The sequence below is a fragment of the Streptomyces sp. 5K101 genome (genome assembly GCF_046506645.1).
Classification (GTDB): Bacteria; Actinomycetota; Actinomycetes; order Streptomycetales; family Streptomycetaceae; genus Streptomyces.
This window is the reverse complement of the sequence record NZ_JBKFFO010000002.1, coordinates 115344-171492: the sequence shown is the minus strand read 5'-3', so window position 1 is coordinate 171492 and position 56149 is coordinate 115344. Positions and strand designations below refer to the sequence as shown.

Below are 56149 nucleotides of genomic sequence, written 5' to 3'. Positions count from 1 at the left end.
ATCATCATCGGGGGCTACGCGGTCGCGGTGTCCCGGCCCGTCGCCCGGCTGATCTCCCGCCTCGCCAGAGTGCCCCGGAGCCCGCGCTCCGCCGTCGCGTTCACCGCCACCGTGTCCATGGTGTCGTCGTACCTCAACTGGGCGTTCAGCCTGATCTTCACCGCGATCCTGGCCAAGGAGATCTCCCGGCTGGTGCGCGGTGTCGACTACCGGGCGATCGGCGCGATGGCCTTCCTCGGGCTCGGCACCGTCTGGGCGCAGGGCCTCTCGGGCTCGGCCGCCCTCCAGGTCGCCAGTGCCGGGGCGAGCCCCGAGGCGGTGCAGAAGGTCATCGAGGAAGGACGCGGCTCGGGTCTCATCCCGCTCACCGAGACCATCTTCCTGTGGCAGGGCATGGCCGCCACGGCCGTCGTCTTCCTCGTCGCGGGCGTGCTCGCCTGGTTCCTCGCCCCCTCGCCCGAGGCCGCGAAGACGGCCGAGGACCTGGGTATCCGCCTGCGGCCACTGCTGGAGGAGACGCGTGAGGACAGCGGCACCGGCGAGCGGCGCAGGCCCGGCGACTGGCTGGAGCACAGCCCGGCGTTCGCCGTCCTGATCTTCCTGCTGGGCGTGTGGTACCTGTACCGCTATTTCGCCTCGGCGACGGGCAATCCCCTGAATGCCCTGGATCTGAACACCGTCAACCTGATCCTCATCCTGCTCGCCCTCATCCTGCACTGGAGGCCGGCGCGGCTCGTGGCGGCCGTACGCGAGGGAGTGTCCGCCGCGTCCGGTGTGCTGATCCAGTTTCCGCTGTACGGCGGCATCTTCGGCGTGATCGCCTTCACCGGCCTGTCCTCCACGATCGCGGGCTGGCTGACGGACGTCTCCAACGCCTTCTTCTATCCGGCCCTCATCGCGGTCTACTCCTGCGTCCTCGGTGTGTTCGTGCCGAGCGGCGGCAGCAAGTGGGTGATCGAGGCGCCGTACGTGATGGAGGCGGCGAACCAACTCGAAGTACACCAGGGCTGGATGGTGGTGGTGTACGACCTGGGCGAGGCGAGCGCGAACCTGCTCCAGCCGTTCTGGATGCTGCCGACTCTGGCGATCCTGGGCCTGAAGGCCCGCGACATCATGGGCTACACCTTCGCGATGTTCCTGGTGTGCTTCCCCGTCGTCCTCGTGGTGGTCACACTGTTCGCGCCGACGCTCACCTTCCCCTGACGGTCCCCGCCGCCCGGACCGGCCGGGCGGCGGGGCAGGGGCGCGTCAGGGCAGCAGGGCGCCGGCCGGTTCGCCGTGGCGGATCCGGACGGGCTCGGTCTCCGGGTGGTTGTGCCGGTGCGCCCAGTGCTCCAGGGCCACCCGGCACGCGTGGTCCAGGTGGCGCAGGCGCGCGAGGTCGAGCTCGATCGGCTGGTCCTGCGGGAGTCCTTCCAGCTGTTCGAGGATGCGCGGCAGGCGCAGGAAGGTCGCGTTGCCCGTCAGGGTGACCACGATGCGGCCACCGGTCAGGCGGTGCGTGCTCAGCTGGACGTGCGACGTCTCCCACGCCGACTTCACCACCGCGAGCAGCAGGCCGAGGATCACGCCCTCGAAGAGGTTGGTGAAGACGACGGCCAGTGCCGTGACGGTCAGCAGGACCGCCTCGCTGCGGTGTGCGCGCCACAGCGGGACGAGGTCCTTGACGGGGACGAGCTTGCATCCGGCGTGGACCAGGACACCGGCGAGTGCGGCCAGCGGGATGATGCCGATGACCGCCGGCAGCAGAGCCGCGAACAGCAGCAGCCACAGGCCGTGCGCGCTACGGGACAGCGGCGTGCGGGCGCCGGCCTGGACGTTGGCAGCGCTGCGCACGATGACGGCCGTCATCGGCAACGCGCCGAGCGCTCCGCACAGCGTGTTGCCCACACCTGGGCCACGAGTTCCTTGTCGTAGTCGGTGCGTGGTCCGCTGTGCATGCGGTCCACCGCCGCGGCGCTGAACAGGCTCTCGGCCGAGGCGATGAGGGCGAACGCGAGCACCGTGCCGATGACCGCCGTGCTGCCGAGGTGGGCGAAGTCGTCCGGGCCGGGCGGCCGGACGGCCTTGAGCAACCCGCTGATCTCGACCGTCGCCGGGGACAGACCGGTGGCGGCGGTGGCGGCGGTCGCCAGCGCCACAGCGGCCAGCGGTCCCGGCACCACGCGCACTTTCGCGGGCATCCGGGGCCACAGGACCAGGACGGCGACGGTGCCCGCGCCGATCGCGAAGGCCGTGAGGGCGGCGGCACTGGCGGCGATCTCGACGGCGAGCCCCGGCAGGCCGGCCAGCTTGCCGAAACCACTGCCGGGCTGAGCGGCGTCCGCCATGGCGTACAGCTGACCGAGCACGATCACCACACCGATGCCCGCGAGCATGCCCTGCATCGCATTACCTGGCGATGGCAGATCGCAATACGCCGACCGGGCAGCCTGCGCGACGCATTCTTTGCGCCGGCCAACACGGGATCGACGTGCGGCCCCAGCGCGGCCCCTTCCACGGAGGGGGCGCCTTCGCCATCATGATCCGGCGTCAGAGATCCCGTCAGTGAAGAGGTGACGCCCATGGCCGGGTTCCGGATGGGGCGCGGAGTTCTGCGCCGCAAACCCATCGAGCAGATCGAGGAGGCCGATGTCCACCAACGCCTGACCCGCACCCTCGGGCTCTGGCAGCTCACCGCGATCGGTGTCGGCGGCATCATCGGCGCGGGCATCTTCAGCCTGGCCGGCGCCGTCGCCAACGGCACCGCGGGCCCGGCCGTGCTGGTCTCGTTCCTGATCGCGGGTGTCGCGAGCGCGGCGGCCGCCTTCTCGTACGCCGAGTTCGCGGGAATGATCCCGAAGGCCGGCTCGGCCTACACCTACGGATACGCGGTCCTCGGCGAACTGGCGGGCTGGTTCATCGGCTGGGACCTCCTGCTGGAGTACACCGCCATCGTGGCCGTCGTGGCGATCGGCATCTCCGGGTACTTCAACTTCCTCGTCGAGTCGATGGGCGCCGAGCTGCCGGCCTGGATGCTGGGCGCGCCGGGCACCGGCGAGGGACACAGAGTCGACCTGTTCGCCGTGCTGCTCTGCCTGCTCATCGCCTACCTCCTCACCCTCGGCATCAAGAACGCGGCCCGCTTCGAGACGGGCGTCGTGGTGCTGAAGGTGCTCGTCGTCCTGCTCGTCATCGGCGTCGGCGTGGTGCACGTCGACACCGCCAACTACGACCCGTTCTTCCCCTACGGCGTCGGCGGGGCGTTCACGGGAGCGGCGACGGTGTTCTTCGCCGTCTTCGGCTACGACGCGATGTCGACGGCCGCCGAGGAGTCCAAGGACGCCCAGCGCCACATGCCGAAGGCGATCGTGTACTCGCTGGCCATCTCGATGGTGCTCTACGTGCTCGCCTGCCTGGTTCTGACGGGCATGCAGAACTACCGCGACATCGACAGGGAGAGCGGATTCTCCACGGCCTTCCAGTCGGTGGGACTCGCCGGGCTCGCCGACGTCATCGCGGTCGGCGCCATCATCGGCATCCTCACCGTCATGTTCACGTTCCTCCTCGGCGTGACCCGTGTCTGGTTCTCGATGAGCCGCGACGGACTGCTGCCGAAGTGGTTCGCGAAGACACACGAGACGCGGCACGTGCCGACCCGTGTGACGTGGATCGCCGGCTTCGCCTCGGCGGCCATCGCCGGATTCCTGCCGATCGGCGAGGCGGCCGAACTGACCAACATCGGCATCCTGCTGGCCTTCGTCGTGGTGTGCATCGCCGTGATCGTGCTGCGCTACCGGCGGCCCGAACTGCCGCGCACGTTCCGGTGCCCGGGCATGCCCGTGGTCCCCGCGCTCGGTGTGGTCTTCTCGATCTGGCTGATCACCTTCCTGCAGTGGCAGACGTGGGCGCGGTTCGCGGTCTGGTTCCTCATCGGACTGGTCTTCTACTTCGGCTACTCGTACCGGAAGTCGGAGCTGGCCAAGGCGGAGGCGGCGGCGAAGGCCGCCCCCGGGTCGGCGCCGCGCGAACCCGGAAGCTGACGGAGCGCGGGCCCGGCCGTCATCGCGACCGGGCCCGCGCGCGTCGTCGCCGGCACTGAGCCGAACGCGCCGGCGCACGGCGGACCTGGGCCATGCGGCCGTGCCCCGGTGGAGTGAGTACGCGGTGCGGGCGACAGAGGCGGGCCCGGACGGGGTACCCATGCGGCGTTGTTTTCCCGAGCGCCGGAGGATGCTGCCCCCATGCCCCTCAGTCTCAGCAACGGCGCCGCAAGGTGGCTGGTCGGAGCCCTGTGCACCGCGCCGCTGCTCGCCGCGTGCACGCAGACACCGTCCGCACCCCCCTCGAAGTCCTTCACGGCCGCCCACGGGGTGCCCGGACCCGCCGCCGGCCCGCACGACGCCGCCCCGCAGGACGCCCGCCCGGGCTCCCGGTCCCGGCTGCCGTTCCCTGACCGCCTCCCCGGGGTCGGACCGGCCACCCGCGCCGAAGTCCCGGGCGGCACACGCCAGGCCCTGGTGGTCGTCGGCGAGGCGCTGGACACCAGCGACGCCACCGCCGTGCTCTACGAGCAGGACGCGACACAGCAGTGGCGGCGTACCGCGGGGCCGTGGCCCGCGCACAACGCCGTGCGCGGCTGGACGTCCGACCACCGCCAGGGCGATCTGCGCACACCCATCGGCGTCTTCGGGCTCGGCGACGCCGGCGGGCTGCTGCCGGACCCCGGGTCCCGGCTGCCGTACGACCAGGACGAGGAGTTCGTCGCCACGGGCACCGGCTTCCTCGGCGAGCCTCTCGACGGCTCCTTCGACTACGTGGTCGCCATCGACTACAACCGCGTCCCCGGAACGTCTCCGCTGGACGACGCACGGCCGCTCGGCTCCGACAAGGGCGGCGGCGTGTGGATCCACGTCGACCACGACGGCCCCACCCAGGCGTGCATCTCGCTTCCCCGGGACGCCATGCGGGAGCTGGTGCGCGCCCTGGACCCCGCAAAGCGGCCCGTGATCGTCATGGGCCCCGCCGGCGAACTCGCACGATGACGGCCCGCCGGCCGGGCCGGGGCGGGGTCCCGGCGCGGCTTGTGCGCGTATGTGCCGGGGGCGGATTCTAAAGGAGATGAACGGTGCCGGTTCAGCCGCCATGAGTCCGGGGAACGCGGCGAACGCATGGGGCGTGCCGGAGAACGCTGATCCGCGTGGCCCTCACGACCTCGCCACAGCGGCCACGGTGGTTCTCGACGCCCACAACACGGTCATCGGGTGGAGCCCCGCGGCCGAGGCACTCCTGGGCCACCCCGGCGAAGCGGTTGTCGGACAGCCCGTCGACATGCTCCTCGGCTCCCACCCCGCCGACCCCGGCCGCCGCACGGCGCACGACCTGGTGCCCAGCGGCAGCGACACCCGCATGGCGCGGCACCGCAACGGCCACGCCCTGCAGGTCGTACTCGCCGTGTGCCCGCTCACCGGCGGCGGCCGGCGGCACGCATCCTGCTGATCGCCGAGCTGGAGAGCGTGCGGCTGTCCGAGATCCGGCGGCCCATGCTGCACGGGCTGACCACCCAGTCGGCGATCGGACTGGCCGTGTACGACACCCAGCTGAGGCTGACGTGGGCCAACACGGCACACGACCACGAGGTGGGCCGCCCGCTGGCCGAGTACCGCGGCCGGACGGCCGACGAGCTGTTCCCCGACGGCACCCTGCTGACCGCCGACGGACGGACGCTCAACGACGTCATGCACCAACCGCGGTGATCGACCTGCACTTCCGCGGAAAGCTCCCCAGCGATCCGGAGAAGGACCACGTCTGGTCGTGTTCGTACTACCGGCTGCTGGACGCCGACGGGCACGTGCTGGGAGTGTGCGAGGACGCCTTCGACATCACGAACGTTACGAGGCCCAGAACCGGCTGGCCCTGCTCGTCGCGGCGGGCGGCCGTATCGGGACCACGCTGGACATGACCGTCACGGCGCAGGAGATCGCGGACGTGGCCGTCCCCGACTTCGCCGACGCCGTCACGGTCGACCTGGAGCGTGCCGTGCTGGAGGGCGGCGATCCCGGCGCCGAGGGGGCGGTGGACTCGGTGTACGTCCGTGTCGCCGCCCGGTGCGCCCCGCGGGCCGCGGCGCACGTCGTCCTGCCGGAGCCGTACGCGGACGAGGGCGAACCACGGCCCGGCCACCAGGGTGAGCCGGTCGGCCGGGTGCCGTACCCGCGAGGTTCGCCACAGCTGCGGAGCCTCGCGTCCGGCGGCCGGGTACTCGACGAGAGCACACTGGTCGTGCCGTTGCGGACCCGCGGCGGCACGCTGGGCCTCGTCACCTTCGTGCGCACCGGCCGCCCTGCCGTCTTCGACAACGGCGAGGTCGCGCTCGCGGACGAGCTGACCGCCCGCGCCGCCGTCTCCATCGACAACGCCCGCCGTTTCACCCGCGAACGCGTCGCGTCCCTCACCCTGCAACGCCAGTTGCTGCCCCAGCACCTTCCGCAGCAGCCCGCGGTGGACGTCGCCCACCGCTACCTCCCCACGGACGACGTGACCGGCGTCGGCGGCGACTGGGCGGACGTCATCCCGCTCTCCGGCGCACGGGTCGGCCTCGTCGTCGGGGACGTCGTGGGGCACGGGCTCCATGCGGCGGCCACCATGGGCCGGCTGCGCACGACCGTGGAGGCGCTCGCCCGACTGGACATGCCCCCCGACGAACTGCTGACCCGCCTGGACGACCTGGTCGGCCGGTCGCCGGAACGACAGCCCGACCTCCTCCGGGACACCGGGGACGGCCGGCCGCCGGAGGCCGGCGTCCCGCCACCCGACGTGGCCATCGGCGCGACCTGCCTCTACGCCGTCTACGACCCCGTCTCCCGCCGCTGCGCGATGGCCCGGGCCGGGCACCTGCCGCCCGCGATCGTGCGGCCCGACGGCTCGTGCGCCTTCCCCGAACTGCCGGGCGGCCCACCGCTGGAACTGGGCGGAATGCCGTTCGAGGCGGTGGAGACGGAACTGCCCGAGGGCAGCCTGATCGCCCTGTTCACCGACGGCCTCGTCGAGGCGCGCGACCGCGACATCGACGAAGGACTCGACACCCTGGCCGTGTGCTCTCCGACGGCCGCGGCCGGCCCCTGGAGGAACTGTGCGACCTTGCGGTGGCCGAACTGCGCCCCGGCGGGGCCGCGGCGGACGACACCGCGCTGCTCCTCGTCCGTACGCGTCAACTGGGTGCCGGACAGGTCGCCCTCTGGGAACTCCCGGCGGAACCGGTCGTGGTGGGCCGCGCCCGCGAACTCGTCACCGGACAGCTGGACGCCTGGGGCCTGGCAGAGCTGTCGTTCGCAACCGAACTCGTCGTCAGGGAACTGGTCACCAACGCCGTCCGGTACGCCGGGGGACCGTTGCAACTGCGCCTTATCCGCGACCGGTCACTGCTGTGCGAGGTCGCCGACGCCGGGCACACGTCACCACACCTGCGCCACAGCACGGTCGAGGACGAAGGCGGCCGTGGACTGTTCATCGTGGCCCAGCTCGTACAGCGGTGGGGCACGCGGTACACGAGCTCCGGCAAGATCATCTGGACGGAGCAGGAGTTCCCCGCCGGCGCCTGAGGCGCGCGCGGGTCACGCCGCGTGGTGCAGGAGGGCGGCGTGCGGATCGCCCGTCCCGGGCAGGGGCGCCGGGTCGGCGTGGACCAGGGCGGCCGTCAGCCGCGGCAGCGCATGGAGCAGCGCGTGCTCGGCGTCCACGGCCACCCGGTGCGCCTCGACCACGGTCAGCCGGCCGTCGACGACGACGGCCACCTCCGCCCGCAGGCGGTGCCCGATCCAGCGCAGCCGCAGCTCGCCCACCGCCCGCACCCCCCTCACGCCGAGCAGCGCGCGCTCCGCCGCGTCCATCAGGGCGGGGTCGACGGCGTCCATCAGCCGGTGGAAGACCTCCCGGGCCGCGTCGCGCAGCACCAGCAGGATCGCGGCCGTGATGGCGAGGCCGACGATCGGGTCGGCCAGGCGCCAGCCGACGGCCGCGCCTCCCGCGCCGAGCAGAACCGCCAGCGAGGTGAAGCCGTCGGTGCGGGCGTGCAGCCCGTCGGCGACCAGCGCCGCCGACCCGATCCGGCGGCCGGTGCGGATGCGGTAGCGCGCGACCCACTCGTTGCCCGCGAAGCCGATCACGGCCGCGGCGGCGACGGCCGGAAGGTGGCTCACCTCCCGCGGGTTCAGCAGCCGGTCCACCGCCGACCACGCGGCGAAGGCGGCCGATGCGGCGATGGTCAGCACGATCACGATGCCCGCCAGGTCCTCGGCCCGGCCGTAGCCGTAGGTGAACCGCCGGGTGGCCGCCCGTCGGCCGAGGACGAACGCGACGGCCAGCGGCACCGCGGTCAGCGCGTCGGCCGCGTTGTGCACGGTGTCGCCCAGCAGAGCCACCGAGCCCGACAGCACCACCACGACCGCCTGTGCCACCGCCGTGGCGCCGAGGACGGCCAGGGAGATCCACAGCGCCCGCAGGCCCTGGGCGGACGTCTCCAGTGCCCGGTCGACCTTGGCGGCCGACTCGTGGGAGTGCGGACGGATCAGGTGCGCCGCCCCGTGACGTATGCGGGACCACCGGTCGTCCGGCCCGTGCCGGTGATCATGATCGTGCCGGTGCGTGTGGTCGTCGTGTGCGTGCTCTGTCCCCGCCATACGGCCTACCGTCGCACGCGGAACCCATTGCGGCTACCAGCGTCGTACGGCCTCTGACCAGGTGCGACGCGTTCGCAGGTGCGTCCGGGCCGCGCCGCTGTGCCGAGGGCCGTCACAAGAGGCCGGCTGCGCGAGGTCGGAGGCCGTGCTCAGGAGCGTCGTCGTCATGCGCCGGCTCGGCCACCCGTTGGGCGCACCAGCGGATGCCGGCTTTCTCACCTGAACTTATGGTCAGGGACAGCCTGCCCCGGTCCTGGCAGGTCCGCCGAGAGAAGGGCGTCTGATGCATCGTCACCACAACGGCCGGGCTACGGGAATCCGCATCGGAGCGGGTCTGTGCGCCGCTGTCTCCGCCTCACTTGTCCTGCTGTGCGCCGCTCCGGGCGCCCGGGCCGACTCCGCCCTGGGCACGGCCCCGACGGGCCCACGGGTCGACTGGGACGCCATCGCGGCGTGCGAGTCCAGCGGGAACTGGCACGCCAACACGGGCAACGGACACTACGGCGGCCTGCAGTTCACCCAGTCGAGCTGGCGGGCCGCGGGCGGCCTGACGTACGCGCCGCGGGCCGATCTGGCGACGAGGTCGCAGCAGATCGCGACGGCGAAGAGACTCGCCCGGATCCAGGGCATGGGCGCCTGGACCTGCGCCCGCCGCTGAGACGAGCGGGCCGCGGTCGTGGCGTGCCGGTGGTCCCGTCCGGACCACCGGCATTCCACCCTTCGAGCGTGATCAGCCCTCGACGATGCCCGACTTGGCGATCGTGACCTTGGACTTGACCGCGCCGCTGCGCGAGCCCAGCGACTCGATCTGCTTCACCACGTCCATGCCCTCGACGACCTCGCCGAAGACGACGTGCTTGTTGTCCAGCCAGTCGGTGACGATCGTGGTGATGAAGAACTGCGAGCCGTTGGTGTTGGGGCCCGCGTTGGCCATCGAGAGCTGGCCCGGCTTGGTGTGCTTGATCTGGAAGTTCTCGTCGGCGAACTTCTCGCCATAGATGCTCCGGCCGCCGGTGCCGTCGCCGCGGGTGAAGTCGCCGCCCTGGAGCATGAAGTCCGGGATGACGCGGTGGAAGGAGGAGCCCTCGTAGCCGTAGCCGTGCTCGCCCGTGGCCAGCTCGCGGAAGTTCTTGGCGGTCTTGGGCACCACGTCGTCGAACAGGGTGAAGACGATCCGGCCGGCGGGCTGGTCGTCGATGGCGATGTCGAAGTACACGTTGTTGCTCATGACTGCATCCTGACATCCACGGTCACCACCGCGCACACCGGGCACACCGTTCGCCCCGCTTCGGGCGAAGCGTCACGTGCCGAGCAACACCTCCAGCGGGATATGACCGTTCGTCAGGGACTGCTCCGTCCAGATCACCTTCCCCGTCGGTGTGTACCTCGTTCCCCATCGCGTGGCGAGCTGGGACACGAGGAACAGACCGCGGCCTCCTTCGTCGGTGGTGGCAGCGCGGCGCAGATGGGGGGAGGTGCTGCTGCCGTCGGCTACCTCGCACACGAGAGTGCGCTCGTACAGGAGCCGTACGTGGATCGGCTCGGAGCCGTAGCGGATCGCGTTGGTGATCAGCTCGCTCAGCACGAGTTCCGTGGTGAATCCCACTTCCTCCAGTCCCCACTCCTCGAGTCGGCGTCTGCAGGCGTTGCGGACCGGGGCGACGGCCGCCGGGTCGCGGGGCACGTCCCACGTGGCGACCCGCTCCGGATCCAGCAGCCGGGTACGCGCCACCAGCAGCGCGATGTCGTCGCGGCGCGGCGTGGACAGCAGGGTGTCCGTCACCGCCTCGCAGATCTCCTCGGGCTCGCCGCCGGCATGGTCGGACAGCACCCCGCGCAGCGCCTCCAGTCCCGCGTCGATGTCGCGGTCGCGGTCCTCGACGAGGCCGTCGGTGTACAGGACGAGGCTGCTGCCCTCGGGCAGGCGCACCTCCGCGACCTCCAGCGGCAGGCCGCCCAGGCCCAGCGGGGGCGAGACGGGTACGTCCACGAACTCCACCGTCCCGTCCCGGTGCGTCAGCGCCGGCACCAGGTGACCGGCCGTCGCCATGCTGCACAGTCCGGAGACCGGATCGTAGATCGCGTACAGGCAGGTGGCGCCGGTCGTGCCCTCGCCGTCGCCGTCCGGCTCGTCCTGGTCGATGCGGCTGACCAGTTCGTCGAGGCGGCTCAGCAACTCGTCTGGAGGCAGGTCCAGCGTGGAGAAGTTGTGCACCGCCGTCCGCAGGCGGCCCATGGTCGCCGCGGCGTGCAGGCCGTGGCCGACCACGTCGCCGACGACGAGCGCGACCCGAGCGCCGGGCAGCGGGATCACATCGAACCAGTCGCCGCCCACCCGTGCCTGTGCGGGCAGGTAGCGGTACGCGATGTCGAGGGCGCTCTGGCTGGGCAGCACGTGGGGCAGCAGGCTGCGCTGGAGTGTTTCGGCCATCCGGTGCTCGCGCGTGAAGCGGCGCGCGTTGTCGATGGCGACGGCCGCACGGGCGGCCAGCTCCTCGGCGAAGGTCAGGTCCTCCTCCTCGAACGGGTCGGGCCGCTCCGCACGCCAGAAGTTGACCATGCCCAGCACCACGCCGCTGCCCTGCAGCGGTGCCGTGATGAGCGAGTGGACCCCGTAGGCCAGGGCGACGTCCGCGCCGTGGCGGTCCTGCGCCCGCCAGGCGTCCGCGACCGTCAGATCGGCCTCCAGGGCCGCGTGACCGCTGGCCATGGCCGCCGCCATCGGCGTGGCGTGCGCCACGAAGTGGATCACGTCGCCGACCGGCTGGAAGGGGGGGTCCGCCCGGATGCCGCACAGCGCCGCCCGGCGCATCTCCGAGGGCGCGACCGAGGGCTCGTCGCCGTGCAGCACCGCGTCGGGCAGTTCGACCGTCACGAAGTCCGCGAAGCGGGGGACCGCCACCCGCGACAGCTCCTCCGCGGTCCGCACCACATCCAGTGTGGTCCCGATCCGCACCCCGGCCTCGTAGAGGATCTTCAGGCGCTCCCGGGCCACCTCCGCCGTGCCGGCCAGGGCCCGCAGCTCCGTGGTGTCGCGGAGCGTCGCCACGTTGCCCGAGTTCCCGCCGTAGGGCCCGGTCGGGCGCGTACTGACGGCCAGCAGCCGGTCCCCTGCCAGATGCACCTCGTCGGTGACGGCACGGTCGGACACCAGCAGCTCGGCGATGTCGTCGTCCAGACCCAGATCGGCCACGCTCTGCCCGTCGGAGTCCGGCGGCAGCTCCAGGAGGCGGCGGGCCTCGTCGTTGGCCAGCATCAGGCGGTCGTCGCCGCCGACGATCAGGATGCCCTCGCGCACCGCGTGCAGGACCGCGTCGTGGTGCTCGTACATCCGGGTCATCTCTTCGGGGCCGATGCCGCGCGTCTGGCGTCGCAGACGCCGGCTCACCAGGGCGGCGCTGGCCGTGGCCAGGGCGAGTGCGAGGGCGGCGGACGTCAGGAGCACCGGCAGCTGCTGGTCCACGGCGTTGCCGACGTTCTCGATCTGCACACCGGCACCGACCAGACCGACGACCGATCCGTCGGGTGCCGTGACCGGAACGATCGCGCGGGCCGCGTCGCCCGGATCGCCTTCGAAGATCTCCGTGAACGCCTCCCCGGTCGCGGCCCGCTCCACCCCGATGGCCGCCCGGCCGACCAGCTCGGGATCGGTGTCGGCGTAGCGCATGCCGTCCGGGGCCATCACGGTGACGAAGTCGACTCCGGACTCGCGCGCGGTGCCCGCCATGAGCGGCTGGAGCACGGCCCTGGGGTCCGACGAGCGCAGCGCGGCCGCGGTCCCCGGGGCCTGGGCGAAGGCGGCGGCGGTGGCCAGCGACCGTGTCTGCGCATCCTCCTCGCTGTTGTGCCGGGCCTGTACGACCAGGGCGATCAGGGCGGCCGTGATGAGCAGCACCGCGACCACGATCTGGAGGAAGAGGACCTGCCCGGCGACGCTGCGCGAACCCAGCACGGACAGCGGGCCGCGCAGGGCACGCCGCGAGGCGTCGAACCTGTCGGGCCTGGGCCGGTTCATAGCGTTCCACTCCCGGGGACCTGGGCGTCCGTGGCGGGACCTCCGGTGAGGTGCGGCGCGCGGCCGAAGGGCGGGCCGTGACGACGGCCCGATCATGACCCCTTCTAGGATCAATGTACTTTTCGCCCCCCTCCGCTGCGCCTCGGGGGCGGCGGTGAGCGCCGGGGCCACGGGGGCAGTGCGCCGGGCATGGACGACGGCCGGTGGCGACGAGGCCGGTGGCGCGCCGGCCGTCGACGACGCCGGTGGCGAGGAGGCGGGTGGTCCTTCGGCGTGGACGACCGCAGGTGGCGACGAGGCGGGTGGTGCGCCGGCCGTCGACGATCGCCGGTGGTCACTCGCCGCGGGGGCGCGCGGGTCCGGCGGTCGGCCTCAGGGGTCAGGCGCGCCGGTCCCTCCGTGCCGACAACCCCTCACGCAGGCACTCCACGAGACGCGTCGCCAACGTCCCCCCGGGATCGAGCCGGGGGTTGAAGATGGTCACGTCCAGGCCCCGGGCCCGCTCGTCGGCCAGTGCCGTCCGCAGCACCGTCTCCAGCTCCGTCCACGACAGCCCGTCCGGGATCCGGTAGTCGACGGCCGGCATGATCGCGTCGTCCAGGACGTCGACGTCGAGGTGCACCCAGAAGCCCGCCGTCTCCCCGTCGGCGAGACGGTCGACCGCCTGCCGCGCGGCAACGGCGGCCCCCGCCGCGCGGACCCGGTCGAGCCCCATCGCGTGCAGGCGCGGCGGCAGCGGCTGCATCCCCGCCCGCGCCGACTCCGCCTCGTCACGGAAGCCGAAGGCGACGACGTCCTCGTCCCGCAGCAACGGCCCCCGTCCCTCCAGATCGGTGAGGAGCCGGGGGCCGCGGCCCGTCGCCAGTGCCAGTTCCATCGACGCGGCCTCGCCGGCCGGCTCGGCGGACGGCTGGTAGAAGTCTGTGTGGCCGTCGAGGAACAGCAGACCGTGACGTCCGCGGCGGTGCAGCGCGAGCAGGGCGCCGAGCAGGATGCTGCAGTCGCCGCCGAGTACGACGGGGAAGTGGCCGCGGAGGAGCACACGGCCGACCGTGTCGGCCAGTTCGACCGAATACCGCGCGATACCCGTGGGGTTGAGGACCCCGGTCTCCTCGTCACGCCGCGGGTCGTACGCCGGCGCTTCGACCCGGCCCGCCAGCACGGTCCCCGGGAGGTTCATCAGCCCTGCGTCCAGCAGTGCCTGCGGGAGGTCCTGGACACCGGACGGCCGCAGACCGAGCACGCACGGCGCCTCGACGAACTCCAGTACCTGCACGTGCGCACCCCTTCGCCGGGCGAGGCGGCCGCGGGATCCGCGCGACGGGAGCCGACAACGCGGGGCCGCGGAGCGGACCCTACGCCGGGGTGCGCCCGGCGGGCGGCGCGGGACATCGCCGCCGGGTCCGTTCTCGTGAACGGGGCCACCCGCCCGGGCGCGCGGTCCGTCCTCGTGGACCGAGCCACCCGCCCGGGCGTGATGTCGTGTCTCAGCCGAGTGCCGGGCCGGCGGCCTCGGCCAGGACGTGGGGCCGGGCGAGATTGTCCGGGTGCAGGACGAGCTGCAGGTCGCTCTCGGTCAGCAGGCCCTTGTCCAGGACGAGTTCGCGCACACTCCGGCCGGTCACCAGCGCTTCCTGGGCGACGGCGGTGGCCTGCTCGTACCCGATGTGCGGGTTGAGCGCGGTCGCCAGGCCGATGGAGTGGGTGACGAGGTGGGCGAGGTGCTCGCGGTTCGCGGTGATGCCGGCGACGCAGCGCTCGGCGAGGGTCAGGCAGCCGGCCCGCAGGTGGGTCAGGCTCTTGAGGAGGCTGTGGGCGATGACCGGTTCGAAGGCGTTCAGCTGGAGCTGACCCGCTTCGGCGGCCATGGTCACGGCCATGTCGTTGCCGATGACCTCGAAGGCGATCTGGTTGACGACCTCGGGGACGACGGGGTTCACCTTGCCGGGCATGATGCTGGATCCCGCCTGCACCGCAGGCAGGTTGATCTCGGCGAAGCCCGCGCGCGGCCCGCAGGACAGCAGCCGCAGGTCGTTGCAGACCTTGGAGAGCTTGACGGCGATCCGCTTCAGTACCCCCGACAGCTGGACGAACGCGCCCGCGTCCTGGGTGGCCTCGACGAGGTCGTCGGCGACCGTCAGCGGCAGTCCGGTGATGGTGCGCAGGTGACGGCAGGCCAGCGCCGCGTACTCGGGGTGGGCGTTGAGCCCGGTGCCGATGGCGGTGCCGCCCAGATTGATCTCGCGGATCAGCTCCCGTGCCTCGGTGAGCCGCTTGTGGTCCTCGGCCAGCATGACGGCGTACGTGGCGAATTCCTGGCCCAGCGTCATGGGGACCGCGTCCTGCAGCTGCGTGCGGCCCATCTTGAGGACGTCCGCGAACTCCTCGGCCTTCACGGCGAATGCCGAGCGCAGCACCTCCATGGCGTCCAGCAGGCGCTGGGCCGTGAAGTCGAGCGCGATCTTGACGGCGGTCGGGTAGACGTCGTTGGTGCTCTGGCCCGCGTTGACGTCCTCCAGCGGGTGCAGGTGGGCGTACTCGCCCTTGCGGTGACCGAGGATCTCCAGGGCGCGGTTGGCCACGACCTCGTTGGCGTTCATGTTGGTCGAGGTGCCGGCGCCGCCCTGGATCACGTCGACGACGAACGCGTCATGGAGCCGTCCGGCCCGGATCTCCTCGCACGCCGCCACGATCGCGTCCGCCTTGCGTCCCTCCAGCAGGCCGAGGTCGCGGTTGGCGAGGGCCGCTGCCTGCTTGACGCAGGCCAGGGCGATGACGAGGTCCGGGGAGGTCGAGACGGGGATGCCGGTGATGGGGAAGTTCTCCACCGCCCGCAGGGTGTGGATGCCGTAGTACGCGTCGGCGGGGACGTCGCGGTCACCGAGCAGGTCGTGCTCGGCGCGCGTCCCGGGGTGGACGTGGTCCTGGTGCGTGGCCATGGAGGTTCTGCTTCTCCTGTCGCGTGGATACGCGGGTCGGGGCGTGGGTGAAGGGAGTGACATGAGAGGGGCGCGGCCGGCGCGATCGGGGCCGGTGCGGCGGCCGACAGGGCCTAGGCCCGGGCCAGTTCGGCCGGCGACGGGGCGTCGGCCCGCGCGGGGACGGCGAGCGCCTGGCGCAGCACCTCGTCGCGCTCGCTCGGGTCGGAGGTGGCGAGCAGGGCGCTGAGCACGGCGATGCGGGTCTGGCCGGCCCGCAGCGTGCCCGCCGGCACGGCCCCGGCGGCGACGAGGTCGACCGCACCGCCGTGGGTGTAGATCTCGGCGACGGGTCCGGCCTGGACCCGCGTGGTCAGGGCGACCAGCACGCCGCGGGACACGGCGGCGGCGACGGCCTCGACGGTCTCGGGGGTGGCGTTGCCGGCGCCGGTGGCCACCAGGACGATGCCCTGCGCGCCGGCGTCTACGGCCGCGTTCAGCAGATACGGGTCGGCATCGCTGTGGTGCATCACCATGTCCACGCGCGGCGGGGTGTCGGGCATGGCCGGGAGCGGCAGGCCCACGGGACGCCGGGGCTGCCGCAGGACCGAGACGCGCCCGAAGCCCACGTTGCCGATGCGGGCGCCGGACGGGTCGGCGAAGGCGTCTGCCGCGAGTGTCTGGGTCTTGACCGTGCCGCGTGCGGCATGCACCTTGCCGTCGAAGGCGACCAGCACACCGAGGCCGCGGGTCGTCGAGGCGGTCAGCAGCGCGTCGTGGAGGTTGCCGGGGCCGTCGCCGTCGGCGGCGTCGAGCGGCAGCTGGGCGCCGGTGAAGACGACCGGACGCGGGTCGTCGTGGTGCAGGTCGACGAGGAACGCCGACTCCTCCAGGGTGTCCGTGCCGTGCGTGACGACGATGCCGTCCACGTCCGGGTCGGCGAGCACCTCGTGGACGGTGCGCAGCAGGGTGAGCTGATGGGCCGTGGTGAGACGGGGGCTGTTCACGCTGAACAGGTCGACGACCTCGATGGTGACGTCCGCGGGGACCGCCGCGGTCGCCATGACCTCCTGGCCGTGGGCATCGGCGGCGAATCCGGATCCCTGCCAGCGGCTGGCTATGGTTCCGCCGGTGCTGATGACGACGATCCGTCCCATCTGCGTTCTCCTCGTGGGTGCCCGGGGGGCGGTGGTTCGAGTGCGACGCAATGATAGGCGGATTGCTCCGCAATATGATTGCCTCTTTGGCTCGCATGGCCGCGGGGTCGTAGTGGATAATTGCGCAATGGACGCCATCGATCGTGCCATCTTGCGTGAGCTCCAGCAGGACGGACGGCTCAGCAACCAGGACCTGGCCCAGCGCGTGGGCCTGACGCCGTCGCCCTGCATGCGCCGGGTCCGCCAGCTGGAACAGGACGGGGTGATCCAGGGCTACCGCGCGGTGATCGACCCCGAGGCCGTCGGGCGCAGCTTCGAGGTGCTCGTCTCCATCGAGGTGAGGCGTGATCGCGAGGCGGTCGAGGCGTTCGAGGCGGCGCTCCAGGACATCCCGGACGTCATCGAGGCGTACCGGTTGTTCGGCAGCCCCGGGTGCCTGCTGCGGATCGCGGTGGCCGACCTCCGGGCGTACGAGCAGCTGTGGATCGAGAAGCTCACGGCCCTGTCCGGTGTCACCGAGGTCAACTCGCAGATCATCATGAAGCGGATCAAGGAGCCCGCCGGCCTCCCGGTGGACGGCTGACACCGACGGACGGTCCGGTCGGTGCCTGAAGCAGGCCCGGGCCGGTGACGACGAATGGAGCAACCCTCTTTGCGCGCCCCAGGCGGGAACCCGAGCCTGAGGCCATGAGGAGCAGACCCAAGGTGGTGGTCGTCGAGCCACCGGACAGCCGTGGGCTACGCGACATATCGATCGGCGGCACGAAGGTGGGGAGCGCGTGGTCGCTGCGCGATCTGCGGAAAGTCCTCGTGCGCCTTGGTTGGCCGAGGGACATGGATGTGGAGGACCGGGCATCCGTGCACTGGCGCGAGGCGGACAGCGGAACATGGCCCGACCGCGCGTGGCGAAGACGTATGGCCATGGCGCTGACAATGGCGGGGCTGCTCGGATCCATGGCGTTGCTGGCCGTTGTCGGAAGCCCGGACGCCGTCGGCGCACTGACGTTCGCGGGAAGACTGACCGGCGTCCTGTTGATGCTCTTGGGGGGCGTGCAGGGGCTGGCGGCGCTCGCGGTGCGCGATTACTGGGGAAAGCGGCGGTGGAGGCTCTCCGGGGCCCTCGTTCTGACCGGGGCGTTCATCGCGTGGGCTTTCACCACTTTCCTGCTCGTCCTGTGGCTCCAGGAAAAGGAGTACACGCACTTTCTGTTTGCCTGTCTCCCACTCTGGTGCTGGTCCGTGTGGGCCATGTGGCTGTTGATCCGAGCAGAGGCGTGGCGGGGGACTCCCCACCCCAAGAAATTTGCGGCAGGAGTGGCTGCCACCACACTCCTGGCTGCTGTCAACCTGTCCTATTCAGCGGTCTACCAACCCGTCTCCGCTCCCGTACTTTTCAGTCTGAAGGCCGAATTCGGTGAGGCTTGGACCGATACGGAGCTCGACATGGTCCACCTCCCGCTGATCCTCCATGTGAAAAACACCGGAAAGATCCCTGGATATATTATCGGCGACCACTACTGGGTTCGTGGTCTCCGCGCCGGCCTCTCCGACGGAACCGAGGGGCTGAGCGAGCGCAGGAAGGCCATGGAGCAGGGGGATGGCGACGTAAAACTTCTTTTCACACGCGCCCCTGAATCCGACACCATAAGCGCCGGGTTGTTCTACGGGGCCGGTGCGTGGCTCGCGCCGGGTGAAGAATACAGTGAGGAGAAGCTGGTCCTAATGCCCAGGTCTGCCGGGTACGACGCCATAGAGGCCGAGCTCACGGTTGAAATGATGAGAAAGGATCGAGGGACGGTGGATGCGGAACAGTTCATTGTTCCGCATCCTTCGTGGCGAAAGGATCAAGGAGCGTTCTACTGCCCTCCTGATAAATGTGGAATAGAGTATGTTGCATATCGGGCCAGGCTCCGGCACGGCAACAATCTCATCAATGTCACGCGTCGTCCGGTGTACGTGACCTCCCTCTGGGGGATGAGTCCTTCTGACTCGTCGTATACGGCATTCATCTCGTCGTCACCGGATTTCAGACCGGAAACCGTGGGGCATGAGATCGCTGCCAAGGATGAAAACAAAAGGGAAAGGGAAAGGTATGGTGTGGCTTCGTTTGATACGAAAACGGTTGTATCGTTTGTTGAATTGTTGAAGGCTCCGGCGGCCTGAGCGCGGTTCCGTGGCGATCTTGCAGCGGCCATGGTGCCCGGGTTGCGGGATGCCGTGCGGGGGCGAAGATTGTTCTGTGATGCCTGTGGATCTCCGGTGACCCTGGGCCGCCTCAAGGGCCGAATTCCCCGAGCGCACCTGGAATCGTCATGGCCGAATGCCCCCGGCGACACATCTCCCGCCTTCTTGGCGTGCCCTGTTTGACCGCCGTGCTCGCACTGCCTGCGAGCTTGGCCACTGCTGCGGCAGTGCCTCATGTAGTTGCTCGGGTCGCGGAGGAAGCGCCTGGCCAGCCCACGCCCCCGTCACCTCCGCAGCCGGACGGCCCGCCGTCACCCCCGTCACCTCCGCAGCCGGACAGTCCGCCGTCACCCCCGTCACCTCCGCAGCCGGACAGTCCCCCGTCACCCCCGTCACCTCCGCAGCCGGACGGCCCGCCGTCACCTCCATCACCTCCGACTCCCGACAGTCCGCCGTCACCTCCGCAGTCGACGGACGAGCCGGAGCCCGTACCGGAACCTCCGGAACTGAGGAAACAATTGGCCGACACACTCGGTGAACTGACGGCGCCGCAGGAGGTGAAGGAAGAGCTGAACAGGGTGCTGACCAGCACGTTGGATGTCATGGACGAGGAGCAGACGACGCCGGGGGAGCGGGCCGCATACGCGAGGATCGTGGACGGGGTCATCACGACACTGGAAATGGCCGAGGACCCGACGGCGACGCCGAAGGAACAGGACACACTGCGGAACATTGCGGTGCTGACCACCGAAGCGGTGGAGGACATCTCGCGGGTGCCGCCGGACGAGCGGCCCCGCTTCATGCATGACGTGCAGCAGAACAGCGATGTGCCGCAGACTCTCCAAGCCCCGGGGGCCAGGCCGCGGGATCCGGAGGATCGATTCTGGATCTTGGGCACCACGAAGAATACCGGCGACGCGCTGGCGAGAGTCCACGACCCGGAGACGACACCGGAGGAGCGGCGTGAAGCGAGGCGGCAGCTGGACCGGCTGAGCGGATCGCTGCGGAATTCCGAGTACCTGGCATTCATCGCAGAGGTCAAGCGCCACCAGGCACCGGCGGCATGTGTCGACGTCATCACGAAACGAACCCGTGATCTCGGCTGGCGAGTCGGATCGCTCTGGGGGCTCTCTGATTCGGCCTGCGCCACGACCGTGGACGAGGCCGCCAGGAGCGGTGGCCGGTGGAGTGCGTTGTTCGCATGCGTGCAGCGAAACCCCTTCTCCACGTGTGAGGTTCACGTTCCGAAGGACTGAGCAAGTCCGAACTACTGTCGTGGAGCAAGCAGTCCGCCCAGCCCGTCGCGGAACGGCTGCTCGGGAGTGGTGGCGTGGCCGGCGCGACCAGACTCACGAGACATCGTGCACTTGGCGTGTCACCGAACAGAGCGGTGACACTAGCCAGTACTGGCGTACCCGTGCATGGGCCTCATGCGGGATTCCAGGTGATGCGTGCCCGACGGGTCCGATGCGAGCCAGAATGCGTCACTGGCGTGACCGGTGACGCATCCTGTGTCACAGTCGTCATCACACAAGCCGGAACGCGTACACGCATGGAGGACGCACGTGTTGAACAGACGTGGCTTCAGCAAGGCCCTGGGGCTGGGCACGGGCGCCGCCGCCGTTTCACTCACCGGCCTTCAGGGCCTGCAGACCGCCTCCGCCGCCCCCCGGGGCCCAGCCGCGGCGTCAGCCGTTCCCCCGGTCACTCCCGGCGGGCGCACCGCGTTTCCGCAGGTGAAGCAGATACGGGCCGGCCTGCTGAACGTCGGCTACGTCGAACTGGGCCCCGCCCACGGCCCCGCGGTCATCTGTCTGTACGGCTGGCCGTACGACATCCACAGCTACATCGACGTCGCCCCGCTGCTGGCCGACGAGGGCTACCGGGTGATCGTCCCGTACCTGCGTGGCCACGGCACGACGCGTTTCCTGTCCGACCGGACGTTCCGGAACGCCCAGCAGTCGGCAATCGCCCTCGACGTCATCGCCCTGATGGACGCCCTGAGAATCGAGAGGGCCGTTCTGGCCGGCTTCGACTGGGGCTCGCGCACCGCCGACATCATCGCCGCGCTCTGGCCCGAACGCTGCAAGGCCCTCGTGTCGGTGAGCGGATACCTCATCACCAACCGCGAGGCCAACCTGAAGCCGCTGGCACCCAAGGCCGAATACGCCTGGTGGTACCAGTACTACTTCTCCACCGAGCGAGGCCGGCTCGCCGTGGAGGACAAGACCCAGCGCCACGACCTGGCCAGGCTCGTCTGGGACACCGTCTCCCCGACGTGGGACTTCGACGACGCCACATTCGAGCGCACCGCGGCAGCCTTCGACAACCCCGACTACGCGGCCGTCGTCATCCACAACTACCGCTGGCGGCTGAGCCTCGCCGACGGGGAGCGCCGCTACGACGGCCTCGAGAAGCGGCTCGCCGCGCGGCCGGTCATCGAGGTGCCCACCATCACGCTCGACGCCGAGCGGGATCCCTTCACCGCTCCGGGCGGCGGCGCCTCGTACCGGGACCGGTTCACGGGAGCGTACGAGCACCGGACCCTCGCGGGCGTCGGTCACAACGTGCCCCAAGAGGCACCCGCCGCCTTCGCCCAGGCCGTTGTCGACGTGGACCGCTTCTGACGCTCTTGGTCACCGTCCTGACAGGTGTCATACCCGTTCCACCGCAACCGTGAGGAGTGCGACCATGGAAACAAGAAGGCCACGGACAGCGCCGCGGCGGCACGCCGAACGCGATTCGGCGAGCTGCCCGAGCGTATCCGCTACGAGGAGATGGTCGAGGAGAAGGCGGCCACTCCGCACGACCCGACGCGGTACGCCTACGACCCCGAGAGGTCATGGACGTCCTTCTCCTGCCTGGCCCTGGGGGTCTGAGCGGGGCGGTCGAGGTGACCATTCCCGCCTGGCGCGCTCGTCACCAGTCAAAAAGGTGATGCGGGCGCGCCCCGGCTCGATGCCGTCACGTCCGTACCGTTCCGCCTGTTGTCGCGCGAAGGTGCTCGATGCCGTTGTCGAGCGCCGCCTTGAGGTGGGTCGAGTCGCCCGTGGACATCATGATGGCCACGCCCCCCTGGATGCCCGCCAGCAGCGCGGCGGCCGTCCGGTCCACATCGAGGGCCGGTGACACCAGGCCGTTCGCCTGGAGGGCCCGCATGCCGCGGGCGAGTTGCTCCTGCCATTGGCGCATCAGCTCCGTCACGATCGCCCGTGCACCCGGGCCGGACCGCCCGACCTGCAGGAACAGCGATCCCAACGGGCAGTGGTCGCCCTGGCGTTCATAGCGTTCGACCACCACGTCCCGCCACTGCTGCCAGGACTCCCACGAGTCCAGACGGCCCAGGTGCGGCTGCTGGTCCTCCAGTACACGGTCCGCTTCGAACCGGGCCACCGCCAGCAGCAGTTGGTCCTTGCCCTCGGGGAAGTAGTGGAAGAGCTGGCTCTTGCTCGTACCGGTGCGGCTACGGATGTCGTCGAGCGTCGTGAAGGCGACACCTTGCTCGCGCAGTACCCCGGACGCCCCCTCGACGATGCGGGCCCGTGCCCTCGTGCACGATGAGCACATCGGTGCCGCCGGCCGCGTCCGTGAGCGTCGTCGTCATCCTCATCTCGCCGCGCAGCGCGGGATGGTCCGTCTCGAACTCGAACACCTCGACGACCCGTTCGTCGGGCACCAGCCGCACGAAGCGGCCGTGGTAGGTGTCGGTACGCGCCCCCGACTTCCCGGCGCCCGGCCCCTCGTACGTGAGCGAGATGCGGAACGCGCCGCCCTCGCGGGCGTCGAACTCGTGCACCTGGCTGGTCATGCCGGAGGGCACCCGCCATGTGGCGAGTGCCTCCGCATCGAGCAGCGCCCGGTAGACAACGGACCGCGGCGCCCTGATGTGCCGGGAGACCTGCGTCGTGTACACGCCCGGCAGCATACGGCTCAGGTGGTCCGGATCGCCGGGTCGCTCACCCCCGGCGCGCCGGTCTCCACGTGGCCCGCGAAGCGGCGCAGGAAGACGGTGTCCGTGTCGCGGACCACCGACACGTCGTACCAGCGCCCGGTGCCGCTCAGGTCGACCGTGTGCGTCATCGTGGCCCCGGCCTGCAGGGCGAGGGTCCTCGGTGCGCCGCCGTAGGCGTTGGTGACGGTGAGGTTCGCGGCCGTGGTGCCGGGGTTGGTCAGCGTCAGGTCGAGGTTCCCCGTGGTGGCGTTGTGACGGGCCCTCGCCTCGACGGTCACGGTCTTCCCCGGGCTCCGGAAGGTGCGCAGGAAGCCGTTCGGGCCGTGCACGGTGAGGTGGTGGGTGCCCTTGGAGTAGGCGGAGTTCCAGGTGTCGCTGATGGTCCTGCCCGCCTCTGCCGTGTACGTCCACGGAGCGTCGGTGCGGTTCGGCGACGTCACGTAGAACTGCGCCCCGGCCGCCGCGCCCGGAGCGAAGGTGAGGGCGATGCGGCCGTCGGCGGTGTTCACGGCGCTGTCGACGTAGGGCGCGTACGGCAGCGGCCGGGTGGGGCGCGCGCCGGGCTCCTGCGCCGGCATACTGCCGACGGCGGGCGGGGTGGGCCGGTAGTCGGGGTGGCGCTCGTGGTCCGGCGGCTCGTAGGCCGAGGTGTCGGGCAGTGTCACCGGGGTGGTGTCGGCGGCGTCGAAGTCGAAGGCCGAGGTGAGGTCGCCGCAGATCGCGCGGCGCCAGGGCGAGATGTTGGGTTCCGTCACACCGAAGCGGCGCTCCATGAAACGGATGATCGAGGTGTGGTCGAAGACCTCGGAGCACACGTAGCCGCCGGTGCTCCACGGGGAGACGACGAGCATCGGCACCCGCGGGCCGAGGCCGTAGTGGCCCGCCGCGTACGACGCGCCGCCCGCGTAGATCTCGGTGGAGGTGTCCGCGGTGGACCTGCCCTGCGCGGCCGACGCCGGCGGGTACGGGGGCACGATGTGGTCGAAGAAACCGTCGTTCTCGTCGTAGGTGATGAACAGGGCCGTCCTGCTCCACACCGCCGGGTTGGACGTCAGCGCGTCCAGGACACGTGCGATGTACCAGGCACCGTAGTTCGAGGGGAAGTTGGAGTGCTCGGTGAACGCCTCGGGGGCGGCGATCCAGGAGATCCGGGGCAGCCTGCCGGCCTGCACGTCGGCCGTGAGGTCGTCGAGGTACCCGTCGCCGTTCTTGACGTCGGTGCCGGTGCGGGCCTTGTCGTACAGCGGGTTGCCGGGCTGGGCGTTGCGGTACTGGTTGAAATAGAGGAGCGAGTTGTCGCCGTAGTTGCCGCGGTAGGCGTCGCTGATCCAGCCCCAGTGACCGGCGGCGTCCAGGCCGTCGCCCGTGTCCTGGTAGATCTTCCAGGAGATCCCGGCCTGCTCCAGCCGCTCGGGATACGTCCGCCAGCCGTACCCGGCCTCCTCGTTGCCGAGGACGGGCCCGCCGCCGACGCCGTCGTTGCCGGTGTAACCCGTCCACATGTAATAGCGGTTGGGGTCCGTGGCCCCGATGAACGAGCAGTGGTAGGCGTCGCAGACGGTGAACTTGTCGGCGAGGGCGTAGTGGAAGGGGATGTCGTCCCGGTTGAGGTACGCCATCGTCGTCGGCGTCTTGGCGGGCACCCACTGGTCGTACTTGCCGTTGTTGAACGCCTTGTGGCCGCCGGCCCAGTCGTGGTTCAGGCCCTGGAGGAACTGCATCCCGAGATCGTCGGCCGTCGGGTGGAAGGGGAGCGTCACCTTCTTGCCGTCCGCCTGGTGCCAGACGGGCTTGCCGCTGGGCAGCGTCACGGGGCGCGGATCGCCGAATCCCCGTACGCCCTTCAGCGCGCCGAAGTAGTGGTCGAACGAACGGTTCTCCTGCATCAGCACCACGATGTGCTCGACGTCCTGGATGGTGCCGGTGCGGCGGGCCGCGGGGATGGCCGCGGCGCGGTCAATGCTGCTCGACAGCGCCGCGAAACCCGCTGTCGCACCCGCGATCTGCAGAAAACGGCGCCGGTTGATGTCAGGCATGGGCAAGGCCTCTTGGGGGGTAGTGGGACAGGAGCGTCCGGCATCCTCCAAGAGGGGCGAGGGGGAAGGGAAGGGGCCGAAGCTGCTGTTCCGGTGAACTGTGGCTGTACGGGGTCTTGACGCGGAACGCCGGTCGGTCCGGCGTGTTCGACAGTGGGCACGTACACACCAAAGAATGCGAGCGGCGGCGCGGCGAGGGCATGGACTTACGTGGAGGCCGGTTGGACTCTTGTGGCCGTCCGGACCCTGATCACCGGCTGCCGGAACTGATCGAGGGCCGCAGCACTGGGGAAGTGCCGAACGCGTGGGCCAGTAGCCGACCGGCACGGCAGGGGAAACAGGCTCCTTCGCGGGAGCCGCAAGAGCAAGGGCGCGTGCATTGGGAGCAGTGGAGGCTCTGCAGAAACTGGCACCGGTGGTGCTGGCCTTCGGATGCGGGGTCGTCCTCGCGCGACGCAAGGTGGTGCCGGCCGAGAACTCCAAGGTCTTCGCCGACTACGCCTTCCTCTTCGCCGTCCCGTGCTTCCTTTTCGGCAACATCTACCGAAGCGACCTGGGCGCCCTGTTCGACTGGCGGGCGATCACCGGTTACGCGGCCGCCGCGGGCGTCGCGGTCGTGCTGACGGGCGCCCTCGCGCGGATGTCCGGGGTGCGCGACCCGCGCGGTGTGGCCCTGCGCATCATGGCGGCCGTCCAGGTCAACACGGCCTACTTCGCCGTGCCGGTGTTCATCATGCTCTTCGGGAACGCGGCACCGATCTTTCCGGTGCTGCTGTTCCAGGTCTGCGTCCTGTCCCTGGTCATCGTCTCGATCATGGAACTGGGCCGTCCGAACCGTACCGGAGGGCCCGGCAGACGGCTCGGCGCGGCCGTCGTGGCCTCGCTGGTGACCCCGGTCGTGATCGCCTGCAACGCCAGCATCGTGCTCAACCTGCTGCCCGTGCGGCTGCCAGGGCTGGTCCTCGACAGCTTCGCGTTCGTGGGCGACAGCGCCTCACCCGTGGCGCTGTTCGCCCTCGGGCTGCACCTCGGCGGGACGGGTCTGCAGGTCCGCGGCACCACCGTGGAGGAGATGTGGCTCATCGCCTTCAAGTGCGTGGCCTTCCCGCTGCTGGCCTTCGTCGTGTGCCGCTACGTCTTCGGGGTCGGGGGCGACTGGCTGAACTACCTCGTCCTGATCGCCGCGATGCCCGCCCCGCAGAACCTGTTCATCTTCGCCCAGCGCTACGACGTGAGCGTCGACATGTCCGCAGCCCTCGTCGTCAAGAGCTCGGTCGTCGCGCTCCTCCTGCTGCCGCTGTGGATGCAGTGGGTGGCACACGCCGGCTGAGCCCTGTTCCGTGCAGGAGCCGGGCACGCCGCGGCGCCGACCACGGAGGAGGCTCCGGCCGGAGGACCGGCCGGAGCCTTCCCAGGCGCCGAACGACGCGATGCGCCCGGCTCCGTCAGGTGGCGAGCAACCGGTTGAAGAACGAGCGGTACTCGCGCAGTGCCACGCGCAGGCTCTCGGTGTCGGCCTGCTCGCCCCGGTTCCACTGCTCCTCAAGGCCCTCCCTGCGTTCTGCGAAGGTCGCGGCCAGCTTCTGCATGACGTCCGCGACCAGCGAGTCCGCAGAGTGCACGGCCTCCCGGGGATCGTCGACGAAATCGTTCTGGATCGCCTGCCAGCGGGTACGGAAGTTCTCCTTGTCCTGGGGTGCCAGCAGTTCCTCGTCCGCCCCCTCGCCCGTGTCCGCCGCGGAGGTCTTCTCCGCGTCGTCCTCGGCCCGGGCGGGTGTGCCCGGCTCCACCGCGGTATCCGTGCCCGCGTCGGCGGAGGTGTCCGCGGTGTCTGCGGTGTCTGCGGTGTCTGCGGTGTCTGCGGTGCGAGTGTCGCTCGCGCCGACGCCGCCGGTCTCCTCACCGGGGAAGACGGGCGGCGGCCCGGCGCCCTGCCCCTCGCCCGCCGCGCCACCGGAGCCCCGGGCGATGTCGTCTGTGGTCAGCCCGCTCCCGGCGGGCTGTGTCGTGCCGTTGTCCCGCATGATTTCTCCCGCGCGACTGGGTACGGATCAGGCACGGGCGGGCCCGGCCTGGTGTCCGTCGGAGAGCAGCTCGTCGAACAGGGCCCGGTAGTGCACCATGGCCCCCCGCAGCTGCTCGGTGGTGGCACGCTGTGCGGTGCTCAGCGTGTTGATCTCATGGGCGGCCCGGTAGTGCTCCAGCGTGCGGCCGTGCTCGACGGAGAGGTCTCGCATCTGCTGTTCGTAGCCCTCCGTGGGGTAGCCGCGCTCGTGCATCAGAGAGGTCACGAGCCGGTCGGCGTCGTGCACGGCGTCCACCGGCCGGTCGACGAACTCCTGCTGCACGTCGACCCATTCCCGGGCGTAGCGGTCTCTGGCGCTGTCGGGCAGGGGCCGGATGTCGAGCGACGCATGGCGCTTCTCGCGGGTGCTGAGGTCGTGCTCGGCGGCCCGCCGGCTCCCGGTGTCCTCGACGGTGCGTTCGTACTCGGGGCCGAAGCGCTCACGCAGACGACGGCGTCGCCGCATGGTCATCGCCACGGCCAGGGCGATCAGGGCGACCACCACCACGACGGGAATGATGATCGCCAGAAGCGTGCCTGTTGACATCTGGCCGGACCCCCTTGTCCGTATCGGGTGCCTCTCTGTTGAGCGCTGGTTCCCACGGGCACCCGGTCGAAACAGGTCCCGTCCGGTCGGCGGCCCCGGAGGGCCGGCGACCGGGGTGACACGTGTCATCCAGGGGCGCTCCCGACGCCCCGCTCCCCGGCGGCACTGAGCGGGCCCCGCGCGGCCCGTCACCGCCGCCTTTCGGGCGACGCCACCGTGCTCCTGCGCCGCTCCCACGCCGCGCCCCGTGACACTCGATCGTGGCTGCCGGCGCTCCCGGGCGCCACATGTGCCAGGGCGCGCGTCCTGGCCTCCTACGATGCGACGCTGCGAGGGCTGTGTGGAGCCGGTCACCCTGGGGCTGGAAGAGGAGTATCTGCTGCTCGACCCGGACACGGGCGTGCCCGTGCCGCTGGCGGAGCAGGTCAGGGCGGCCGCCGGCCTCGCCCCGCTCGTCGACGCCAAGGAGCTGCAGTCCGAGCTGCTGCAGGTGCAGGTCGAGGTCGCCACCACGATCTGCACCGAACTCAAGGAGGCCGGGGGACACCTCCTGCGCCTGCGGCATGCGTTGGGGGCGGCGGCCGAGGCGAACGGGTGCCGGCTCGCGGCCTGCGGCACACCGCCCCTGAGGGGAGCCGAGTCGGCCCAGGTGACGGAGCAGGCGCGCTACCGCGCCATGCAGGTGCAGGCTCCGCAGCTCGTCGCCGAGCAGCTGGTCAACGGCCTGCACGTCCACACCGCCGTGCCCTCGCCGGAAGTCGGCGTCGCGGTCATGAACCGGCTGCGCGGTTGGCTGCCGGTCCTCGTCGCCATGTCCGCGAACTCGCCGTTGTGGGACGGCCACGACACGGGATTCGCCAGCTGGCGCACCGTGGTCTTCGGCCGCTGGCCGGTCAGCGGGCCCCCACCCGCCTTCAGGGACCTCGCGGACCACAAGGAGCGCGTCGAGACGCTCCTCGACAGCGGGATCATCCGCGACACCGGGCAGCTGTACTGGCAGGCCCGCCTGTCGAACCACTTCCCGACCATCGAAGTACGCTGCCCGGACGTGCAGTTGCGCGCCGACGAAGCGGTCATGTTCGCGGGCATCGTGCGGGCCCTCGTCACCACGGCGATCCACGACGCCGAAGCGGACACACCCCTGCCCGCCATCGCCCCGGAGGTACTGCAGGCAGCGAACTGGCAGGCCGCCCGCCACGGCCTCGGCGGCAGCCTGATCAGCGCGGCCGGCGAGCGCCGCAGCGCCGGTGACCTCGTCGCGCTGCTGATGGAACACATCACACCCGCGCTGGACGCCGCAGGTGACACCCGGGAGGTCCTCTCCCTCGTCCACCGGCTGCTCCAGCAGGGCACACCGGCCGACCGGCAGCGGCGGGCCCTGGCCGAAGGCGGCCTGAAGGCGGTGACGGACCTGATCATCTCCGAGACGCTGGCGTTGTGAACGGGGACCCTGGCGCACGGAAGCCGGGCATACCCGCGGGACCGGGGCGGGCGACGGTCTCAGTGCAGCTTGTTCACCGCCGTGGCCGTGGTCCTCTTGAAGTCGGCGACCTGGGCGTGCTCGAAGGTGCCCATCTGGGCCCACCGCACGAACGTCACCGTCCGGTCGTCCCGGCCGACCGAGAAGAGGGAGATGTCGGAGGCGCCCCACGTGTGCCGGGTATGGATGCCGTAGACCCGGGCGCCCTCCTCGACGTCGATCCGGCCGTAGTCCCTCGCCGTCGCGGTGACCTCCGGGTCCTTCTCCATGAGCTCGGCCGCGCACTCGGACAGCTTCTTCTGCCACAGGGCCGCCAGCTGCTTCGCGCGGGTGACGCTGCGCTCGACGACGGTCACCTGGAGCGCGCCGGTGTCGAACTCCGTCCAGTACTGCCGGTGCTGGGAGATGGGGGGCAGCGCCTCGCCCACGCACATGGGGAGCGGGTCGGGCTGTCCGGACGTGACGGGACCGGCGTACCAGGCCGATGTCGGGTGCGGCGGCAGCTCCTTGGGCGCGAGGAAGCGCGGCGCGGCCGAGTGCGCCGCGGCGGCCGGCACCGAGGCGGCGGCGAGACCGGCGACGGCGGCGGCTGCCGCGACCGCAGCCAGGGCGGTACGGGACGGACGGGTACGGGCGTTCATGGTTCCCCCATGGTGTGAGAAGCACGGTGCGACGCGCGGGCCTGCGAGCGCATGCGGGTCAGGATCCGGAGCCGGCGGACACGCGGGCAATGTGCCCGCTGCGGTCACATCGGACAGCGGTTCCCTCAGCTTCTTCGGCGACGGCGCGCGACGCAACGGTCACGGGGTGGAACGGGTGGGGTGAAACGGTTCCACCCCTGCCGCGCCGGCCTGCTCCGCGGCCCGCGCACCGGGTGTGGGGACGGGGGATCGTGGCACATCCACCCTCATGGTGCGACGACTGCATGTCACGGAAGCGGTGCGGCAGGAGGCCCGCTCGACGGGGCGTGCGGTGCGCCTCGCCTGGACGGGGCCGGGCCGTGAGCGCGATCTCGCGCTCCTGTCGCTCAAGGCTGCCCTCGCCGGACTCATCGCCTGGATGATCGCCGGTCTGCTGCTGCAGGCGCCCCTGCCGTTCATCGCCCCCTGGGTGGTGGTCGTCCTCGTCCGTTCCACGGTGTACCAGTCCGTCGCCCAGGCCCTGCAGCAACTGGGTGCCATCGCGGGAGGCACGGTCCTGGCCACCGCCGATGGGGCGACGCTGGGCAGCGCGACGGCGGCGATGGCCGTCGTGCTGCCCGTCACCCTGTTGCTGGGCAACTGGCCGAGGCTCGGGGACCAGGGCATCTACGGCGCCACCGCGGCGCTGTTCGTGCTGACCTCCGGCGACATGAGCGTCGACGCGGCGACCGCGCGGCTGCTGGAGTCGCTGCTCGGCGCGGCGGTGGGCGTGGGCGTGAACATGCTCGTCCTCCCCCCGGTGCATCTGCGGAGCACCCGGACCGCCGTAAGGGCGGTGATCGACGAGGCGTCACAGACGCTGACCGCCGTCGCCGAGGGGCTGAGCGGCTCCTGGGGCCACCGGGAGGCGCGCGACTGGGACGAGCGGGCACGCCGCCTCTTCTCCCTGATCGGGCAGGCACGATCCGCACTCGATCGCGGCAGGGAGAGCACCTGGCTCAACCCCGACCGCCGCAATCGCGCGGAACTGCGGCGTCGGCACGGCTCGTTCACCCACACCGTCCACGTCCTGGAACAGCTCAGCGACTACCTCAGCGACCTGACGCGCACCCTGGTGGAGGCGTCGGACGACCGCACCGGCAGGCCGCGCCCCGAAGAAGGCGTGACCGCCCTGTACACGCGGTTCCTGCACGACGTCGCCGCCGCCGTCGAGACCTACGGGGAACTCGTCACCGGCGACGACCGCTCCGCACGGCTGCGCCTGCGCCGGGCGGTCGACGAGGTCCACGCGGCACAGCGGCGTCTGCGCGAACTGCTCGCGACGAAGGGCACCGGTGGTCCCGAGTGGCTGGCCCTGTACGGATCACTCCTGGTGGACGCGCGGAGGGTGGCCGAACAACTCCTGGAGGAACCGCCGGGCGACACCTCGTGAGTGGCGTCACGACGCGCCCTCCTCCGGTCGGTCAGCGGCGGGCGAGCTGGCGCTCACCGTTGGCGCCCGGCCGGTAGGCCAGGCCGTAGTGCGCGAACACCGCGGGCTCGTCCGAGGCGGGCAGCACGTCGTCGGTGCCGATGGCAGGGCACTTCTTCACCAGCGACTTGTCGTAGTCGACCCGCACGTACCCCGGCCCCACGACCGCGCCGTCGAGGGGGACGAAGACCAGGCGCTGGCGGGTGGGCAGACCGATCTGGACGGTAACCATGGCGGGCTCGTCCGTGCTGGTGTTGACGTAGACCGCCTCCAGCGAGCCGATCCTGCGGCCTCCTGCATCGACGACGTCGTGGGTGCGCCACTCACGGATATCCGCGATCTGGATCATCCCGGGTTCCCTTCACGCGAGCCTGGTGCTGTAACCGGTGCACTTCCCAGCGTGCCCCGGGAGGGCCGGCCCCCACCACCCTGGGCAGCCCCTTCGTGTCCGCCGGAGAAGTACGGAGGAGCACGGAGAAGTGTGGAGGAGCACGGAGAGTGCGGAGAAGTACCGCCGACGGACGCACCGGCGAGCTAACGGCGGCCCGCCCGCCGGTGCAGCAGCCTGCGCAGGCGGCGCCGCACGAGCAGGGTGGGCGACGGGCCGGGCTGCGCGGGCCGGTCGGGGTGGCGCAGGGGTACGAGCGGCATCAGGTAGCGCGTCCCGGCGCGCTCCATCACGCAAAAGGGCGCCCCGTCGGGACCTTCCACGGGAGAGATCAGGATGCGGAACGGCCGGGGCGGGTCCCCGGGCAGTTCGGCCTCGAGCGCCGTGGTGCGCTTGACCGATCCGCGCTGGTAGGCGACCACCTTGCCGTCCACCAGCACCTCGGCCTCGTCGCGGCGCCCCCGGAGCTGCACCGTGACGGAGTGGCCGTCCTGATCGAGGTGGAAACGCTGGCCGCCTGCCATGACGGGCCTCCTGTCGGTGGCACGGGGGACGCCGTGATCCCAGCGTACGCAGGACACGGGCGAAGGCGGGAAGAACGCGTTCGCCGGGGAGGCGGAGCCGTGGCGGGGCCACTCGATCCCGGTCCGGATTTCGGTGGTAGAAAGAGTTCATGGGTGCCTTTGGCCGACATGCGGCGGGGATCCGGCCATCGGCCTCCCGGTCGTCGGCCTCCCGGCCCGGACGGCGCTCCCGTTCCCTGTTCGGCGTCCGCACGGTCGCCGGACAGGTGTTTCTTCTGCAGTTGACGATCGTGGTGCTGCTCGTCACCGCGGCGGCGGTGTCACTCGTGCTGCAGGGCAGGCGCGCCGCCGCACAGGAGGCGCGGACCCGCTCGTTCAGCGTCGCCGAGGCGTTCGCCCAGTCCCCGGGCATCGTCGACGCGCTGGAGAGCCCGGATCCCACCGCGATTCTGCAGCCGCTCGCGGAGGAGACCCGCAAGAGCACCGGTGTCGAATACGTCGTCGTCTCCGACCGCGGCGGCATCCGCTACACCCATCCCGACCCGTCGTTCATCGGGAAGCACATCATCGGTCCGTACAAGGAGGCGGCCGAGGGACATGGCTTCACGAGCACGTTCTCCGGGAGCCGCGGACCCTCGGTGAACTCCGTCGTGCCCGTCCAGCGGCCCGACGGCACCGTTGTCGGACTCGTCTCCGCGGGGATCACGGTGGAGAACGTCAACGCCCTGGCCAACCGTGACGTCCCCGTGCTGCTGGGCGCCGCCGCGGCCGCGCTCGTCCTCACCGCAGGCGGCGCGGCGCTGGTCAGCCGGCGTCTGCGGCGTCAGACGCGCGGTCTCGGACCCGCCGAGATGACACGGCTGTACGAGCACCACGACGCGGTTCTCCACTCCGTGCGCGAAGGCGTACTGATCATCGGCAACGACGGGAGGCTGCTGCTCGCCAATGACGAGGCGTGCCGGCTGCTCGACCTGCCGCCGGACGCGGAGGGCAGGGCGGTGACGGACCTGGGCCTGAACGCCGCCACCGAGGACCTCCTCGCCTCCGGGAGGGCGGCCTCGGACGAGGTGCGGGTGGCGGGGGAGCGCCTGCTCGCCGTCAACCTGCGGCCCACCACCGCGGGAGGGCAGGCCGCCGGGACGGTGGCCACCCTCCGCGACACGACGGAACTGTCCGGCCTCGCGGGCCGGGCCGCAGAGGTACGCGAGCGACTGCTCCTGCTGTACGAGGCCAGTGCACGCATCGGTACGACGCTGGACGTGACGCACACCGCGGAGGAGCTGACGGAAGTGGCGACCCCGCGCTTCGCCGACGTCGTGACGGTGGACCTCGCCGTGCCCGTACTGAGCGGTGGCGAGCCGGGACCGGAGGCCGAGACCGGTCCGGTGGTCGACATGCGCCGCACGGCCATCGCGGGCGCGGGCGCGGACCACCCGTTCCATCCGGCCGGCCGGGACATGGGTTTCGGCCCCGCCGATCCCCGGGTCATGGGGATGAGCAGCGGCCGGTCCCTGCTGGTGCCCGACCTGACCACCACACCTGCCTGGCGGGAGCAGGACCCCGAGCAGGCCGAGAGGATCGTCGAGTACGGCGCCCACTCCCTGATCTGCGTGCCCCTGCACGCCCGCGGCGTCCTCCTCGGCATGGCGAACTTCTGGCGTGCGCGCAATCCGCTCCCGTTCGACCAGGACGACCTGTCGTTCGCCGAGGAGCTGGTGGCGCGTGCGGCGGTGTGCGTGGACAACGCACGCCGCTACACGAGGGAGCACGGTCTCGCCGTGACACTGCAGCGCAGTCTGCTGCCGGGCGCCCTGCCCGAGCAGAGCGCGCTGGACGTCGCGTCGCGGTATCTCCCCGCCCGGTCCGCGGTGGGTGGGGACTGGTTCGACGTGATCCCGCTGCCCGGGGCGCGCGTGGCGCTCGTCGTGGGGGACGTGGTCGGCCAAGGTCTGCACGCGGCGGCGACGATGGGACGGCTGCGCACCGCCGTGCACAACTTCGCCGGCCTGGACCTGCCGCCCGACGAACTCCTCGCGCGGCTGGACGAGTTGGTGACGAGGATCGACCAGGCGGAGTCGGCCGAAGAGACCGTCACGGCCGTCACGGGCGCCACCTGCCTGTACGCGATCTACGATCCGGCGGCGGGGACCTGCACGGTGGCCCGGGCGGGGCACCCGGGGCCCCTGCTGGCGCTGCCCGACGGCACGGTGGCGGAGCCGGACGTGCCCGCCGGGCCGCCGCTGGGGCTCGGCGGGCTGCTGTTCGAGGCGCGGGAGCTGCGGGTTCCCGAGGGGAGTCGGCTGGTGCTGTTCACCGACGGTCTGATCGAGTCCCGGGAGCGGGACTTCGACGCCGGCCTCGCGGTGATGCGCCGGGTGCTCGCGAAAGGCGGGCGGTCCGCGGAGGAGACGTGCGCGGACCTGATCACGGAGATGCTGGTCACCCCGCCCGGGGACGACGTGGCCCTGCTGGTCGCCACCACACGCACGCTCGACCCGGCGCGCGTGGGGGAGTGGGACGTGGACCCCGACCCCGCCGCCGTCTCCGTCGTCCGCAGGGACGTGAGCCGCTGGCTCACGGACCAGGGCCTCGACGAGGAGGCCTTCTCCACGGAACTGATCCTCAGCGAACTGGTCACCAACGCCATTCGCTACGGCGGCCCGCCGATCCGGGTCCGTCTGCTGCTCGACCGCACGCTCATCTGCGAGGTGTCCGACGCCGGCCGCAGCGCACCCCATCTGCGCTACGCGGCGACGACCGACGAGGGCGGCCGCGGCCTGTACCTCGTCGCCCAGTACGCCGAGCGCTGGGGGACCCGTTACACCGCCGACGGCAAGGTCATCTGGTCCGAGCAGAAACTCGGAGCGGGCGACCAGACGGCCTTCGCGTGGGACCCGGAGCTGCTGGGGCTGTGACGAGCCGAGACCTGTCGGGCCGTAGCGGGCGGAGGCGCGGTCGCGGTGCGCCCCGGCGTCATGCGTCGGCCGGGGCGCCGGGGCGGGGGACCGTACGGTTGCCCGCCGAGGCGTACTGGGCCGCCTGGGTACGGAACATCGCGGCGTAACGCCCGTTCGCGGCCATCAGCTCGTCATGACTGCCGTGTTCGACCATGCGGCCCCGGCCGAGCACGTAGATCGTGTCGGCGTGGCGCACCCCGGACATGCGGTGGGTGACCAGGACGACCGCGCGACGGGGGCCCGCGAGACGGCGGATGCGCTCGAACGCCTCGATCTCCGCCTCCGGGTCCAGCGCCGAGGTCGGCTCGTCGACGATCAGGACACTGTCGGCACCGCTGGTCCCCGCCCGCCAATGGGTGCGCGCCAGCCCGATCTTCTGCCATTCGCCGCCGCTGATCTCCGAGGCGCCGCGGAACACCCGTGCCAGCAGCGTGCGCAGGCCGTGGGGCAGCTTCGCGACGACCGGCGACGCGCCGGCGAAGTCGACCGACGGCTCCAACTCCTCGTCCGCGGCGACGTGGTGGGGCCGCCCGATCCGGATGTTCATCGCGGCCGTGACGGGCCAGCGCTGGAAGTCCTGCGTGAGCAGGCAGACCCGCTCGAAGACCTGCGCACGGTCGAGCCCGGCCAGCTCGGCACCGCCCCAGCGAACGGCTCCCGAGTGCGGCAGCAGCAGCCCCGCGAGGATCTTCATCAAGGTGCTCTTGCCCGACCCGTTCTCGCCCACCACCGCGATCACGGACCCCATCGGGACGGACAGCGACACGTCCTCCAGCGCCGGTTCGTCCCGGTCGGGGTAGCGGTAGCAGACCTTGTCCAGGACGATGCCGTCCACCCGCTCCGGCACCCCGGCTCCGCCCCCGGGAAGGGCGTGCTGCGCCGCCTCGACGAGGAACCGGTCGTGGTCCTGGACGTACAGGGACTCCTCGTGCAACTGGTTCACGTTCATCACGAGCGCCCCGAGGCTTGCCGAGCCCGACCGGACGGCGATCACCGCGGTGCCGGCGACCGCGAGTTCCATGTGCCCCGCCACGATGAGCCAGCCCATCACGGCGTACGTCAGTGCCATGGCCACACCGGAGAGCCCCGCGGCCACCAGTTCGGTGACCGCCTTGTCGTCGGCGAGCCGCCGCTGTTCGGCCTCGGCGCTCTCTGCCATGTCGCGGTAGCGGTCCAGCAGGAACGAACCGACCCCGTGGATCCGCACCTCCTGGGCCGCGGTGCGCTCGGTCAGGAGGCTGCCGATCAGGCGGCCGGCCCGCACGTGCTCGACCCACGTCATCACCGACACGTACCGCTCCTGGGCCACCCGCATCGCGCCCCATCCACGCGGTGCCGCGATCAGCAGCAGCATGGGCAGCAGCGCCGGATGCAGGACCGTGAGGACGCCGGCCGTGGCGATCAGGGCGATCGTGCCGTTGAGCGCGGCGACGCAGGCCCCGATCATGCGCCGGGCGGAGGCGGCCCCGTACTGCGCCACGTCGATCAGGCGGCGGAACGCCGGGTCCTCGATCGCCTCCAGTTCCACGGCGGTGGCCGCCGCCAGGTACTCGGTGGTGGCCATCCGCTCCACGAGCGGCTCGAGGCGCCCGGCGCGGGACGTCGACCAGCCCGCCAGGCCGGCGTTGACCACGGCGACGGCCGCCGCGGTGATCAGGGCGGGCAGCGCCGCGCGCAGCCGGTCGACCGGGTCGCCGGAGCCGAGCAGGGCGTGCATCACCGAGTTGACCGCCAGCAGGGTCACCGCCGCCGCGACACCCTGTCCCACCTCGCTGATCCCGACGCCCAGCAGCGACGGCCGGTCCGCCCGCCAGGCTCGGCGCAGCGTCCCGAACACCAGCCGCGGCATGGCGCGGATGGCGGTGACCATGGTCAGATCCAGTGCGGCCCGCTCGTGTTCGGACCAGCCCATGTCGTACCGGAGCGGCCCGCCGAACAGCTCCTCCTCGGCGGCCGAGACCTTCGGCTCGGCCATCCGCACCCGCCCGAGATACCTCTTCACGCGGCATCACCCCGAGTCGGGGCGGGAGGTAAGAGCAGGTCGTTCCCGGTGCTTCGTCGATCGGTCATGAGGAAGGAGATGCCCACAGAACGGGCTCCGGCAACTGCCCGCGGTACCGGCGGCCTTGGCGCGGACCTCCGGCCCCGCGCGTCAGCGCTCGTGGTGCACGGCGTCCTCACTGATGGGCGGCCGGTATGTGTGGAGCCAGCGCTCCGTGCGCGCGACGTGGGCGGCCGCCGCGTTCGCGGCCGCGGCCGGGTCGCGGTCGGCCAGCGCGGTGACGATCGCCCGGTGGTCCTCGTCGCTCGCGCGCTTGAACGCCGGGCCTTCGGGCATGGTGAACACCTGGTACGAGCGTGAGCGGGCGCGGAAGACGGCGAGGAGCGACTCCAGGGCCGGATTGCCGCCGAGGCGGGCGATCTCGGCGTGGAAGAGGTGGTCGAACTCGGAGAACGTCGCCGGGTCCTCGGTGGCCTCGATCGTCTCGATGTACCCGTAGAGGGTCTCCAGCGACTCGGGCGTGATCCGAGCCGCCGCCTGCGCCATCACATGCGACTCAAGGACGCGCCGGATCTCGTACAGCTCCAGCAGGCCGTCGAGCGGCAGCAGGGCGACCGTGAGGGACAGGCGCCCGATGAGGTCCGCCGGCCGCAGCTGGGAGACGAAGGTGCCGGAGCCGTGCCGCGCCTCCGCCGCACCCAGTGCGGCGAGCATGCGCACCGCCTCCCGCAGCGAACTCCGCGAGACGCCGAGCTCCTCGCACAGGTCACCCTCGGGCGGGAACCGCTCGCCCGGGCCGAGGCGACCGCTGGAGATCATGAGGCGCAAGCCGTGGAACGCCTTGTCGACTGCGGACATCGCTTCCTCCCGTATACGCCCCGCGCAGCAGCGCCAGGCAGGAAGCAGTCTATCCAGTCGTCAGATGTCGCCTGACCGAAATACAGAGTCATCAGATAACTATGGCGAGACCCTTGCTCTTTAGCGGCAGGAGCGGGCAAGATTCCGCGCAGTCATCACACCTCTTCCGGTGTGTGTCTGATGTTCAGCGCTTGGGAGTCACGTGAGCACCACAGATCTCACCACTGCGCCGCGCCCGCTGCTGCTGGCCGACGGCCGTCCCGCCTCCGCCGCCTGGTCGCTCGATCCGGCGGTCAGGCACCTCAACCACGGGTCCTTCGGGGCCGTCCCGCTCGTCGCCCAGGAAGAGCAGGACCGGCTGCGCCGGCAGATGGAAGCCGCGCCGGTGGAGTGGTTCCCGGCACTGCCGCGCAAGGTCGCGGCCGCACGGATCGAGATCGCCCGCTTCCTCGGGGTGGCGACCGACGACCTCGCCCTGGTCCCCAACGCCAGCGCCGGCGCGAGCGTCGTCTACGCCAACGTGCCCGTACGGCCCGGCGGCGAGGTCCTCGTCACCGATCACGGCTACGGCGCCGTCACCATGGGCGCCGAACGTCTCGCCCGTCGCTTCGGAGGCACGGTCCGCACCGTCCACGTGCCGCTGGACGCCGACGCCGACACCGCGTACGACGCCGTGGTGGCGGAGCTGGGCGAGGCGACCGGCCTCGTCGTCCTCGACCACATCACCTCGGCGACCGCACGCTGGATGCCGGTGCGGCACATCGCCGCCGAGGCCCGCAGGCGCGGCATCCCGGTCCTCGTGGACGGGGCGCACGTGCCCGGACTGTCCGCCGACCCCCTGGCGGGCCTCGACTGCGACTTCTGGGTCGGCAATCTCCACAAGTTCGGCTGCGCACCACGGGGTACCGCCGCCCTGGTGGCGCGCACCGAACTGCGCGACACCCTCTTCCCCCTGATCGACTCCTGGGGCGCCCCCGACCCCTTCCCCGACCGCTTCGACACCCAGGGGACCGTGGACGCCACGAGCTATCTCGCGGCGCCCGTCGCCCTCGGCTTCGTCGAGGACACCTGGGGGTGGGGGACGGCCCGCACCTACATGCGCGAGCTGGCGGACTACGCGGAACGGATCATCGCCACCGCGTTCTCCGAACTGACCGGTGAGGACTGCCGCGTGGACGTCGGCATGCCGGTCGACGCCCTGCGGCTGGTGCGCGTCCCCGCCCCGCTCGCCGCCTCCCACGCCGAGGCCGACGCGCTGCGCGACCGGGTGGGACAGGAGCTGGGAGTCGCGGCGGCGTTCACCAGCTTCGGCGGTGTCGGCTATCTGCGCCTGTCGACGCACGTGTACAACACGGCCGCCGACTTCGAGTACTTCGCCGAGCACTGCGTCCCCACGCTCGGCGCATGGTCCCGCAACCAGTCCTACGGAGGACAGCGATGAAACGCAGGAACGCGGTCGCCGCACTCGGCCTCGCCCTCACCATGACAGTGACCGGCTGCTCAGCCATGAGCGGCTCCAGTGACGGGACCGTCACACTGCAGATGGTCGAGAGCCTGACCAATCCCGCCCGCACGGAGCTGCTGAAGCAGCTCCTCCGCGACTTCGAGAAGCAGAACTCGAAGATCAAGGTCAACCTCGTCTCACCGCCGACCGCGCAGGCCGACCAGAAGATCCAGCAGATGCTGCAGTCGGGCAGCGGCGTCGACACGCTCGAGGTCCGGGACATCACCGTCGGCCCGTGGTCGAACAACGGCTGGCTCCACGACATGAGCCAGGACCTCAAGGGCTGGTCGGGCCGGCAGGACCTGACCGACAACGCCGCCGAAGCCGCCACGGACGCCAAGGGCCGGACCTACTTCGTGCCCTACGGCTTCTACGGGCTGAGCCTCTTCTACCGCACGGACCTCATAGCCGGGGCCGGTTACGACAAGCCGCCCGCCACCTGGGACGAACTGCTCGAGCAGGCAAGCGCGATCCAGGACAAGGGCAAGCGCCGCTACGGCTACGCCTTCCGGGGCGGGGCCAACGCCGGCAGCAACGTCACCGTGGTCATCGAGGCGTACGTCGCCGACAGGATCGACCCCGCCAACGGCTACAAACTGACCGACGGCAGCACGATCTTCGCCGCGCCGGAGGCCGCCGCGGCCCTCAAGACGTACTTCGCGCTCTTCGAGAAGGCTTCGCCGCCGTCCTCCATCGCCTGGGGCTATCCCGAGATGGTCGAGGGCTTCTCGAACGGATCCACCGCCTTCCTGCTCCAGGACCCCGAAGTGATCGCCAGCCTGCGCGAATCCAGGGCGATCACGGAGGACCAGTGGACCACCGCCCCGCTCCTGGCCGGCCCCGGCGGGAAGGCCGTCCAGCCGCTGGCGACCGCCGGCTGGGGCGTGGCCAAGGGCAGCAAGCACAAGGCCGAGGCCGTCAAGCTGGTCGAGTTCCTCTCGGAGGGAGAGGCGTCGACCACCTTCGCCAAGAAGAACAGCCTCGTCCCGATCCAGAAGCAGGCCGGCGAGGACCCGTTCTACAAGACCGGCCCCTGGGCCAGCTACGTGACGATGAACCAGAACCCGGGCCGGTACGTCACCGTCACCCAGCCCCGTGACGTGCCCTGGTTCACCGAGTGGACGCAGAAGGCCGACGCGGACGTCCAGAAGGTGCTCCTCGGCAAGATGACGCAGCAGCAGCTGCTGGCCGACTGGGACACGTACTGGACCGCCAAGTGGAAGAACGGGAACGGCTGACATGCGGGCGGGCACGGTCCTTTCGGCAGACGAGCAGGCGCGGCAGCTCTCCCGCAAGGAGGGCGCCCGCACTGCCGGGACGGCGGGCGGCGGCCGCCGCAGGCGCGAGTTCACCACCCGCCGGGGCCTGGTGATCGCCGCGTTCATGGCGCCGGCTGTCATCTTCGTGGTGGTGTTCACGTACTACCCGATGGTGGCCGGAAGCCAGATGGCCTTCCGCCGCTGGAACCTGACGGACCTCACCGACACGTCCTTCGTCGGACTCGGGAACTTCCGGCAGGTCTTCGACGATCCGCTGTGGGGCACCGTCCTGAGCAACACCGCCCTGTGGGTGGTGGCCTCGATCGTGCCCCAGCTCCTGATCGGGTTCGCGCTGGCCCTGTGGCTGCGGCGCCGCTTCCGCTTCCGCGGGCTCTACCAGGCGCTGATCTTCTTTCCCTGGGCCATCTCGGGGTTCCTGATCGGCATCCTGTTCCGCTGGATGTTCAACAGCGAGTTCGGGGTCGTCAACGACCTGCTGATGAAGGCGCATCTGATCGACGAGCCCGTGGCATGGCTCGCCGACCCGAAGACCGCCATGGTCGCCGTCATCGTCGCCAACATCTGGTACGGCGTGACGTTCTTCGCCATCATGATCCTTGCCGCACTGCAGTCGATACCCGACGAGATCTACGAGGCCGCCGCGCTGGACGGCGCGGGCAAGGCGCGCACGCTGTTCCGCATCACCATCCCGTACATCCGGACGACCCTGGCCCTGACGGTGCTGCTGCGCGTCATCTGGATCTTCAACTTCCCGGACATCATCTTCGGGACGACGGGCGGCGGGCCGAACAACGAGACGCACATCGTCACGACGTGGATGATCAACATCACCCAGCAGGGCGACTACGGAAAGGCGTCCGCGCTCGGTCTGCTGGTGGTCGCCGGACTCCTGCTGTTCTCCGTCTTCTACCTCACGGCCACCCGCGAGAAGGGAGCGACGTCGTGAACACCCGAGAGTCCTCGGCCGGGAAGAGCGTCAGGATCGGCTTCCTCACGCTCTGGCTGATCTTCACCGTCTTCCCGCTGTACTGGATCACCGTCACCTCGTTCAAACCTCCCGGCGCCATCTTCGCCTTCCCCCTCGCGTACTGGCCCGAGGACTTCTCCCTGGACAACTACGCCGGCCTGTTCGACAAGGCGCAGTTCGGTGTCTACCTGACCAACAGCCTGATCGTGGCCACGGTCGCGGGCACGGTGGCGACCGTCATCTCGATGCTGTCGGCCTACGTGCTGGCCCGGTTCGAGTTCCGCAGCAAGACCGCCCTGCTGATGGCGGCCCTGGTCACCCAGATGATCCCCGCCTTCATCGCGCTGGGGCCGCTCTATCTGCTGATGACCGACCTCCAACTGGTCGACAACCGCTTGGGGCTCGTCCTCGTCTACATCGCGGTCTGCATCCCGTTCTGCACGGTGATGCTGCGCGGCTTCTTCGAGAACATCCCGGACTCCCTCGAAGAGGCCGCCATGATCGACGGCTGCTCACGGTTCGGTGCCCTGTTCCGGGTCCTGCTGCCGGTGATGAGGCCGGGCATCGTCGCGGCCTTCATCTTCAACTTCGTCAACTGCTGGAACGAGCTGTTCCTCTCCGTCACGCTGATGAACAGCGACGGCAACAAGACGGTGCCCACGGCACTGAACGGCTTCATCTCCAGCTTCAACATCGACTGGGGCTCCATGTCGGCGGCGGCGGTTCTGACGATCCTGCCCACCATGGTGCTCTTCGCCTTCGCCAGCCGGCACATCGTCCAGGGCCTGACGGCGGGTGCTGTGAAGGGGTGACCCGGCGCAGGGTGCCGACCGGGTACGGGGCCGGGTCACAACACAGGTGTACCGCCGGGCGGTCCCCCGTCCGGCGGTACACCTCACGTGACGCTCGCGCGGGGGCAGAGCCCCGGGGCGTCAGACCGTGCCGCGCCACGCCCCGTCGGCCACGCCGCGGGACTCGATGAACTTCTTGAAGCGGCTGAGGTCGCCGGAGGTCCGGTGCTTGACGAACCCCAGCTTGTCGCCGACGTTCTCCGTGACGCCCGCCGGGTCGAAGTCCATCTGCAGCATCACCTTGGTGCGCGCGTCGTCGAGACGGTGGAACGTGACCACGCCGGCCTGCCGCAGCTCGCCGTCGACGGTGGTCCACGCCACGCGTTCGTCCGGGATCTGCTCGGTGATCCGCGCGTCGAACTCGCGCTTGACACCGGCGATTTCGGTCACCCAGTGGGTGAGCGTGTCGGTCCGCTGCTCGATCCGCTCGACCCCCTCCATGAAGCGCGGGAACGTCTCGAACTGGGTCCATTGGTTGTAGGCCGTGCTGACCGGTACATCGACCTCGATCGACTGCTCGACCTTCGACATCGAATGCCGTCCTTCCGTGGTGACTTGGTGCGCCCGCGGCCTCGGGGACGCCTCGGGCGTGGGTTCCACGACGCCCCGAGTACCCGAGGCGACGGGCGGTATGCCTGCCCGGGACCGCTTCGGCCACCGGATCGGTGCGTCGCGCACCATCGGTGCCGATCAGAGCCGAACGTGCCCCTCGCGACGGGGATACGGGCGAGCCGACTGCCCGAGCCGTGGGGCTCATCGCCTCCCGCAGGGCGTGGGGCGGCCGCCGAGCGCGGGCTGCACCGCGTAGTTGTTCGCGATCGCCGTTCCGGCCGTGCAGGCGAGGAGGACGGTGCCGCCGCGGAAGAGGGTCACGGCCTCTCGCCCCGGGCCAGTACGACGGCGTAACGGCAGGCGGCGCCGCTCGTGTTGGCGAAGACGCATGGGGCGGGATCACCCAGTTCGACGGTGTCGCCCGCCTCCAGCTCGTGCACCGTGTCGCCCTCGTGGAAGGTCAGCCGGCCGTCGAGCACCCAGATGACCTGCCGGACGAAGGCGAAGGCGGCGGCCGGATACGGCACGCGCGCCCCGGCGGGCAGCTCGATCTCGGCGATCTCCGCGGGGAAGTGCGGCGCGGTGATCTGGCGTCGGCGGTAGCCGGTCGCGGGATCGCGCCAGCGCGCGGCCTCGTTCTTCCGGCGCACGCCCGTGCCGTGCCCGCCGGACGCGGTGTCCTCGCTGCCGTCGTCGCCGGTCGACCCCTCGGCGAGGGCGAGCAGGGAGGAGACACTGAGCTGGAAGGCGGCGGAGAGCTTGCCCAGCAGGACGGCGGTGGGACTGCTCTCGCCGCGCTCGATCCGGTGGATCATGGCGCGGGAGACACCGGAGGCGTCGGCGAGCTGCGCCAGGGTCCAGCGGCGCCGCTCGCGCTCGGTGCGGACGCGCGCGGCGATCTGCCCGACCAGGGGATCTACTATGTGGGACATGGTTCCAATATACGAGAAACCGCGGGCGGTGAACGTCCGCCCGGCGACACCCGGCGACGCGGACGCCGTGCTCGCCATCCGCAACCACGCGATCGAGCACTCGACCGCCCTGTGGACGGAGACGAAGCAGACGCCCGCCGAGGGCGCGGCCTGGCTCGCCACGCACCTGGACCGGGGCTCGGCCTTCGTGGCGGAGACCGGGGCTGAGGTCGCCGGCTTCGCGGTGTACGGCCCATGGCGGGAGCTGGAAGGCTTCCGGCACACGGTGGAGGACTCGGTCTACGTCCGCGACGACCGGCACGGGCTCGGTGTCGGCTCGGCACTGATGGCCGCGCTCATCGCGTCGGCACGTGAGGCCGGGCACCACACCGTCATCGCGGACATCGAGGCGGGCAACGCCGCGTCGGTCCGGCTGCACGAGCGCTTCGGATTCGAGCACGTCGGCACGGTGCGGGAGGCCGGCATCAAGTTCGGGCGGTGGCTGGACCTGACGATCATGAGACTGCCTCTGAGCTGACATCCGATCAGCTCGCGCGTCGTGCTGCAACGGTGGTGTCAGGCGCCGGATGCGCGGCGGGGGCCGCCGTCCGCGGACGGCAGCCCCGCGAGGCAACGTGCGGTCATCCTGCGGAGCGGGTCACAGGCTCGCGTCGCAGTGTGTGGGGCGGCCGTCGAGGACCGTGAGCAGGACGGGCAGGTTCGGCAGATCGGTGGCTGCGGTGGAGAGCGGGTCGTCGGCGAAGGCTGTCAGATCGGCGCGGAAACTTACGGCGATCCGGCCGGCCTCGTGCTCCTCGCCCGCCGCACAGGCGGCGTTGACCGGGTCGAGCAGGCGGGCGGAGAGCAGGACGAGACGGGTACGCACAGCGGCTCCTCGAAGAGGGGGGTGGTGGAAGGGGTCAGTTGGGTACGCCGGACGTCCCGACGGACGGGCCCGCGCCGGGGCCGGGTGGCGGGGTCCTCGCCGGGGCCGGGGTCGGGGTCCGTGTCCGGGCCGGGGTCCGTGTCCGGTGGGGCGGACGGGTCCGTGCCGCGTCCGCGCCCGTGCCGGGGCCGGGGGCCGTGTCCGGTGCGGCGGACGGGCCCGTACCGGGGCCGGGGTCCGTTTCCGGTGCGGAGCCGACGGACGGGGCCGCGGATCCCACGGATGCCCCGTCCGGGCCGGACACCACCGCGGCGAGCGGTGGAGCCAGCGTCCCCGTCGGCAGGCCCAGTTCGCGCTCCGCCGTCGTCACTGCCATGCGCCTCACCGCCTCCGGCCGATCGCTGGTGCCGGTGTTGGCGTGGGCGCCGAGGCCGTCGAGCACGACGATGATCTGAATCGTCGTCACGTACGCGTCGTCCGTGCGGAATTCGTCGCGCCCGACGCCTTCTCGGACAAGGTCGCCAGTCGCTCGCGCCAGGCGGCCTCCTGGACGGCGACCCGGTCCCGCAGAACGGGCCGGTAGCGGCTGAGGTGCCGCGCAAACCTGTGGCTGGCCGTCGCCGTGATCGTGGCGGGCAACCTCCTGTTTGTGCTCACCGGACTGGTCGCCACCTCGGGCCCGGCCTCCGGCACCCCCAGTGAGGTGATCACCCGGGCCCTGTTCGGCGTGATCGGCAACCGGGTGCAGAACGCCCTGGTCGGCTGGACGGTGTCCGTCTGCTACTTCACCCTCAACCTCGCTGCCGCGGCGGTCGCCGCTTTCGCCCTCGTCGAAAGGGCCGGCATCCCCCCGAGCGCGGGAGTCGAGGTCGCCGTCATCGTGGTCATCGCCGCGATCACCCTGACCATCAGCGTCGTCGGACACGGACTGATCGTGAAGCTCTACCTTCCGATCACCCTGGCCCTGGCCCCCGCCTTCGCCGTCGTCGCCTACGGCGTGATCGGGCACACCGACTTCTCGTACACCCCCGCCGAGCCGCTGACCGGCCTCGACCTGTGGGCGACCGTCGTCGCCGGCCTCACGATGATGGCCTCGGGCCCGCTGTCCTACACCACCAGCGCCGACTTCGCCCGCTACCTGCCGCGTTCGACCTCCCCGAAGGCGGTCGTCGGCTGGACCGCGCTCGGCGCGTTCGTGCCCAGCGTCATCGTCTGCTCCCTGGGCGCGTTCGCCGCGACGGCGGTCGACATGACCGACCCGCAACGCGGTCTCGAGCAGATCCTGCCCGGCTGGTTCACGCCCGTCTTCCTGCTGGCACTGGTCCTCGGCACGATCTCCATCAACGCCCTGACGGCCTACAGCGCGGGCCTGGCCCTCCAGGCCGTCGGCCTGCGCATCCGACGCTCCGTCAGCGTGGTCTTCGACGGAATCGCCGCCGTCGCCATGACCCTGTACGGACTTCTCGTCTCCGCCTTCCTCGACACCGTCAGCAACGCCCTCCAGTTGATCGTCGTCCTGATAGGCCCCGGCATGGCCGTCTACGCCACCGACGTCGTGCTGCGGAAGAGCCGCTACGACGGCCTGGCGCTCACGGACGAGACTCCCCGGAGCCCCTTCTGGTACACCGCAGGCGTCAACTGGGCAGGCGTCGCCGGCCTCATGGCGGGCGTGGCTGCGGCAGCCCTGTGCGTCAACACCCTCTACACCGGCCCGATCGCGGCCGCCCTGGGTGGTGTGGACCTCTCCCTGCCCGCCGGCATGATCGTCTCCGTGGTCGTCTACGCCCTGCTGATGCGCAACGACCGCACCGTGCTCGCCGCGAGGACCGGCGCATGAGCGGCCGTACGGTCCTCCGGATCGCCGGGGACAGCCCATGGAAGCGCGGCCACGAACGCGGCCGCCGGGCCCGCGACGAGATCGCCCGCGCGTGGGGCGTCTACGCGAAGCTCTTCGAGACCGTCGCCGCGGGCAGCGGCCTGACCCTCGACGTTCCCGCGCTCGCGGCGCACGGTCGACGCGACCCGCGCGTGGGCACCGGAGCCGGTCGAGGAGATGGCAGGGGTCGCCGAGGGCCCGGAGGCCCGTTCTGGACGATCGCCGCGCTCAACGCGCGCACCGAGATCCTCGCCGAGGCGGGCGCGCCCCGCGCCGGCGAATGCTCGACGCTGGTCCACAGCGGCACCCGGACCACCGGCGGCCAGTGCTGGGACTGGCACGAGGGAACTCGCCGACGCCTGGCACATCCAGACCGTCAGCGGCGGCACCCGGAACGTCGCGGGCATCACCGAGTACGGCATCCTCGCGAAGATCGGCGTCAATGACGCCGGGGTGGGTGTGCTGTTCAACATCCTCGGTCACCGGGACGACGCGGCCACCGGCGTACCCGTCCACCTCGTGGCCCGTCATGTCCTCGGCACGGCCGGGTCGTTCGAGGAGGCCGTCGGCATCCTCACCGGAGCCCCGGTCTCCGCCTCGACGGTCATGACCGTTGTGGTAACCACTTCCTCGACCCCGCTCTCGCCACCGGTGAACTGCGCGGGCGGCGCGAGCCGGAGACGTTCGACCGGCACCGCCTGCTCTCGGCACGCGTGCTCGGCCACCCGGGCCCGGACGGCCCCGACGACGTCGCAGGACTGCTCACCGCCCACCGTGACGACGGCGCCGAGGTGTGCTGCCACGCCTCGGCGCGCGGGGCCCTGGGCAGCCGGTGGGCGACGCTGTCCACCGTCGCGCTCGACCCGGCAGAGCGACGGCTCCTGGTGCACGAGGGCGGTCCGTGCACGGCACGGCCCTCGGCGTGGACACCGGTCACCGCGCCGATGCTGTGAGCCTGCCTGCGTCCCTCCCGCCCGAAGAGGCCCCCCGGACGCGCTGAGGGTCGCCTCCGTGCCCGCCCGCGCTGAAGGCCTGGCCGGGCGGGGCGCCAGACGGGTGTTGGTCGTAGGAGATGAACAGGGCCTCGTAGCCGACGATCAGCCCGTTGTGGAGGCGTCGGGACCCGACCGCCCGCGTGGATGACCCCTTCGGCCCTGTGTCCGGGACGTGTCCCGGACACGCAACGTGCTGCCGAGCCGCCCACGGAGCGTGCGACGGTGTGCCGGCGCCGCTCGACGACACCGCCCCATCGGCCCGGTGGAACGGCGCGGTCACCCGTCCAGCACGTGATCAGGAGGAAACCACCATGTCCCACTTCCGACCGGCCCGGCTCCGTACGACCGCGGCGGCAATGGCCATGGCGGCCGCCGCGGTCACACTCAACTCCACCGCTGCGACCACGGCCACTGCGGCCGCCGCCGACCGGTGCAGCCAGGCCGCACCCACCAGCGCCGACAACCCGTACACCACCACACACACCGCACTGCGGGACGCGCCCCTGCGCATGGGCCCCTACGGCGAGTGCTACCGCCTGAAGACCTACCCGCAGGGCGCCACCGTCGAGGTGAGGTGCTTCATCGTCAATCAGTACGGCAACACGTGGTCCTACGTGCCCGGTTCGGGCTGGGTCTGGGACGAACACCTGTCGGGCAACGGGTCGCCCCACCGCTGCATCTTCTGACCCGATCCGGAGACGGGCGGCGCCGTCAGCCACGACCAGCAGCCGCGCGGCGCCCGCCCGTTGTTCGTCACACCATGCGCTCGTCGCTCATGTGACGAGATGTCATAGGGGGCATTCGGGTGGTAAGCAGCCGGTGCCGCAACTGCGCGGACCCGCGCGGCAGTCCTCCTCTGCAGTTGCACGACAACCGAGGAGGTACGCATGACCACCGGACAGGCAATCATCGCCCCGGTCACGAGCTCGGCGTTCGACCCCTACCGATTCCCCGGAGCCCTCATCGACGCCACCGAGGTCGCGCACGTGACGTACGGGGGGCCGGAGTCCGACGACTACGTCCTGCCCGCCCCCGACCCCGGCCGGCGCGTCCCCATGCCGCTGGACCCGGCGGACCGGCGTCGCCTGGACCTGCATGCCGCGCTGACCACCGCGGGCATCGCGCCGCTTCCGGGCGACCTGGCCGCGATCGAGGCACTGTGCAGGCTCGACGACTCCACCCACGCCGCACTGCAGCGGTGGATCACCCATTCGCTGTGACCGGCAGCCGGACATCCGCGCCGGACACCGCGCGGACCAGGCGCCGCGGGCCGGATCATCGTCCATGATCCGGCCCGGAGGCGCACGGCGGCCGGCTTGTAGTGTGGTCGGCTTGTTCCCGTCGACGCCCACGACGAAGGAGAGCCCGCCATGGACGCGCCCTACCCTCCGATCGAACCTCACGACCACGGCATGCTCGACACGGGCGACGGGAACCTCGTCCACTGGGAGGTGTGCGGGAACCCGGCAGGCAAGCCCGCCCTCGTCGTCCACGGCGGCCCCGGTTCGGGCTCCTCCGAGGGCACCCGCAGGTCGTTCGACCCGGAGCGATACCGGATCATCCTCTTCGACCAGCGCGGGTGCGGCCGCAGCACACCCGACGCGAGCGACCCGGCCACGGACATGGCGCTCAACACCACCGAGCACCTGATCGCCGACATGGAGCAGCTGCGGGAACACCTGGGCGTCGAGCGGTGGTTGCTCTTCGGCGGCTCGTGGGGGTCCACCCTGAGTCTGGCGTACGCCGAGCGGTATCCCGAGCGGGTGTCGGAGATCGTCCTCGTCGCCGTCACCAGCACGCGGCGCTACGAGATCGACTGGCTCTACCGGGGTGTGGGCCGTTTCTTCCCCGAGGCGTGGGAACGATTCCGGGACGGAGTCCCCGAGGTCGACCGTGACGGCGACCTCGTCAAGGCGTACGCGCGCCTCATGAACCACCCCGACCCGGACGTACGGGCCAAGGCCGCGGCGAACTGGTGCGCATGGGAGGACGCGGTCGTATCGGCGGAGCCCCAGGGCCGGCCCAACCCGTATGGCGACAGGCCGTCGTTGGCCAGGCTGGCGTTCGTACGGATCTGTTCGCACTACTTCGCTCACGGGGCCTGGCTGGAGGAAGGCCAGCTGATCAGGGACGCGGAGCGCCTTGCAGGCATCCCCGGCGTCCTCATCCACGGCCGCCTCGACATGAGCGGGCCGCTTGACACCGCCTGGGAACTCGCCCGCGCCTGGCCCGGCGCGGAGCTGGTGGTCGTCGACGACTCCGGACACCTGGGAAGTTCCGCGATGCGCACGGCGATGTACGGGGCGCTCGAGCGCTTCGCGCAGCCGGTACGCTGAGCAACACGCCCGTGACTGCCGCCGGTTGACAACGGATGACCGCGCCCACGACGCCCCGGCGATCGTCTCGACGCCCTCCCCGACACCTACGCCCAGACGAAGAAGTGGTACCAGGCGATCCAGAGGCCCAGGAGTCCAAGTGCCATGCCGATGAGCGGCGACTGGCGGGAGTTCGCCGTGCCGCGAAGCCGCCACAGGACGCCTGCGCCGCCGAGGACGGCGGTGAGGGAGGCGAAAGGCAGCAGGTAGGTCAGAAAGAACCCCCCGAGGTAGTAGAACGGGAGCGCACAGCACCAGCCGGCCAGGGCGAAGAGGCCGAACCGCAGGGGCCACCGGTCGGTGGGGGCGGAGGACATCACGAGTTTGGTCGTGCGCGTACGTCTTTCGGGCCGCATGGCCGCTCCTGTGGTGTCGTGGCGGGATGGTGCACCTGTCCGCAGGGCAGGTGCCGCCGGGTCAGGTGGGGAAGGCGCCCAGGGCCTCACCGAGGAAGAGCGCCAGGGAGGCCAGCCCGAGCACGGACAGCCCGATGCCGCTGGACACATAGGCTCCCCAGGGGACGGTCTTCCGCAATCCGTGCCGGACCTGACGCCTGCGCACCACCGCGAAGTGCCGGACGAAGAGAGCGACACCGCACAGGCAGAGAGCCGCACTCCCGATCCGCAGGAGCTCGAGACCCGGATAGAGAAGGGCGAAGAGCCCGAGATCCATATGCCCATGACTCTTCCCGGTGCACGCAGGCCTGCGGTGCAGGCTGTCGAACGTAAGCGTGGGCAATCAGATCACGGCTTGTGAACCGAATCAACATGCGGCCTGGAGCTCGGGACAGGCCGCGTGGCGGTGAAGGAGTGGGTCCGGCGTCCTAGGGAGTGGCCACCAGGGAGTGGTTGGTGGTGTAGGGCTCGAACTGTGCGCTGGTGGCGCTGTAGAGCACCTTGGTGGCCGTGGTGCCGGCATCGAGAACGACCTTGGCCGGCAGGTTGCTCGTGATGTGGTTCGTCGCCAGGTAGTTGTCGTCCCCGCTCTTGACCAGCACGATCGTCGGGTCGGCGCCCGCCGGCGTGATGTTCTGTGCCGGGACGGAGAAGGAGAACTGATTGGACGTCAGCGTGTTCTTGCTCCCCGCGATGTGCACGAGGCCGAACTTGTCGTCGAAGCGGGTGCTGGTGCCGTCCCCGTAGACGCGCCGGAAGTGGTTGCCGGAGATCAGGTTCTCCGAACTGCCGTTGAGCAGGGCGATCATGCTGGGGAAGTTACTGAGCAGCTTGTTGCTGGTGATGGAGGCGCGGTTCACGTTGTGGAACGTGATGTTGCAGGCCCACAGGATCGTGTTGCCGGAGATCTGCGGTCCTTCCGCGTTCTCCGCGAAGATCGAGTAGCCTCCCCATGCGCTGATCAGGAAGTTGTTGGTGATCTTGGCGACCTGGGACGCCCCGGTCAGTTCGATGCAGTACCCGCACTCCGCGATGAAGTTGTTGGTGATGTTGGGGGCGTCCGCGCCCCGGACGATGATCGCGTGCTCGAGGTAGACGAAACCCATTCCCTCGATCCGGATCGCGTCGTTGTCCGACTGGAACGAGATGCCGATCTTGGAGTTGCCCGGTGTGTAGGGCTTGGACGAGGAGACACCGTCGAGGCAGAAGTCCTGGAAGACGATGCTGTTCAGCCGGCCCACCGTGCCGGGCGCGCCGGACCGGCTGACGAGGAACGCCTCCTTGTGGCCGTCGTTGTTCTTCACCCGGATGTGACTGGCGCCCGGCAGCGTCTCGACCCAGGATCCGGTCGACGACTCGTCACGGATGGCCTCGGACAGGAACCCGTGGCCGGAGCCCTTGATCTGAAGGAAGCTCACGTCGATCACGACGCGCGTGAGCAGGTCGTAGTGGCCGGGTGGGATGTAGATGACGGCGCCGGGCCTGGTCGTCTGGGTCGACTGCTTCGCCTTGATGTCGGCGATGATCTGGTTGATCACCGCGCCGATGTCCACGTAGGGGGAGACCGTCGCCCCGGCCCATGTCGTGACGTCGTAGACCGTGTCTGCCATGTCTTTCCTTCCTGAACGGTCGGGTGCAGTGGTTCGGTTGAACGCGCTGGTCAGAGCAGGCCGACGATGGAGTGGTACGGCGGGTGCGGGGGAGGTGGCGGGGTGGAGGCGGCCGTGGCGGCCCGAGCGGGGCTCGGCCGTGCGCTCACGAACGCCGTCGAGGCCAGCGCCGCGGTGAAGCCCGTCAGCACGCTGCGGCGTGAGACCGGCGGTTTCCCTCGGTTCATTTCGGCTCCTGACGAAGGGATGGGACCGACACATCGGACAAGGGGACAGGGGGGCTCGAGCCGCGTGTCCGGGACCACGGCACACCGGGTACGGCCGGAGGCGCTCGCGCACCGGCTCAGCGGATCGCCCCGGCGGTCATGCCGGAGATGACCTGGCGCTGGAAGACGGCGTAGATGACCAGCTGGGGGAGGAGCACGAGGGTCGCGGACGCCATCATGGCGCCGTAGTTGACGCTGTAGACGCCCTGGAACCGGGAGATGCCCAACGAGATCGTCGTCAGCTCCGGCTTGTTGATCAGCGTCACGGCGAAGGGGAACTCGTTCCAGACGTAGATGACGTTGAGGATCGCGAGCGTGGCGACGACCGGGCGCATGAGCGGGAACACCACGCGCCACGCCATCGACCACAGCCCCACCCCGTCGATGACCGCCGCCTGTTCGATCTCCTCGGGGAATTCGCGCAGAAAGCCGGTCAGGAGAAGGACGTTGAAGGGGATCGAGACGGCGATGTACGGCAGGATCAGCGCGGCGTGCGTACCGAACAGGCCCAGTGCGGTGTCCAGCCGGTAGACCGGAAAGAGGAGGATGTACACCGGTACGGCGAGGCCGGCGAGGACGTAGTACCTCATCGTGTTCTGAACCCGGCGCCGTCCGCTGCGGAAGACCATCCGGGTCAGTGCGAAGGCGGCCATGTACGACACGGCCAGCCCGATGGTCACCGAGAAGACCGCCAGGATCAGGGTGTTCTTGTACATGACCATCAGGTCGAGCGTTTCCAGGGCCTGACGGTAGTTGACCAGGCTGAGATCCGACAGCGAGAACGGGTGCGCGAGGATGTTCTCGTTCGTCTGGAACGACAGCAGCATGATCCACAGGAGCGGGAGCAGGATCACGAAGGTGATCAGGTACGCGACGGCCGACGCGATGACGCGCCCGCGGCTCGGGCGCGGGGACGGGCGGGCTTCGGCGTGGGGCCCGATGCGCTGGTTGCTCGTCGTCTTCACGCCGTGGCCCTCCTCTTGACGCCGAACAGGGTGACGACCGCGGCGGCGGCGCCGAGGACGAACACCACGACGGCCAGCGCCATCCCGTAGCTGTACTGCAGTGTGGTGAAGGTGACGTGGTACATGTAGCTCACCATCACTTCGGACAGGTGCACCGGACCGCCTCCGGTCAGCGCGTAGACGAGCTCGAAGATCTTGAAGACGCCGGTCACGACCAGGGCCGTACAGATCCCGAACGACTCCCGCAGCATCGGCACGGTGATGTACCGGAGTTGCTGGAAGCGCGTCGCCCCGTCGAGGGTGCCGGCCTCCATCACATCGCGCGGAAGCATCCGGATGGCGGCGTAGAGGATGGTGACGATGAACCCGGTCTGCTGCCACAGATAGACGAACGCGACCGAGTAGGGGCTGAGGGTGGTGCCGCCGATCCATTGGGGCTGCACGGCTATGCCGATCGCCTGCAAAACCGCGTTGAGCAGGCCGATCTCGGGATCGAGGATGAAGATCCAGATCAGTCCGACGAGGATCGGCGCCACGATCGCCGGCGCGAAGACGAGCGGTCTGAGGACCGCGCTTCCCTTGACGTTGCCGCTGAGCAGGACCGCCAGGAGGAAGGCCAGCGGGACCAGCAGTGTGACGGCGACCGCGAGGATGATTCCGGTGTTCTGGACCGACGTCCGAAAGACCGTGTCGTGTGCCATCTCGCGGTAGTTGTCGAGTCCGGTGAACTGCGCGGGCGAGACGCCGTCGAAGCTGGTGAAGCTGTAGTAGATCGAGTACAGGATCGGGTAGACCATGTACACCGTGTAGAGGAGCAGGGCCGGCGCGATCATCAGGGTGAAAGTCCGGCGCGTGGTGAGCCAGTTCATGCTGTCCTTGCCATTCGGGCCAGGGCCGGCCCTGTTCGTCCGAGAACGGCCTGCGCCGTCGACTGCCTTGTCCCGTCCGCTACGTGAAGGTCCGCTGGACGAGCCGCACGGCTTCCTCGGGGCTCATCGCGCCCGACATGACGCCGTAGATGCTGTCGTACATGGCGGTGGCGGTCTCCGCCGGGACGACGAGGTCGGGCTGCGCCTTGGGGCTCGTCATATGCGGCTTGGCGGCTTCCTCCAGGACGGCCCAGAACACGGCGGACTTGTCCTTGTCCACGGTGGGCACGTAGGTGGTGACGGGCGGCTGGGCGTTGTCGACCAGGATCTGCTGGCCCGCGTCGCTGTAGTAGAACTGGAGGAACTTCTTGACTGCCTGGTACTTCTTCGGGTCCTTCTTGACCTCGGCGCTGGCGACGAGCGGCGCGGAGGGCGCGTTCATCACCAGGTTCTGGTTGCCGACGCCGTCGGAGAAGGTGGGCCCGGCCCAGAAGCCGACGTTCCTGCCGATCGGGCTCTCCTGGATCTTCGCGGCGTCCCACACTCCGGAGTCGAGGAAGGCGGCCCGTCCGGCGGTGAAGGAGGCGACGGCCTGGGTGTAGGTCTGCGTCGTCATGTTGGACGGGAACGCGCCGGCCTCGGCGAGCTCCTCGATGTGCCGGTAGAGGCGCAGGAAGTCGGGGTTGTCGTAGCTCTCCTTCTTGTCGAGGATCGCCTGGTACTTCTCCTCGTACCCGAAGCGGCTGAGCATCGTGAGGAAGGCCCACACACTGAACGACGAGTTGTTCGCGCCCTGGGCGATCGGCACGACTCCCTCGGACTTGAGCTTCTTCACGGCGGAGAGCAGGTCCTCGTAGGTCCTCGGGACCGGGATGCCGTGTTCGTCCAGGACGGCCTTGTTGTAGTAGAAGCCGGTGACCAGCGCCTGGTAGGGGACTCCGTACTGGACCTCGCCCTGCCGGAAGCCGGACAGCATGTGCGGGGCGAACTTGGCGTCGAGGCCCTTTTCCGTGAGCACCGGCTTCAGGTCGAGCAGGTCGCCGTTCTTCGCCATGGTCTTCGCGAGCGCGTCGTAGATCCAGAAGACCTCGGGGAGCGTGTCGCTCTGCGCCGCGATCGTCATCTGCTGCTGGTGCTGTTCCATCGGCCGGCCGACGAGCTTGATCTTCATTGTCGGGTTCCTCGCGTTGAACGCCTGGACGAGCTCGTGGGTCGCGGGGTCCTGCTGCTGGATGTTGGGGTTGTGCATCGCGAGGGTGATCAGTCCGTCGGCGGACGACCCCCCGGCGGAGTCCGCTCCGCAGGCCGTCGCCATCGCGGCGGTCAGGGCCGTCGCCGTGACGGCGCTCGCGAGACGGCGGACCCGCGGGAGACGGGGACTGCCCGCCACGTGTGTCATCGTTGACATAGTTGCTGCACCTTTCGCCGGCATCTTCCGATGCGCGTCTTGTGGCTTCACCGCGATGAGCTGCCCGGATCGGCTGCTGGAATGGCCTGTCGGCGGCTGCGGGGGACGTATGGGTATCGGGTCCGACCGCTGGGGGCAAACGTTTCGATGAAAGATACTCGGGCCGTTACCCGTGTCAAGGTGGTGTGCCGACGGGATTTCCGGAGCGTGCCGAAGCGGCGCTCGCCGAACCATGCCGACCGCCTCGGCCGATGCCCGGCAGCGAAAGCTGCCGCCGAGCAGGCAGGCGGCACAAGGGCGACCGGCCGTTGACGCGTCACGCGTCGCGTGCCATCGTTTCGTAAACGTTTCGATGACAGGCGGGGAAACAGAGAGTGGCAACGATCGTCGATGTCGCACAGCTGGCGGGAGTTTCCACGTCCACCGTCTCCCATGTCCTCAACGGGACCCGGCCGGTCCGGGAGGACACGCGGGAGCGTGTCGAGGAGGCCATCCGCGCGACGGGGTACCGGCGGGACAGCGTCGCCCGTGCCATGCGCCGGTCGCGGACCGAATCGATCGGGCTCGTCGTCTCCGACGTGACCCAG

At 70.5% G+C, this 56149-nt stretch carries 52 protein-coding genes and 4 pseudogenes (2 of these 56 only partly in view); 27 read left to right on the top strand and 29 right to left on the bottom strand.

The window, feature by feature from the left end; translation table 11 throughout:
* Positions 1-1203 carry the 3' portion of a short-chain fatty acid transporter gene (locus tag ACLB9X_RS03765; protein WP_410358765.1) on the top strand. Its footprint begins 279 nt before the window's first position, so only the last 1203 of its 1482 coding nucleotides appear in the window; the start codon falls outside the window, past its left edge; the stop codon is at positions 1201-1203.
* 45 nt (positions 1204-1248) lie between these two features.
* On the opposite strand, the pseudogene ACLB9X_RS03760 reads toward ACLB9X_RS03765, so the two are convergent.
* Positions 1249-2393, bottom strand: a pseudogene (locus ACLB9X_RS03760) (SulP family inorganic anion transporter); the annotation flags it as partial.
* Positions 2394-2564: 171 nt separating this feature from the next.
* Here ACLB9X_RS03760 and ACLB9X_RS03755 point away from each other — a divergent pair.
* The 3 genes and pseudogenes from ACLB9X_RS03755 to ACLB9X_RS03745 all read left to right on the top strand — a co-directional run bounded on the left by ACLB9X_RS03755 (position 2565) and on the right by ACLB9X_RS03745 (position 7580).
* Complete coding sequence (locus tag ACLB9X_RS03755) at positions 2565-4022, top strand: amino acid permease (RefSeq protein ID WP_410358764.1); 1458 nt, start codon at positions 2565-2567, stop codon at positions 4020-4022.
* Positions 4023-4223: 201 nt separating this feature from the next.
* Positions 4224-5024 (top strand): hypothetical protein, encoded by an 801-nt coding sequence (locus tag ACLB9X_RS03750; RefSeq protein ID WP_410358763.1) that lies wholly within the window; start codon positions 4224-4226, stop codon positions 5022-5024.
* A 100-nt stretch (positions 5025-5124) separates the two neighbouring features.
* A pseudogene (locus ACLB9X_RS03745) lies at positions 5125-7580 on the top strand (SpoIIE family protein phosphatase).
* A 12-nt stretch (positions 7581-7592) separates the two neighbouring features.
* Here ACLB9X_RS03745 and ACLB9X_RS03740 read toward each other — a convergent pair.
* Positions 7593-8657, bottom strand: coding sequence for a cation diffusion facilitator family transporter (locus tag ACLB9X_RS03740; protein ID WP_410358762.1), 1065 nt, complete (start codon positions 8655-8657; stop codon positions 7593-7595).
* A gap of 283 nt (positions 8658-8940) precedes the next feature.
* Here ACLB9X_RS03740 and ACLB9X_RS03735 point away from each other — a divergent pair, with 283 nt between their 5' ends.
* Positions 8941-9315, top strand: a complete 375-nt coding sequence (locus tag ACLB9X_RS03735) for a transglycosylase family protein (RefSeq protein WP_410358761.1) — start codon at positions 8941-8943, stop codon at positions 9313-9315.
* Between the two features lie 72 nt (positions 9316-9387).
* Here the strand turns inward: ACLB9X_RS03735 and ACLB9X_RS03730 are convergent, their stop codons facing one another.
* From ACLB9X_RS03730 to ACLB9X_RS03710, 5 genes are all read right to left on the bottom strand, one after another.
* Positions 9388-9885, bottom strand: a complete 498-nt coding sequence (locus ACLB9X_RS03730) for a peptidylprolyl isomerase (RefSeq protein ID WP_410358760.1) — start codon at positions 9883-9885, stop codon at positions 9388-9390.
* A 72-nt stretch (positions 9886-9957) separates the two neighbouring features.
* Positions 9958-12672, bottom strand: a complete 2715-nt coding sequence (locus tag ACLB9X_RS03725) for a SpoIIE family protein phosphatase (protein ID WP_410358759.1) — start codon at positions 12670-12672, stop codon at positions 9958-9960.
* Positions 12673-13051: 379 nt separating this feature from the next.
* A complete protein-coding gene (locus ACLB9X_RS03720) occupies positions 13052-13948 on the bottom strand; it encodes an arginase family protein (protein WP_410358758.1) in 897 nt (298 codons plus the stop codon).
* Between the two features lie 211 nt (positions 13949-14159).
* On the bottom strand, positions 14160-15611 hold the full coding sequence (aspA, locus tag ACLB9X_RS03715) for an aspartate ammonia-lyase (protein WP_410358757.1): 1452 nt from the start codon (positions 15609-15611) through the stop codon (positions 14160-14162).
* Between the two features lie 113 nt (positions 15612-15724).
* Positions 15725-16747 (bottom strand): asparaginase, encoded by a 1023-nt coding sequence (locus ACLB9X_RS03710; protein ID WP_410358756.1) that lies wholly within the window; start codon positions 16745-16747, stop codon positions 15725-15727.
* Between the two features lie 127 nt (positions 16748-16874).
* On the opposite strand from ACLB9X_RS03710, the gene ACLB9X_RS03705 reads away from it, so the two are divergent.
* From ACLB9X_RS03705 to ACLB9X_RS03685, 5 genes are all read left to right on the top strand, one after another.
* Positions 16875-17330 (top strand): Lrp/AsnC family transcriptional regulator, encoded by a 456-nt coding sequence (locus ACLB9X_RS03705; protein ID WP_410358754.1) that lies wholly within the window; start codon positions 16875-16877, stop codon positions 17328-17330.
* A gap of 122 nt (positions 17331-17452) precedes the next feature.
* Complete coding sequence (locus ACLB9X_RS03700; protein ID WP_410358752.1) at positions 17453-18910, top strand: hypothetical protein; 1458 nt, start codon at positions 17453-17455, stop codon at positions 18908-18910.
* 539 nt (positions 18911-19449) lie between these two features.
* Positions 19450-20187 (top strand): hypothetical protein, encoded by a 738-nt coding sequence (locus ACLB9X_RS03695; protein WP_410358751.1) that lies wholly within the window; start codon positions 19450-19452, stop codon positions 20185-20187.
* Positions 20188-20496: 309 nt separating this feature from the next.
* Positions 20497-21558 carry an alpha/beta fold hydrolase gene (locus ACLB9X_RS03690; RefSeq protein WP_410358750.1) on the top strand — a complete coding sequence of 354 codons (1062 nt, stop codon included), beginning with the start codon at positions 20497-20499 and terminating at the stop codon, positions 21556-21558.
* 24 nt (positions 21559-21582) lie between these two features.
* The gene (locus ACLB9X_RS03685) at positions 21583-21810 is read left to right on the top strand and encodes a hypothetical protein (RefSeq protein ID WP_410358749.1); all 228 of its coding nucleotides are present in this window, start codon (positions 21583-21585) and stop codon (positions 21808-21810) included.
* 85 nt (positions 21811-21895) lie between these two features.
* On the opposite strand, the gene ACLB9X_RS03680 is transcribed toward ACLB9X_RS03685, so the two are convergent.
* The 3 genes from ACLB9X_RS03680 to ACLB9X_RS03670 are packed head-to-tail and all read right to left on the bottom strand — an operon-like array spanning position 21896 to position 24919.
* The gene (locus ACLB9X_RS03680) at positions 21896-22498 is read right to left on the bottom strand and encodes a TetR family transcriptional regulator C-terminal domain-containing protein (protein ID WP_410358748.1); all 603 of its coding nucleotides are present in this window, start codon (positions 22496-22498) and stop codon (positions 21896-21898) included.
* Positions 22395-22844: an SRPBCC domain-containing protein gene (locus ACLB9X_RS03675; RefSeq protein WP_410358746.1), complete on the bottom strand. Its 450-nt coding sequence runs from the start codon at positions 22842-22844 to the stop codon at positions 22395-22397. The genes ACLB9X_RS03680 and ACLB9X_RS03675 overlap by 104 nt, the downstream gene beginning before the upstream one ends.
* Before the next feature lie 17 nt (positions 22845-22861).
* Positions 22862-24919, bottom strand: a complete 2058-nt coding sequence (locus tag ACLB9X_RS03670) for a phosphocholine-specific phospholipase C (RefSeq protein WP_410358744.1) — start codon at positions 24917-24919, stop codon at positions 22862-22864.
* A gap of 388 nt (positions 24920-25307) precedes the next feature.
* Here ACLB9X_RS03670 and ACLB9X_RS03665 point away from each other — a divergent pair, with 388 nt between their 5' ends.
* Positions 25308-26249: an AEC family transporter gene (locus tag ACLB9X_RS03665; protein WP_410358743.1), complete on the top strand. Its 942-nt coding sequence runs from the start codon at positions 25308-25310 to the stop codon at positions 26247-26249.
* A 115-nt stretch (positions 26250-26364) separates the two neighbouring features.
* Here ACLB9X_RS03665 and ACLB9X_RS03660 read toward each other — a convergent pair whose 3' ends face one another.
* Positions 26365-26943: a hypothetical protein gene (locus tag ACLB9X_RS03660; RefSeq protein ID WP_410358742.1), complete on the bottom strand. Its 579-nt coding sequence runs from the start codon at positions 26941-26943 to the stop codon at positions 26365-26367.
* 27 nt (positions 26944-26970) lie between these two features.
* On the bottom strand, positions 26971-27531 hold the full coding sequence (locus ACLB9X_RS03655) for a hypothetical protein (RefSeq protein WP_410358741.1): 561 nt from the start codon (positions 27529-27531) through the stop codon (positions 26971-26973).
* Between the two features lie 319 nt (positions 27532-27850).
* On the opposite strand from ACLB9X_RS03655, the gene ACLB9X_RS03650 reads away from it, so the two are divergent.
* Complete coding sequence (locus ACLB9X_RS03650; RefSeq protein ID WP_410358740.1) at positions 27851-28972, top strand: glutamate--cysteine ligase; 1122 nt, start codon at positions 27851-27853, stop codon at positions 28970-28972.
* Positions 28973-29031: 59 nt separating this feature from the next.
* On the opposite strand, the gene ACLB9X_RS03645 is transcribed toward ACLB9X_RS03650, so the two are convergent.
* Positions 29032-29652 (bottom strand): hypothetical protein, encoded by a 621-nt coding sequence (locus ACLB9X_RS03645; RefSeq protein ID WP_410358739.1) that lies wholly within the window; start codon positions 29650-29652, stop codon positions 29032-29034.
* Positions 29653-29920: 268 nt separating this feature from the next.
* On the opposite strand from ACLB9X_RS03645, the gene ACLB9X_RS03640 reads away from it, so the two are divergent.
* Complete coding sequence (locus ACLB9X_RS03640; protein ID WP_410358738.1) at positions 29921-31084, top strand: FUSC family protein; 1164 nt, start codon at positions 29921-29923, stop codon at positions 31082-31084.
* Between the two features lie 31 nt (positions 31085-31115).
* Here the strand turns inward: ACLB9X_RS03640 and ACLB9X_RS03635 are convergent, their stop codons facing one another.
* Both ACLB9X_RS03635 and ACLB9X_RS03630 read right to left on the bottom strand, forming a co-directional pair.
* The gene (locus tag ACLB9X_RS03635; protein ID WP_410358737.1) at positions 31116-31472 is read right to left on the bottom strand and encodes a PRC-barrel domain-containing protein; all 357 of its coding nucleotides are present in this window, start codon (positions 31470-31472) and stop codon (positions 31116-31118) included.
* A 185-nt stretch (positions 31473-31657) separates the two neighbouring features.
* On the bottom strand, positions 31658-32035 hold the full coding sequence (locus tag ACLB9X_RS03630; protein ID WP_410358736.1) for a hypothetical protein: 378 nt from the start codon (positions 32033-32035) through the stop codon (positions 31658-31660).
* A gap of 266 nt (positions 32036-32301) precedes the next feature.
* On the opposite strand from ACLB9X_RS03630, the gene ACLB9X_RS03625 reads away from it, so the two are divergent.
* On the top strand, positions 32302-34950 hold the full coding sequence (locus ACLB9X_RS03625; RefSeq protein WP_410358735.1) for a SpoIIE family protein phosphatase: 2649 nt from the start codon (positions 32302-32304) through the stop codon (positions 34948-34950).
* Between the two features lie 58 nt (positions 34951-35008).
* On the opposite strand, the gene ACLB9X_RS03620 is transcribed toward ACLB9X_RS03625, so the two are convergent.
* Together ACLB9X_RS03620 and ACLB9X_RS03615 are read right to left on the bottom strand one after the other, a co-directional pair.
* Positions 35009-36967, bottom strand: coding sequence for an ABC transporter ATP-binding protein (locus tag ACLB9X_RS03620; protein WP_410359132.1), 1959 nt, complete (start codon positions 36965-36967; stop codon positions 35009-35011).
* A gap of 177 nt (positions 36968-37144) precedes the next feature.
* Positions 37145-37852, bottom strand: coding sequence for a FadR/GntR family transcriptional regulator (locus ACLB9X_RS03615; RefSeq protein ID WP_410358734.1), 708 nt, complete (start codon positions 37850-37852; stop codon positions 37145-37147).
* Positions 37853-38054: 202 nt separating this feature from the next.
* Between ACLB9X_RS03615 and ACLB9X_RS03610 the strand changes: the two genes are divergently transcribed.
* Genes ACLB9X_RS03610 through ACLB9X_RS03595 form a run of 4 tightly spaced genes read left to right on the top strand, consistent with a single transcriptional unit; the run spans position 38055 to position 42415 of the window.
* Positions 38055-39293, top strand: a complete 1239-nt coding sequence (locus tag ACLB9X_RS03610; RefSeq protein WP_410358732.1) for an aminotransferase class V-fold PLP-dependent enzyme — start codon at positions 38055-38057, stop codon at positions 39291-39293.
* Positions 39290-40594, top strand: a complete 1305-nt coding sequence (locus ACLB9X_RS03605; RefSeq protein WP_410358731.1) for an ABC transporter substrate-binding protein — start codon at positions 39290-39292, stop codon at positions 40592-40594. The genes ACLB9X_RS03610 and ACLB9X_RS03605 overlap by 4 nt, the downstream gene beginning before the upstream one ends.
* Position 40595: 1 nt before the next feature.
* A complete protein-coding gene (locus tag ACLB9X_RS03600) occupies positions 40596-41582 on the top strand; it encodes a carbohydrate ABC transporter permease (RefSeq protein ID WP_410358730.1) in 987 nt (328 codons plus the stop codon).
* On the top strand, positions 41579-42415 hold the full coding sequence (locus ACLB9X_RS03595) for a carbohydrate ABC transporter permease (protein ID WP_410358728.1): 837 nt from the start codon (positions 41579-41581) through the stop codon (positions 42413-42415). Before ACLB9X_RS03600 ends, ACLB9X_RS03595 begins: the two co-directional genes overlap by 4 nt.
* A 120-nt stretch (positions 42416-42535) precedes the next feature.
* Here ACLB9X_RS03595 and ACLB9X_RS03590 read toward each other — a convergent pair whose 3' ends face one another.
* Together ACLB9X_RS03590 and ACLB9X_RS03585 are read right to left on the bottom strand one after the other, a co-directional pair.
* Entirely contained in the window at positions 42536-42985 is a 450-nt protein-coding gene (locus tag ACLB9X_RS03590; RefSeq protein WP_410358727.1) for an SRPBCC family protein, read from the bottom strand.
* A gap of 338 nt (positions 42986-43323) precedes the next feature.
* Positions 43324-43938, bottom strand: a complete 615-nt coding sequence (locus tag ACLB9X_RS03585; protein ID WP_410358726.1) for a helix-turn-helix domain-containing protein — start codon at positions 43936-43938, stop codon at positions 43324-43326.
* Between ACLB9X_RS03585 and ACLB9X_RS03580 the strand changes: the two genes are divergently transcribed.
* Positions 43937-44455 (top strand): N-acetyltransferase family protein, encoded by a 519-nt coding sequence (locus ACLB9X_RS03580; protein ID WP_410358725.1) that lies wholly within the window; start codon positions 43937-43939, stop codon positions 44453-44455. The two genes, ACLB9X_RS03585 and ACLB9X_RS03580, sit on opposite strands and share 2 nt — an antisense overlap.
* Positions 44456-44575: 120 nt before the next feature.
* Here ACLB9X_RS03580 and ACLB9X_RS03575 read toward each other — a convergent pair whose 3' ends face one another.
* The 3 genes from ACLB9X_RS03575 to ACLB9X_RS03565 are packed head-to-tail and all read right to left on the bottom strand — an operon-like array spanning position 44576 to position 45442.
* Positions 44576-44803 (bottom strand): amidohydrolase family protein, encoded by a 228-nt coding sequence (locus ACLB9X_RS03575; RefSeq protein WP_410358724.1) that lies wholly within the window; start codon positions 44801-44803, stop codon positions 44576-44578.
* Positions 44804-44837: 34 nt separating this feature from the next.
* On the bottom strand, positions 44838-45269 hold the full coding sequence (locus ACLB9X_RS03570) for a hypothetical protein (RefSeq protein ID WP_410358723.1): 432 nt from the start codon (positions 45267-45269) through the stop codon (positions 44838-44840).
* Entirely contained in the window at positions 45266-45442 is a 177-nt protein-coding gene (locus tag ACLB9X_RS03565; protein WP_410358722.1) for a hypothetical protein, read from the bottom strand. The genes ACLB9X_RS03570 and ACLB9X_RS03565 overlap by 4 nt, the downstream gene beginning before the upstream one ends.
* Here ACLB9X_RS03565 and ACLB9X_RS03560 point away from each other — a divergent pair.
* The 7 genes and pseudogenes from ACLB9X_RS03560 to pip all read left to right on the top strand — a co-directional run.
* Positions 45408-46640, top strand: a pseudogene (locus tag ACLB9X_RS03560) (purine-cytosine permease family protein); the annotation flags it as partial. The gene ACLB9X_RS03565 and the pseudogene ACLB9X_RS03560 sit on opposite strands and share 35 nt — an antisense overlap.
* Positions 46637-47125, top strand: a complete 489-nt coding sequence (locus tag ACLB9X_RS03555; protein WP_410358721.1) for a hypothetical protein — start codon at positions 46637-46639, stop codon at positions 47123-47125. The pseudogene ACLB9X_RS03560 and the gene ACLB9X_RS03555, both read left to right, overlap by 4 nt.
* A gap of 7 nt (positions 47126-47132) precedes the next feature.
* A pseudogene (locus ACLB9X_RS03550) lies at positions 47133-47237 on the top strand (hypothetical protein); the annotation flags it as partial.
* 155 nt (positions 47238-47392) lie between these two features.
* Positions 47393-47632, top strand: a complete 240-nt coding sequence (locus ACLB9X_RS03545) for a hypothetical protein (RefSeq protein WP_410359156.1) — start codon at positions 47393-47395, stop codon at positions 47630-47632.
* Between the two features lie 353 nt (positions 47633-47985).
* Positions 47986-48360: a hypothetical protein gene (locus ACLB9X_RS03540; RefSeq protein ID WP_410358720.1), complete on the top strand. Its 375-nt coding sequence runs from the start codon at positions 47986-47988 to the stop codon at positions 48358-48360.
* Positions 48361-48561: 201 nt separating this feature from the next.
* On the top strand, positions 48562-48894 hold the full coding sequence (locus tag ACLB9X_RS03535) for a hypothetical protein (RefSeq protein WP_410358719.1): 333 nt from the start codon (positions 48562-48564) through the stop codon (positions 48892-48894).
* Between the two features lie 150 nt (positions 48895-49044).
* Positions 49045-50010 (top strand): prolyl aminopeptidase, encoded by a 966-nt coding sequence (pip, locus tag ACLB9X_RS03530; protein WP_410358718.1) that lies wholly within the window; start codon positions 49045-49047, stop codon positions 50008-50010.
* Between the two features lie 86 nt (positions 50011-50096).
* On the opposite strand, the gene ACLB9X_RS03525 is transcribed toward pip, so the two are convergent.
* From ACLB9X_RS03525 to ACLB9X_RS03495, 7 genes are all read right to left on the bottom strand, one after another.
* Positions 50097-50405, bottom strand: a complete 309-nt coding sequence (locus ACLB9X_RS03525) for a hypothetical protein (RefSeq protein ID WP_410358717.1) — start codon at positions 50403-50405, stop codon at positions 50097-50099.
* Positions 50406-50466: 61 nt separating this feature from the next.
* On the bottom strand, positions 50467-50721 hold the full coding sequence (locus ACLB9X_RS03520; RefSeq protein WP_410358716.1) for a hypothetical protein: 255 nt from the start codon (positions 50719-50721) through the stop codon (positions 50467-50469).
* Between the two features lie 151 nt (positions 50722-50872).
* On the bottom strand, positions 50873-52054 hold the full coding sequence (locus ACLB9X_RS03515; RefSeq protein ID WP_410358715.1) for a NosD domain-containing protein: 1182 nt from the start codon (positions 52052-52054) through the stop codon (positions 50873-50875).
* Between the two features lie 50 nt (positions 52055-52104).
* On the bottom strand, positions 52105-52281 hold the full coding sequence (locus tag ACLB9X_RS03510; RefSeq protein ID WP_410358714.1) for a hypothetical protein: 177 nt from the start codon (positions 52279-52281) through the stop codon (positions 52105-52107).
* 116 nt (positions 52282-52397) lie between these two features.
* Positions 52398-53285, bottom strand: a complete 888-nt coding sequence (locus tag ACLB9X_RS03505; RefSeq protein WP_410358713.1) for a carbohydrate ABC transporter permease — start codon at positions 53283-53285, stop codon at positions 52398-52400.
* Positions 53282-54154: a carbohydrate ABC transporter permease gene (locus ACLB9X_RS03500; RefSeq protein ID WP_410358712.1), complete on the bottom strand. Its 873-nt coding sequence runs from the start codon at positions 54152-54154 to the stop codon at positions 53282-53284. The genes ACLB9X_RS03505 and ACLB9X_RS03500 overlap by 4 nt, the downstream gene beginning before the upstream one ends.
* 79 nt (positions 54155-54233) lie before the next feature.
* Positions 54234-55562, bottom strand: coding sequence for an ABC transporter substrate-binding protein (locus ACLB9X_RS03495; protein WP_410358711.1), 1329 nt, complete (start codon positions 55560-55562; stop codon positions 54234-54236).
* A 374-nt stretch (positions 55563-55936) separates the two neighbouring features.
* Between ACLB9X_RS03495 and ACLB9X_RS03490 the strand changes: the two genes are divergently transcribed.
* On the top strand, positions 55937-56149 hold the 5' end (the start) of the coding sequence (locus ACLB9X_RS03490; RefSeq protein ID WP_410358710.1) for a LacI family DNA-binding transcriptional regulator. It continues 810 nt past the right edge of the window; 213 of the gene's 1023 nt are visible here — the first part of the coding sequence; it begins with the start codon at positions 55937-55939; its stop codon lies off the right edge, out of view.

Coding starts and splice junctions, on each gene's coding strand:
- ACLB9X_RS03755 (WP_410358764.1), top strand. CDS start 2,565: ATGGCCGGGTTCCGGATGGGGCGCGGAGTTCTGCGCCGCAAACCCATC.
- ACLB9X_RS03750 (WP_410358763.1), top strand. CDS start 4,224: ATGCCCCTCAGTCTCAGCAACGGCGCCGCAAGGTGGCTGGTCGGAGCC.
- ACLB9X_RS03740 (WP_410358762.1), bottom strand. CDS start 8,657: ATGGCGGGGACAGAGCACGCACACGACGACCACACGCACCGGCACGAT.
- ACLB9X_RS03735 (WP_410358761.1), top strand. CDS start 8,941: ATGCATCGTCACCACAACGGCCGGGCTACGGGAATCCGCATCGGAGCG.
- ACLB9X_RS03730 (WP_410358760.1), bottom strand. CDS start 9,885: ATGAGCAACAACGTGTACTTCGACATCGCCATCGACGACCAGCCCGCC.
- ACLB9X_RS03725 (WP_410358759.1), bottom strand. CDS start 12,672: ATGAACCGGCCCAGGCCCGACAGGTTCGACGCCTCGCGGCGTGCCCTG.
- aspA (WP_410358757.1), bottom strand. CDS start 15,611: ATGGCCACGCACCAGGACCACGTCCACCCCGGGACGCGCGCCGAGCAC.
- ACLB9X_RS03710 (WP_410358756.1), bottom strand. CDS start 16,747: ATGGGACGGATCGTCGTCATCAGCACCGGCGGAACCATAGCCAGCCGC.
- ACLB9X_RS03705 (WP_410358754.1), top strand. CDS start 16,875: ATGGACGCCATCGATCGTGCCATCTTGCGTGAGCTCCAGCAGGACGGA.
- ACLB9X_RS03680 (WP_410358748.1), bottom strand. CDS start 22,498: ATGTGCTCATCGTGCACGAGGGCACGGGCCCGCATCGTCGAGGGGGCG.
- ACLB9X_RS03670 (WP_410358744.1), bottom strand. CDS start 24,919: ATGCCTGACATCAACCGGCGCCGTTTTCTGCAGATCGCGGGTGCGACA.
- ACLB9X_RS03660 (WP_410358742.1), bottom strand. CDS start 26,943: ATGCGGGACAACGGCACGACACAGCCCGCCGGGAGCGGGCTGACCACA.
- ACLB9X_RS03655 (WP_410358741.1), bottom strand. CDS start 27,531: ATGTCAACAGGCACGCTTCTGGCGATCATCATTCCCGTCGTGGTGGTG.
- ACLB9X_RS03650 (WP_410358740.1), top strand. CDS start 27,851: ATGCGACGCTGCGAGGGCTGTGTGGAGCCGGTCACCCTGGGGCTGGAA.
- ACLB9X_RS03645 (WP_410358739.1), bottom strand. CDS start 29,652: ATGAACGCCCGTACCCGTCCGTCCCGTACCGCCCTGGCTGCGGTCGCG.
- ACLB9X_RS03640 (WP_410358738.1), top strand. CDS start 29,921: ATGGTGCGACGACTGCATGTCACGGAAGCGGTGCGGCAGGAGGCCCGC.
- ACLB9X_RS03635 (WP_410358737.1), bottom strand. CDS start 31,472: ATGATCCAGATCGCGGATATCCGTGAGTGGCGCACCCACGACGTCGTC.
- ACLB9X_RS03630 (WP_410358736.1), bottom strand. CDS start 32,035: ATGGCAGGCGGCCAGCGTTTCCACCTCGATCAGGACGGCCACTCCGTC.
- ACLB9X_RS03620 (WP_410359132.1), bottom strand. CDS start 36,967: ATGGCCGAGCCGAAGGTCTCGGCCGCCGAGGAGGAGCTGTTCGGCGGG.
- ACLB9X_RS03615 (WP_410358734.1), bottom strand. CDS start 37,852: ATGTCCGCAGTCGACAAGGCGTTCCACGGCTTGCGCCTCATGATCTCC.
- ACLB9X_RS03605 (WP_410358731.1), top strand. CDS start 39,290: ATGAAACGCAGGAACGCGGTCGCCGCACTCGGCCTCGCCCTCACCATG.
- ACLB9X_RS03600 (WP_410358730.1), top strand. CDS start 40,596: ATGCGGGCGGGCACGGTCCTTTCGGCAGACGAGCAGGCGCGGCAGCTC.
- ACLB9X_RS03590 (WP_410358727.1), bottom strand. CDS start 42,985: ATGTCGAAGGTCGAGCAGTCGATCGAGGTCGATGTACCGGTCAGCACG.
- ACLB9X_RS03580 (WP_410358725.1), top strand. CDS start 43,937: ATGGTTCCAATATACGAGAAACCGCGGGCGGTGAACGTCCGCCCGGCG.
- ACLB9X_RS03585 (WP_410358726.1), bottom strand. CDS start 43,938: ATGTCCCACATAGTAGATCCCCTGGTCGGGCAGATCGCCGCGCGCGTC.
- ACLB9X_RS03555 (WP_410358721.1), top strand. CDS start 46,637: ATGAGCGGCCGTACGGTCCTCCGGATCGCCGGGGACAGCCCATGGAAG.
- ACLB9X_RS03540 (WP_410358720.1), top strand. CDS start 47,986: ATGTCCCACTTCCGACCGGCCCGGCTCCGTACGACCGCGGCGGCAATG.
- ACLB9X_RS03535 (WP_410358719.1), top strand. CDS start 48,562: ATGACCACCGGACAGGCAATCATCGCCCCGGTCACGAGCTCGGCGTTC.
- pip (WP_410358718.1), top strand. CDS start 49,045: ATGGACGCGCCCTACCCTCCGATCGAACCTCACGACCACGGCATGCTC.
- ACLB9X_RS03525 (WP_410358717.1), bottom strand. CDS start 50,405: ATGCGGCCCGAAAGACGTACGCGCACGACCAAACTCGTGATGTCCTCC.
- ACLB9X_RS03520 (WP_410358716.1), bottom strand. CDS start 50,721: ATGGATCTCGGGCTCTTCGCCCTTCTCTATCCGGGTCTCGAGCTCCTG.
- ACLB9X_RS03515 (WP_410358715.1), bottom strand. CDS start 52,054: ATGGCAGACACGGTCTACGACGTCACGACATGGGCCGGGGCGACGGTC.
- ACLB9X_RS03510 (WP_410358714.1), bottom strand. CDS start 52,281: ATGAACCGAGGGAAACCGCCGGTCTCACGCCGCAGCGTGCTGACGGGC.
- ACLB9X_RS03500 (WP_410358712.1), bottom strand. CDS start 54,154: ATGAACTGGCTCACCACGCGCCGGACTTTCACCCTGATGATCGCGCCG.
- ACLB9X_RS03495 (WP_410358711.1), bottom strand. CDS start 55,562: ATGTCAACGATGACACACGTGGCGGGCAGTCCCCGTCTCCCGCGGGTC.